Origin of the sequence: Paenibacillus sp. SZ31 (assembly GCF_012912005.1) — a bacterium.
Classification (GTDB): domain Bacteria; phylum Bacillota; class Bacilli; order Paenibacillales; family Paenibacillaceae; genus Paenibacillus.
The window spans coordinates 1-57,671 of the sequence record NZ_JABBEA010000003.1; the positions used below are offsets into that span (position 1 = coordinate 1).

The 57,671-nt window shown below is 43.7% G+C and carries 41 protein-coding genes and 1 rRNA gene (1 of these 42 running past the window's edge); 9 read left to right on the top strand and 33 right to left on the bottom strand.

What is annotated here, in order from left to right:
* Positions 1-174, bottom strand: a 16S ribosomal RNA gene (locus HF638_RS07605); the annotation flags it as partial.
* Positions 175-887: 713 nt separating this feature from the next.
* Here HF638_RS07605 and HF638_RS07610 point away from each other — a divergent pair.
* The gene (locus tag HF638_RS07610) at positions 888-2,261 is read left to right on the top strand and encodes a molybdopterin-dependent oxidoreductase (RefSeq protein ID WP_169479689.1); all 1,374 of its coding nucleotides are present in this window, start codon (positions 888-890) and stop codon (positions 2,259-2,261) included.
* Positions 2,262-2,390: 129 nt separating this feature from the next.
* On the opposite strand, the gene ligA is transcribed toward HF638_RS07610, so the two are convergent.
* From ligA to HF638_RS07680, 14 genes are all read right to left on the bottom strand, one after another.
* Positions 2,391-4,415 (bottom strand): NAD-dependent DNA ligase LigA, encoded by a 2,025-nt coding sequence (gene ligA, locus HF638_RS07615; protein WP_169479690.1) that lies wholly within the window; start codon positions 4,413-4,415, stop codon positions 2,391-2,393.
* A gap of 95 nt (positions 4,416-4,510) precedes the next feature.
* Positions 4,511-6,865 (bottom strand): DNA helicase PcrA, encoded by a 2,355-nt coding sequence (gene pcrA / locus HF638_RS07620; protein WP_169479691.1) that lies wholly within the window; start codon positions 6,863-6,865, stop codon positions 4,511-4,513.
* Positions 6,866-7,246: 381 nt separating this feature from the next.
* Positions 7,247-7,942 (bottom strand): heptaprenylglyceryl phosphate synthase, encoded by a 696-nt coding sequence (pcrB, locus tag HF638_RS07625; RefSeq protein WP_169479692.1) that lies wholly within the window; start codon positions 7,940-7,942, stop codon positions 7,247-7,249.
* Positions 7,943-8,057: 115 nt separating this feature from the next.
* Positions 8,058-8,933 (bottom strand): phosphatidylinositol-specific phospholipase C/glycerophosphodiester phosphodiesterase family protein, encoded by an 876-nt coding sequence (locus HF638_RS07630; protein ID WP_169479693.1) that lies wholly within the window; start codon positions 8,931-8,933, stop codon positions 8,058-8,060.
* A gap of 125 nt (positions 8,934-9,058) precedes the next feature.
* On the bottom strand, positions 9,059-10,459 hold the full coding sequence (locus HF638_RS07635) for an undecaprenyl-phosphate glucose phosphotransferase (RefSeq protein ID WP_169479694.1): 1,401 nt from the start codon (positions 10,457-10,459) through the stop codon (positions 9,059-9,061).
* On the bottom strand, positions 10,456-11,403 hold the full coding sequence (locus tag HF638_RS07640; RefSeq protein ID WP_169479695.1) for a glycosyltransferase family 2 protein: 948 nt from the start codon (positions 11,401-11,403) through the stop codon (positions 10,456-10,458). Before HF638_RS07640 ends, HF638_RS07635 begins: the two co-directional genes overlap by 4 nt.
* A gap of 133 nt (positions 11,404-11,536) precedes the next feature.
* Entirely contained in the window at positions 11,537-12,475 is a 939-nt protein-coding gene (locus HF638_RS07645; protein WP_348982084.1) for a glycosyltransferase family 2 protein, read from the bottom strand.
* A 91-nt stretch (positions 12,476-12,566) separates the two neighbouring features.
* Positions 12,567-13,436, bottom strand: a complete 870-nt coding sequence (rfbD, locus tag HF638_RS07650; protein ID WP_169479696.1) for a dTDP-4-dehydrorhamnose reductase — start codon at positions 13,434-13,436, stop codon at positions 12,567-12,569.
* Positions 13,436-14,458 (bottom strand): dTDP-glucose 4,6-dehydratase, encoded by a 1,023-nt coding sequence (gene rfbB, locus HF638_RS07655; RefSeq protein ID WP_169479697.1) that lies wholly within the window; start codon positions 14,456-14,458, stop codon positions 13,436-13,438. Before rfbB ends, rfbD begins: the two co-directional genes overlap by 1 nt.
* An 18-nt stretch (positions 14,459-14,476) precedes the next feature.
* Positions 14,477-15,037 (bottom strand): dTDP-4-dehydrorhamnose 3,5-epimerase, encoded by a 561-nt coding sequence (rfbC, locus tag HF638_RS07660; protein WP_169479698.1) that lies wholly within the window; start codon positions 15,035-15,037, stop codon positions 14,477-14,479.
* Between the two features lie 22 nt (positions 15,038-15,059).
* Positions 15,060-15,803: a sugar phosphate nucleotidyltransferase gene (locus HF638_RS07665; protein ID WP_169479699.1), complete on the bottom strand. Its 744-nt coding sequence runs from the start codon at positions 15,801-15,803 to the stop codon at positions 15,060-15,062.
* 18 nt (positions 15,804-15,821) lie between these two features.
* Entirely contained in the window at positions 15,822-16,925 is a 1,104-nt protein-coding gene (locus HF638_RS07670; RefSeq protein ID WP_169479700.1) for a glycosyltransferase, read from the bottom strand.
* Between the two features lie 13 nt (positions 16,926-16,938).
* Positions 16,939-17,940 (bottom strand): glycosyltransferase, encoded by a 1,002-nt coding sequence (locus tag HF638_RS07675; RefSeq protein ID WP_169479701.1) that lies wholly within the window; start codon positions 17,938-17,940, stop codon positions 16,939-16,941.
* 35 nt (positions 17,941-17,975) lie between these two features.
* Positions 17,976-18,659: a hypothetical protein gene (locus HF638_RS07680; protein WP_169479702.1), complete on the bottom strand. Its 684-nt coding sequence runs from the start codon at positions 18,657-18,659 to the stop codon at positions 17,976-17,978.
* 44 nt (positions 18,660-18,703) lie between these two features.
* Between HF638_RS07680 and HF638_RS07685 the strand changes: the two genes are divergently transcribed.
* Positions 18,704-19,900, top strand: coding sequence for a glycosyltransferase family protein (locus HF638_RS07685; protein WP_169479703.1), 1,197 nt, complete (start codon positions 18,704-18,706; stop codon positions 19,898-19,900).
* 80 nt (positions 19,901-19,980) lie between these two features.
* Here the strand turns inward: HF638_RS07685 and HF638_RS07690 are convergent, their stop codons facing one another.
* Genes HF638_RS07690 through HF638_RS07710 form a run of 5 tightly spaced genes read right to left on the bottom strand, consistent with a single transcriptional unit; the run spans position 19,981 to position 27,097 of the window.
* Complete coding sequence (locus tag HF638_RS07690; RefSeq protein WP_169479704.1) at positions 19,981-22,377, bottom strand: heparinase II/III family protein; 2,397 nt, start codon at positions 22,375-22,377, stop codon at positions 19,981-19,983.
* A gap of 15 nt (positions 22,378-22,392) precedes the next feature.
* Positions 22,393-23,343 (bottom strand): glycosyltransferase family 2 protein, encoded by a 951-nt coding sequence (locus HF638_RS07695; protein WP_169479705.1) that lies wholly within the window; start codon positions 23,341-23,343, stop codon positions 22,393-22,395.
* Positions 23,344-23,356: 13 nt separating this feature from the next.
* Entirely contained in the window at positions 23,357-25,435 is a 2,079-nt protein-coding gene (locus HF638_RS07700) for a CgeB family protein (protein WP_169479706.1), read from the bottom strand.
* 24 nt (positions 25,436-25,459) lie between these two features.
* On the bottom strand, positions 25,460-25,783 hold the full coding sequence (locus HF638_RS07705; RefSeq protein ID WP_169479707.1) for a hypothetical protein: 324 nt from the start codon (positions 25,781-25,783) through the stop codon (positions 25,460-25,462).
* Positions 25,784-27,097 carry a nucleotide sugar dehydrogenase gene (locus HF638_RS07710; protein WP_169480024.1) on the bottom strand — a complete coding sequence of 438 codons (1,314 nt, stop codon included), beginning with the start codon at positions 27,095-27,097 and terminating at the stop codon, positions 25,784-25,786. It abuts the gene before it with no gap.
* A 206-nt stretch (positions 27,098-27,303) separates the two neighbouring features.
* Here HF638_RS07710 and HF638_RS07715 point away from each other — a divergent pair, with 206 nt between their 5' ends.
* The 3 genes from HF638_RS07715 to HF638_RS07725 all read left to right on the top strand — a co-directional run bounded on the left by HF638_RS07715 (position 27,304) and on the right by HF638_RS07725 (position 31,484).
* A complete protein-coding gene (locus HF638_RS07715; RefSeq protein ID WP_169479708.1) occupies positions 27,304-28,080 on the top strand; it encodes an ABC transporter permease in 777 nt (258 codons plus the stop codon).
* Between the two features lie 16 nt (positions 28,081-28,096).
* A complete protein-coding gene (locus HF638_RS07720; protein ID WP_169479709.1) occupies positions 28,097-28,828 on the top strand; it encodes an ABC transporter ATP-binding protein in 732 nt (243 codons plus the stop codon).
* 190 nt (positions 28,829-29,018) lie between these two features.
* Entirely contained in the window at positions 29,019-31,484 is a 2,466-nt protein-coding gene (locus tag HF638_RS07725; RefSeq protein ID WP_169479710.1) for an O-antigen ligase family protein, read from the top strand.
* Positions 31,485-31,585: 101 nt separating this feature from the next.
* Here the strand turns inward: HF638_RS07725 and galU are convergent, their stop codons facing one another.
* From galU to uvrB, 8 genes are all read right to left on the bottom strand, one after another.
* The gene (galU, locus tag HF638_RS07730; protein WP_169479711.1) at positions 31,586-32,464 is read right to left on the bottom strand and encodes a UTP--glucose-1-phosphate uridylyltransferase GalU; all 879 of its coding nucleotides are present in this window, start codon (positions 32,462-32,464) and stop codon (positions 31,586-31,588) included.
* A gap of 74 nt (positions 32,465-32,538) precedes the next feature.
* Complete coding sequence (locus HF638_RS07735; RefSeq protein ID WP_169479712.1) at positions 32,539-36,177, bottom strand: SNF2 helicase associated domain-containing protein; 3,639 nt, start codon at positions 36,175-36,177, stop codon at positions 32,539-32,541.
* A 133-nt stretch (positions 36,178-36,310) separates the two neighbouring features.
* Entirely contained in the window at positions 36,311-38,824 is a 2,514-nt protein-coding gene (locus HF638_RS07740) for a U32 family peptidase (protein WP_169479713.1), read from the bottom strand.
* Between the two features lie 327 nt (positions 38,825-39,151).
* Positions 39,152-41,047 carry a stalk domain-containing protein gene (locus tag HF638_RS07745; protein WP_169479714.1) on the bottom strand — a complete coding sequence of 632 codons (1,896 nt, stop codon included), beginning with the start codon at positions 41,045-41,047 and terminating at the stop codon, positions 39,152-39,154.
* Positions 41,048-41,093: 46 nt separating this feature from the next.
* A complete protein-coding gene (locus tag HF638_RS07750; protein WP_248278073.1) occupies positions 41,094-42,260 on the bottom strand; it encodes a S1C family serine protease in 1,167 nt (388 codons plus the stop codon).
* Positions 42,261-42,537: 277 nt separating this feature from the next.
* Positions 42,538-42,750, bottom strand: a complete 213-nt coding sequence (locus tag HF638_RS07755; protein WP_017692026.1) for a hypothetical protein — start codon at positions 42,748-42,750, stop codon at positions 42,538-42,540.
* Positions 42,751-43,090: 340 nt separating this feature from the next.
* Positions 43,091-45,949 (bottom strand): excinuclease ABC subunit UvrA, encoded by a 2,859-nt coding sequence (uvrA, locus tag HF638_RS07760; protein WP_169479715.1) that lies wholly within the window; start codon positions 45,947-45,949, stop codon positions 43,091-43,093.
* 667 nt (positions 45,950-46,616) lie between these two features.
* Entirely contained in the window at positions 46,617-48,608 is a 1,992-nt protein-coding gene (gene uvrB, locus HF638_RS07765) for an excinuclease ABC subunit UvrB (RefSeq protein ID WP_169479716.1), read from the bottom strand.
* A gap of 169 nt (positions 48,609-48,777) precedes the next feature.
* Between uvrB and HF638_RS07770 the strand changes: the two genes are divergently transcribed.
* Positions 48,778-49,575: a flagellar motor protein gene (locus HF638_RS07770; protein ID WP_169479717.1), complete on the top strand. Its 798-nt coding sequence runs from the start codon at positions 48,778-48,780 to the stop codon at positions 49,573-49,575.
* Complete coding sequence (locus tag HF638_RS07775; RefSeq protein ID WP_169479718.1) at positions 49,559-50,383, top strand: flagellar motor protein MotB; 825 nt, start codon at positions 49,559-49,561, stop codon at positions 50,381-50,383. The genes HF638_RS07770 and HF638_RS07775 overlap by 17 nt, the downstream gene beginning before the upstream one ends.
* 102 nt (positions 50,384-50,485) lie before the next feature.
* On the opposite strand, the gene HF638_RS07780 is transcribed toward HF638_RS07775, so the two are convergent.
* The 3 genes from HF638_RS07780 to HF638_RS07790 are packed head-to-tail and all read right to left on the bottom strand — an operon-like array spanning position 50,486 to position 53,801.
* Positions 50,486-51,664 (bottom strand): ABC transporter permease, encoded by a 1,179-nt coding sequence (locus HF638_RS07780; protein ID WP_169479719.1) that lies wholly within the window; start codon positions 51,662-51,664, stop codon positions 50,486-50,488.
* Positions 51,657-52,853 (bottom strand): ABC transporter permease, encoded by a 1,197-nt coding sequence (locus tag HF638_RS07785; RefSeq protein ID WP_169479720.1) that lies wholly within the window; start codon positions 52,851-52,853, stop codon positions 51,657-51,659. Before HF638_RS07785 ends, HF638_RS07780 begins: the two co-directional genes overlap by 8 nt.
* A 12-nt stretch (positions 52,854-52,865) precedes the next feature.
* Entirely contained in the window at positions 52,866-53,801 is a 936-nt protein-coding gene (locus tag HF638_RS07790; protein WP_211175548.1) for an ABC transporter ATP-binding protein, read from the bottom strand.
* Positions 53,802-54,011: 210 nt separating this feature from the next.
* On the opposite strand from HF638_RS07790, the gene HF638_RS07795 reads away from it, so the two are divergent.
* Positions 54,012-55,223 (top strand): sensor histidine kinase, encoded by a 1,212-nt coding sequence (locus HF638_RS07795; protein WP_169479721.1) that lies wholly within the window; start codon positions 54,012-54,014, stop codon positions 55,221-55,223.
* Positions 55,224-55,243: 20 nt separating this feature from the next.
* Positions 55,244-55,933 (top strand): response regulator transcription factor, encoded by a 690-nt coding sequence (locus HF638_RS07800; RefSeq protein WP_169479722.1) that lies wholly within the window; start codon positions 55,244-55,246, stop codon positions 55,931-55,933.
* 90 nt (positions 55,934-56,023) lie between these two features.
* Here the strand turns inward: HF638_RS07800 and HF638_RS07805 are convergent, their stop codons facing one another.
* Positions 56,024-57,352 carry a PDZ domain-containing protein gene (locus HF638_RS07805; RefSeq protein ID WP_169479723.1) on the bottom strand — a complete coding sequence of 443 codons (1,329 nt, stop codon included), beginning with the start codon at positions 57,350-57,352 and terminating at the stop codon, positions 56,024-56,026.
* Positions 57,353-57,416: 64 nt separating this feature from the next.
* On the bottom strand, positions 57,417-57,671 hold the final stretch of the coding sequence (locus HF638_RS07810; protein WP_169479724.1) for a S41 family peptidase. The gene runs 1,218 nt beyond the window's last position; 255 of the gene's 1,473 nt are visible here — the last part of the coding sequence; its start codon lies beyond the right edge, outside the window; the stop codon is at positions 57,417-57,419.

Below are 57,671 nucleotides of genomic sequence, written 5' to 3' on the forward strand. Positions count from 1 at the left end.
ATTAGCTACCGTTTCCGGTAGTTGTCCCAAACTTGAGGGCAGGTTGCCTACGTGTTACTCACCCGTCCGCCGCTAACCATCAGAGAAGCAAGCTTCTCTTCAAGTCCGCTCGACTTGCATGTATTAGGCATGCCGCCAGCGTTCGTCCTGAGCCAGGATCAAACTCTCCAATAAAGTATTGAAAAGAGCGATATGCTCATTTTGAATCTGACGATTCATTGTGAATCAAAAGTTACTATCCATTTGTTCAGTTTTCAAGGAACTTGTATGTCCGTTTATGTTCATGTTTGTCAACCGGACAGGAATCTTATCATACCATGTTAACTAACTTACTGTCAACACTTTGTTTTCGTCACCGTTCAAATGATTTCGACAATCATTCGCTTGAGGCGACAAGAAATAATATATCATGTTGTCATTTATTTAGCAAGCATTTTTAAATTACCTTATGACTATCTTAAAATCTCCTTCAACCGCATCTTTCCTCCAGCCTGTATTCGACGCACTAACACATTGTCCGAAACAAAGATGAGATGCCCTTAAGTGCACTCCGTATCAAAGAAGAAACAGATCATTTCTATAGTACTGACTTATATAACCATAATTAATTAAGGATCTTGATGGAGTTTAGCTAGGCCTCCCGATCGGGATGCCGACCCCTGCCCTACTATTGGTTTGAAGAAAGTGATCCAAAAACTCTATAATAAGGTATATAGATATAGGGATAAGGATAAGTAGTCAAGTGTATTACTTCATAAGAAGCTTATGAACAATCGTTTCACCATCTCGCAATCCCTTTACACAGATGACGCACTCCATTCACAGCTGGCTATTACATATCAAAGTTCTGAATAAACTCATTACTAACCTATATGGGGTGATCGCACTTGAAACAATGGTTGAAGAACAGGCGTAAAGGTTACGGCAAAAAGTTGGTTTCCATCCATGCCTGGAATGCCTGGATTGTTGTAATCCTTGCTATATCGGGTCTTATGCTGGTAGGTGGCTTTTGGCGAGAGATACTCGGAATCGGACGTGTGTGGTTAAAATGGCTGCATATCATCGTTGGGTTAGCTATGCTAGCACCCGTGGTATATTACTTGATTTTGGCCGGAAAGCACTGGAAACAACTCCGTAACAGGCCATGGCAGAGGGTGAATACTATAGTCGTTCTCGCCCTGTTGGTGGGATGGCTCCTCTCAGGTATTGTATTATGGCAGTTTAAGCTAGCTGGGCCACGTTGGTCGAATGCTGCACTTTTGATCCATGACCTGCTGACTTGGGTGGGTTTACCTTATATTATCTATCACTCCATCACTCGGACCAAATGGTTAAAGGACCCTGCACGACGTGCGGTTAAAACCACTACAACTTCAACACGAACTCAAAATACAGCTGATCCATCTGATTCAATATTGGATGAAAAAGAAACTCCGGCTGCTATATCTTCTTCCCAGTTTCATCGCAGTTCCGAGAGAGATCCCCTCAAATCAGAGGAGCGACCACAACCTGTGTATACACGTCGAGCTTTCATCCGTTCTGCTGTAGGGGTTGGTCTCGCCGTGACTCTTGGTCCTACTTTTATATCCTGGGTAGGACGAAATCTCAAGATCGATAACAGTATTGATAGTATGCTGGAGAACGATCCTAACCGTATGGTTCCTTTGCCACAACCGCTGTCTGCCTCTTCACCACCTATGGGAGGGGGAGCTGAAGGTCATTTCCGCGTATATACAGTTACGCCTATACCGTCCTTCTCCAATGCCAACTGGTCTTTCCGAATTGACGGACTGGTTGAACGGGCACAGGTTTGGAACTGGGAACAGTTCGTGAAGCTTGCGCGTACCGTACAGGTTAGTGATTTCCACTGTGTAACGGGCTGGTCTGTATATAAAAATACCTGGGAAGGCATTTCTCTTGCACAGCTTTTGAAACAAGCCGGGGTCAAACCAGAAGCTCATAGTGTGAAGTTTTATTCCGGTGACGGCGTGTATACGGATGCCATTACGATGGATCAAGCGCAAATGGAAGATATTATGGTAGCTGTCATGCATGATGGCAAACCTATCCCTGCGGATTTAGGCGGTCCAGTGCGACTCGTCATCCCTCAGATGTATGCCTATAAATCGGTAAAATGGTTGAATCGCATTGAACTCATCGACAGCGAACATATTGGTTACTGGGAAGAACGAGGATATGATAAGGATGCCTGGCTTACAGGCGCATCTCAGCGCATCCCTAACAATATTAGTGGATCCTGATCGGTTAAGACTAGTGAGTGATCATTCGTTGTAGAACGTAAATCAATAAACAACAAAAGCCCCCGATCACGTATTCGTGTCTTCGGGGGCCTTTTTCTTTTTCCTCATATGAACTCTCTAATTAAATCGTTAATCTTGCTGGGGATTCAAAAGACGTACAAGTTCGTCCTCATCCTCAATCGTAGGAATACCAAGATCATGGGCTTTGGTTAGCTTACTACCTGCCTTCTCTCCGGCAATCACCAGATCTGTCTTTTTCGACACACTGCCTGTCACCTTCGCTCCGAGTGCTTCCAGTCTTTGCGTGGCCTCTTCCCTGGTCAGTTGGTGCAACGTTCCGGTCAGTACGACGGTTTTGCCACTGAAGAAGGAATCTTCCACAACAGCTACCGCTGGTGCCTCAGGTGCCTGAGCTTTCACGCCCAAGTTGAGCATTTTCTCAATCGCAGCCTGTGTAAACGGATCTGCAAAGAAGGTCACGATACTTTCCGCCACAATACCACCGACATCTGGCAGTTCAACCAGTTCTTCCACGGTTGCATTCATAATGGCGTGCAGATCTCGATAATGATCCGCAAGCATGCGCGTGGTCGATTTACCTGTGTTCGGAATACCCAGTGAGTATAAGAAGGAAGCCAAGTCTCTATCTTTACTAAGCTCAAGCGCAGCGATAAGGTTGTTCGCTTTCTTTTCCCCAAAACGCTCCAGCTTCACCAGATCATCAAACTGTAACGTATACAGGTCGGCAGGCTCACGTACGTTCAATTCGTCATACAGCTGAATCGCTGTTTTCTCACTGAACGTCTCAATGTCCATCGCATCCCTGGAAGCAAAATGGGAAATACGTGCCACCGTCTGCGGTTTACACGCCAGTCTGTTATTACAGAACAGATGCGCTCCACGTTGCTCCAACGGGAATCCACATGCCGGGCATTGCTCAGGGAAGACGATCTCCTCGCCATCACTCTCCTCTGTCACTTTACCCAGAATTTCTGGAATGACGTCATTGGAGCGACGGATAAAGACCCGTGTGCCCAGAGCGAACTTCAGATTTTTGCGCTCAATATCGCCGACATTGTTCAGAGTACAGTTCTGTACCGTTACTCCGGCTAGTTCAACCGGTTCTACGCGTGCCAGCGGAGTTACTTTGCCAGTACGACCCACATTCCATACCACAGCGTTAAGAACCGTCGTGGTCTCTTCAGCCTCGAATTTATATGCTACCGCCCAGCGAGGGAACTTATCGGTATAACCCAACACTTCGCGGGTGCGCATGTCCGTAATTTTGATAACGGCTCCATCGATCAGATAGTCCAGTTGACCCCGGTTCTCTTGAATCGCGGCCAGTTGTTCCATCACATCATCAAACTCTTGGAAGTACGTGATAGATGGATTCACTTTGAAGCGGTTCTCACGCAGGAAGTCCATCATCTGCTGATGATTGGCAAACTGAATGTCATCCGAATAACCTACATTATAAAAATATGCATTCAACCGACGCTCAGCCGTCGCCTTCGGATTCAGGTTGCGGAGTGCTCCCGCTGCTGCATTACGCGCATTCTTGAGTGGCTCTGCAGCTGTCTCATTGTATCGATCCAGGACAGACAGATTCATGATGCCTTCACCCTGTACTTCAATCGTGCCGTTGGTGTAAGGAATTTTGAGCGGAACAGATCGGATCGTTCTCACCTGTGCCAAAATCCCTTCGCCTACAGTACCGTTACCACGGGTAGAGGCTTGTACCAACTCACCGTTGGTGTAAGTCAGGTTCAGCGTCAATCCGTCAAACTTCAACTCAATGACATAACCCGGTTCCGGTAAAGGCGTATCGGGATTTTTACTGTTATAGTCATTAATCAGTTTCAGTACACGGGTGTTCCAGCTACGCAGCTGCTCAATATTCTGTGCTTTGTCCAGACTCCATAATGAGGATAAGTGGCGATGAGGGGTAAACCCCTTGAGCAGTTCGCCGCCCACACGCTGTGTTGGAGAATCAGGCAGAACCATGCCGCTTTCCTGTTCCAGCGTAACCAGTTCATCGTACAGAAGATCATACTCCTTGTCGCTGATCTGTGGCTGATCCATCGTGTAGTACTGATAATTATGCTGGTTCAGCTCGGTAACGAGTTGCTCCATCCGGTGCATTGGGTCCATACAGGGCCATCCCTCCGTTAATTTGATCTATGTAGAACGAACACTCCTATTGCACGTGAACTGCGATAACATGCAAAAGGAGGTTTCGTCCAAAATTATTCTACTTTCGTAATAGGGGCAAAGCCGGCAAGCAGACGTTTCACACCAACCGGAGCCGGGAAGGCAATCTGCAGTTCGGTATCATTACCTGTCCCTTTGACCGCAACAATCGTGCCTGTCCCCCATTTGCCATGCTGCACTTTGTCTCCTGCCTTGAACCCTGCTTCACCACTAGAAGCTGCCGGCTTGGAAGCAGATGATGGCGTAGAATATGTTGGGCGGGTGACACTTGTGGTCACACGCGAAGTTGGCGTGGATGAGGTAGCGGATGAACCGCTCTTGCTTTGGTGATCGAATAGCTTGGTGCCACCACCGAAGTTACTTCCTCCACTAGAACCTAGTCCACGTCCACCATATGAGCCGCCTCCGCTACTGCCACGTCGGTAACGATCACGAGCCATCGAGGTGTCTTCCTTGAGCTCATCCGGAATTTCATCCAGGAAGCGGGAAGGCGGGTTCGCTGTTGTACGTCCAAACAAGGTACGCATCTGCGCACAGGACAGGAAGAGTTGCTCTTCTGCACGAGTAATACCTACATAAGCAAGTCGGCGTTCTTCCTCCAACTCTTCATTGTCCATAAAGGCACGGCTATGCGGGAAGACCCCTTCCTCCATACCCACGATAAAGACAACTGGGAACTCCAAACCTTTGGCGCTGTGCATGGTCATCAGGGTAACAGCATCGCTCTGATCCTCTTCATCATCGTTCATGCTGTCGATGTCAGCAATCAATGCAAGATCGGTGAGGAACGAAACGAGCGTTTTGTCTTCATTATTTTTCTCGAATTCCATCGTTACCGACAGGAACTCTTCAATGTTCTCCAGCCGTGCTCGGGATTCGAGTGTATTTTCATTTTGCATCTCAAGACGATATTGGCTCATCTCAAGAATCTTCTCGGTCAGCTCAGTTACAGACAGGTATTCTACCATCTGATGCAACGCAGCGATCATGTCATAGAACTCCACCAGCGCATTACGCGTACGGCCAGCAAAACCAAGATCGTCCACGACCTGTAGCACACGGAAAATAGAAATTCCACGCTCTCCTGCTGCAGCCGCGAGCTTCGCTACTGTTGTATCCCCGATGCTACGCTTAGGTACATTAATGATCCGGGTAAGACTGATATCATCGTCCGGGTTGGATAACAGTCGAAGGTACGCCAAAATGTCTTTGATCTCTTTACGATCATAGAACTTGATGCCGCCGACAATCTGATACGGAATATCAGACTTGATCAGAATTTCCTCTATAACCCGGGACTGGGCGTTGGTACGGTACAAAATAGCATGGTTCTGATAGGATTTGCCGTTCTTCACATTTTTACTAATCTCGGAGGTTACAAAATACCCCTCATCATGTTCGGAATCCGCACGGTACACCTTGATCTTCGAACCGCCCTCTTTATCCGTCCACAGTTTCTTCGGTTTACGCCCTGTATTCAGGCCGATTACTTCGTTCGCTGCATTCAGGATATTGGAAGTAGAACGATAGTTCTGCTCCAGCATAATCGTATTTGCTTCAGGGTAATCTTTCTCAAAGTTCAGGATATTGCTGATATCCGCCCCACGCCAGCGATAAATCGACTGGTCACTATCCCCTACAACGCAGATGTGGTGGTGACTGTCAGCGAGCATACGGCACAGCATGTACTGTGCACGGTTCGTATCTTGATACTCGTCCACGTGAATGTACTGGAATTTCTTTTGGTAAAAGTCGAGGACTTCCGGCACTTCCTTGAACAGTTGAATGGTCTGCATAATGAGATCGTCGAAATCGAGCGAGTTGTTTGCTCTTAACCGTTTCTGGTACATCTTATATACCTTAGCCACAATACCTTCGAAATAGTCTCCCGACTGCTTCTCATATTGCTCCGGACTAATCAATTCATTCTTGGCCGTGCTCATCATCGATTGAACTGCTTTGGGTTCGAATTTCTTGGTATCGATATTCTGGTCTTTCATACAGCTGCGAATAACAGATAGTTGGTCTGATGAGTCCAAAATACTGAAGTTGGAGGTAAAGCCAATACGTTCAATATCACGGCGCAGAATACGCACGCACATGGAGTGGAAGGTGGATACCCAAATGTCGCGGCCTTGTGAGCCACCTACGAGTTGGGATACCCGGTCTTGCATCTCACGAGCGGCTTTGTTCGTAAATGTAATCGCTAAAATGCCCCACGGGGGTGCTTTCCGTGTTGCAATGAGGTAGGCAATCCGGTGTGTTAGCACCCGGGTCTTGCCGGAGCCCGCTCCGGCCATAATCAGCAGCGGGCCATCCGTCGCCTCGACGGCTTGCCGTTGAGGGGTGTTAAGTCGTGCAACGGCATCATGTATATTTACAGGTTGCATGCATGCATGCTCCTTTCGTTGGTTGGTCAGTATAAGTGATCTATCCATTACACTTGGACTTCGATTGCAGCAGCATCTTCCGATCGTCGTTATCCCCAGATTTTTTGATTCCCTTTATCAAAGGGAAAATCCGGTGATAAATACGAACACTTCGTTTCTTCAGATTGCTTCTGCACTCTCCGTTTCCGTGTAAACATAGTCCCTGTATACGAATTTCTTAGTAAAAAAAGAACAAAATCAGGTAATAGAAATATGCTACTTCTCTCCTCTTCGTTCTCGTGTAAATGACATTACGCTCATATAACTTCTTTAATTAGTAAGGGCAAAGTTCTATTTTAACAGATCATCAGGGGAAAATGGGGGATTGGTAAACTAAACCGATTAAATGGTTCCTTTCACGGCCAACACCGTCTCAAGTGCCTTATGCAAATCGCTGTACACAATGTTACCTACCACGACAGTATCTGCCACCTGGGCAGCTTGCGTGGCTTTCTCCGGATCATCAATTCCGCCGCCGTAGATGAGGTGTGCCCGATCCAGTTGTCTGTGTGTCTCCCCAACAAGCTCCATATCTCCGAACGTTCCGCTGTACTCCATGTACACGATTGGCAGATTGAGTAGACGCTCCGCAGCCTGGGCGTATGCCACCGCAGCTCCTGTTGTCAGTTCCGTATCTGCACCAGTCAACCGCGCTACCGTGGAGTTCGCATTCAGGACGATATAACCCTCGGCAATAAGCAGATCCCAAGGAATAAGATAACCATAACGCTCTATGGCTTGCTGGTGGTGCCCAATCATCCATTTGCTGTCCGTTGCATTCAGGACCATCGGGATCAAATATCCGTCAAACCCGGGAACAACAGCCTCCAGATCGGATACTTCAAGCACACATGGCAATTCATAACGACGCACTCGGGACATCAGGTCTACCGTGTTATCATAAGTAATTCCCGAAGATCCGCCGACGATAATCCCATCGGTCCCCGACATGCAGACCAGATCGAGTTCTTCGTCCGTAATTTCCCGGTCCGGGTCAAGTTTAAATACATGTCTCCACTGCCTAATCATGTCTATCAACGAACATTCCTCCAGAGGTTCTTCTGCATCCTAGAAAGCTTGTAAACTAAGTCTAAGTCAGCAGGCAGTGAGTGTCAATGTTCGTATAAAAAGGGGAACAGAAAAACATGGGTTTTTACGGCTTCCAGGCAAAACGTGTATTCATCTCATCCAGTTCCTGCTCCGTCAGCACGTCTGAGTATACCCCGTACACGCCCCACTTCTCATAGTTAGCCACCTGTTCAGTGTCATTGATGGTATGCACGTAGGTGACTGAACCTGCACTATTCAGCTTGGCGACGAAATTCTGGTTTACTTTATATTCCGGCATGGTAACCGCATCAATATCATTCTTTTGTACAAAATCAACAACCTGAGCTTCTGTATCCTGTGTGGCATATAACGTATATATGATAGAAGGGAACGCATAGACTTCTTTCACCGTTTCAAGCATCGGTTCATTATAGATCTGTACCACCACCCGATTCAGCACGGAGGGATCATGTTCTTTGGCTGCATCCACCAGGGACTGTAGCACCTGCTGAATGTCCTCGTCCTTCTGTTCCTTGGTGTCGGTTACGATATACATATCCGGATACTCGGCCAGTACATCTATAATGCCATCGGCATCCATGGGTTGATACATACCTAAAATAGGCGTATCCATGAACTCATCATGTGTCAGCGCCCCGGCTTGTTTATCCTCCGGAAGCTCTTCGTCTTGTCCTAGCATTTTGCTCATATTAGCAGTCCACTCATGTCTGGCCACAGCTTTACGATCCGATGTCAGCATAAAGTCGATCTCAAATACACGTGTGCCTTTCTCGTAATTGGCAATCATCGCTTCATAGGCGTTGGTGTATGGTTGATCACGAATGCTACCCATGGCATGGGCGATTAATCTATAAGCAGTAAATCCGTCCCGTTGTTCTTCACTCTGGCTTTCATATGCGAAAAAAAGTGTACCCACGGTAACGATTAGTAATGTTAAAACGGCGGCAATGCGTTTCATATAGCATTCACATCCTCAGTACCTTTTTGTTAGCTAACTACCCGAATTGAGGAGGTGCAAAACAAAACAGCCACCCGGAGGCGGCTGTTAAATGGTGGTATGCAAGATTAAATGAATTGTGAATCTCAGTAAGCATTCTTAAGGCCTTTGCGAATAGTCTCCCATATGATTTTGATATCAAATAATAAAGACCAATTTTCAATGTAAAAGATATCTTGTTCAATTCGATCCTCAATTGAGGTATCTCCTCGTAATCCCTTGCTCTGTGCCAGCCCCGTGATTCCTGGGCGGACATGGTGTTTGATCATATATTTCGGTATTTCGTCTCGGAATTGATTCACATAGTAAGGACGTTCTGGCCTAGGGCCAACTACACTCATATGACCAAGCAAAACGTTAAAAAATTGAGGTAACTCATCTAGACTTGTGCGTCTTATAAAAGTGCCAAAAGCCGTTCGTCGCGGATCATTCTTGGTGGACCACCCTGTGTCCATTGTGCCCTCAGGAATGACTTTCATCGAGCGGAATTTGAACATCATGAAGTTGCGTCGGTTAAGTCCTACTCGCTCTTGTTTGAAGATGACGGGCCCAGAAGAAGTAAGTCGTACTCCTACCGCGACAACGAGCATTACCGGAGAAGTTAAGATGATCGCAGTAAGAGAGAAAAGAATATCGAAAGTTCTCTTCATCAATCGGTTCACCGCAATATCCAGTGGAATGTCGCGAACGTTAATCATGGGCATACCTGCAAAGTTATCAAAGTGAGGTCTTGCTGGCAAGTAATCGAAGAAATCCGGAATAATCAGTGTACGCACTCCCGCCTTCTCACACACATTGATAATATGTGAATACTTATCGTGAGCATCCAGAGGTAATGCCAGAATGACTTCATCAACAAGATGCGTAGACAAGAACTCTTCCAGTTCGTCTATTCGGCCGAGAATAGGTTTGTATCTTTTCTGTTCACTCTCATCCCAGTGACGATAATCATCCATAAACCCAGTTACTTCGTATCCAAGTTCGGGATAATTTCTAAGGTTATCATAGAAACGTTTACCTAGTGATCCAGCACCAAGGATGAGCACAAACTGACGGTTAAATCCTTTTTTACGCAAGCGTTTCAGTTGTACTTTCACTATATAACGATAGAACAGTGTGAATGATACATTGCCAATCATATACATGGCGAGATATGCACGAGAGATGTTTACTTCCTTGAAAAAGAACATCAGGCTCAGCAACATGAAGAAGGCTATACCATGAGATTGGAGAATTTTCCAAAGTTCGTCTACAAATCGTTTTTTCCGCTTGGCTATATAAAGAGAGGACATCAGTCCTGTGATGATGGCAAGAACTGCGTAAACCAAGCTCCACATCATATATTTCTCTATAGGTAGTGGATTTTGGTTCGTTAACAGGTCACTCTCAAATTTCAGCCACCAAGCCAGCAAGAATGAAAGCTGAATCACGCCAAAATCAGCCGCAATATACAATTGGGTTAGAAATCGTTGATTACGCCGAATCATGGGTTCACCTCGGAAGATGCTTCATTCTCCGCTCTCAGGCGGGTTTCAGTCCGCACTTGACGGGAAGGAGGAGACAACTTGCTGCGTAATAAAGATAACGTAAACTTGAGTGAAATTCCCATCCACACAGCTGTATTAATGAGTAGATTGTACTTACTCGCGTAGTGTTTGCGGTGGAACACCCACATCGCTCTATGAAACTCATACGTTATTTTCAAAGGTTTACGACGAGCACTGCCGCCCTTGTAGTGCACAATATATGTACGCGGATAATAAAAAATGCCCCAGCCCGCTTCTTTGATGCGGTAACACCAATCAATATCTTCTCCATACATAAAGAACGTCTCATCCAACCCACCCACCTGGTCAATTGTCTCTCGACGTACAAGCATGAATGCACCGACTAGACAGTCCACCGGATATTCATCATCCGGGCTCAAATGTCCCAATTGATATTGATTAAACTTGGGCAGATCGGGGAAAAGTCGAGAAATACCGAATGCATAATAAAATGAGGCCGATGGTGTAGGAAATCCACGCTTACAAGCCTTATCCAAGGAGCCATCAGGAAGAATCACCTTACAGCCAGATGCGCCCATCTCAGGATGGCGATCCATGAAATAGATCATGGTGTGGAGTGTATCTGGCTGGACAACCGTGTCAGAATTGAGGAGGAGGATATAGCGTCCTTTGGCTACTTCCATTCCTTGATTATTGGCTACGGCGAAACCTGTGTTGTTTTGATTAGCTACAAGTTGGACGTCCGGGTAAACCTCACGAATCGCTTCCACAGAACCATCATGAGACGCATTGTCTATGACAATAAGCTCGTATTGGTAAGAGGTTTGTGATGCATAAACCGATACCAGACAGTCCAGTGTTAGCTGGCGTGTATTATAGTTGACGATGATGATACTAGCGTCAAGTAGGTATTCATTATTCATTTTCGATGCCTCCGCAAAGGAGTATCTGTTATTTGAAGCATTTTAAAAACTCCTGACTTTATCTCTATGTTTAACTATTGAAAGTATAGCATATTATGGGCGAATAAGTGGAATCAGGAGCAATATCTAGAGTTTATACTTTCCTCACCACGTACATAAGCTTAAGAACAACGTCATCTAAAAATGCCTGACGGTAAAAGGGCATTTTAACCGTATAACCAATTCTTTTAACTCCATTGCACTCCAGTTGATTTAAAAATTGTTGCAAATTCTTTTGCTGCTGCGAAGGTAACTTATCTCTATAGATTTCCAAGAATAATCTCGCTTGTTTACTCAAAATCGAATGATTCTTTCCATTCACGAAACGGTTCCACCTGTTCTTCCATTTTATGAACCATGTATCATTGCTCCCGCCAAGAACATTCCCTTGATGTTGCCGATACAAAATGGTTGTTTCTTCATCAAAGATCACTTCACCAAAAGAGCTAACAAAAAGATATATCCACCAATCATGCATGATGATGTGGGTTAGATCTGAAGGGACATTCGCCCTGATCTGCTCGAATGTGACTGGGTTAAAGACCATGGTACAACCAACACAACAGTTTTCTACCAGAGCATTATACATGCTGAGCGGTTTTGGAGGCAGATGAGGCCATACGTTCAGATGATTCAAATCCTGATCCACCATCTGTGTAGAAGAACAATACATCAATGGTACGCCCGATGGTCTGGATTGCAATTTCTCTACAGCTCTACTCAGTTTATGAGGTAGCCACACATCATCCTGATCACAGAATGCGTAAAAGTCGTATATTGGCTGCGTTTGACGCATCAATTCAAAAAAACTTCCGATTACGCCTACATTTTCACCTTCAATCATACAAATCTGATCCGGATATGCCTTGGCATACCCAAGAACTTTCTGGACAGTTTCATCAGAAGAACCATCATCCCTGATATGAATGTGGAGGTCTACCTGACTCTGTGCGAGAAGACTTTCGAGTTGTTCATCAATATACTTTGCTCCGTTATATGTAGAAAGCATGACACATACTTTAGGCTGGTTCACGTTTCACCTCAAAAATTAACTTTTCTTCATTATATACGAAAACTCCCGCTCAGAAATAACAGAGCGAGAGTTACCAAAGAGGATGTTATAATTATTTCGTTTCTGACAAGGAAAATATAAAATCTTTTAGTCCGTCCCGCCATGGGCGGAGATCTGTCAAGCCATTTGTCCGAATGGACATATGGTCCATCACTGAATTGACAGGCCTAGGAGCCGGTCTTGGAAACTGTTCGGTTGTGCAAGGTTCCAATTTTGTTTGAATGGATACCCCTCCGGTGGTTTGAGCCTCTTCAAATATAGCCTGAGTAAATTCATACCATGTGCAGGTACCACTATTGGAGGCATGGTATATTCCATACATTTCTGTTGCCATGAGTTCTATAAGGAACCCTGCCAAATCTACAGCATACGTAGGCGATCCTTTTTGATCATGGACAACCTGCAAATTTGGTTTTTCCTGGCCCAGCTTCAGCATCGTTTTAACAAAATTATTGCCGTAAAGGCCATACACCCATGACGTTCGTACAACAAACCATTTGGAGGACAACGATTGTACAAGCCATTCTCCAGCACGTTTGGATTTTCCATACACGCTTTGAGGGTTCGTTTCATCGTATTCCTGATAAGGATTTACCGAGTTGCCGTCAAATACATAATCCGTACTAATATATATAAGTTTAGCTCCGACTTTTTCTACCGCTACAGCAACATTGCGCGTTCCCACAGCATTCACCTTATACGCACCATCGATATCTGTCTGGGCTGCATCTACGGCCGTATATGCTGCACAATGTATGACCACTTCAGGATGAAATGAGGAAACGACTTCATTACACTGTACCTGATTGGTAATATCCATTTGATCCCGATCACAAGCAAGAACAGAATGTCCCTCATTCTCCAAAAGAAGAACGACATCACGTCCCAATTGTCCATTTGATCCCGTAACCAATACCTTCATTACTTATCGTCTCCCAATCGAGATCCATATTGCTTGGCGTAGTACTGTTGATACACCCCCGACTGAATGCGAGTCCACCATTCTTTGTTATCGAGATACCATTGAATGGTCTCCTTGATCCCCGTTTCAAATGTATACTGCGGTTGCCAGCCAAGTTCAGACATTGTTTTGGTCGGATCAATGCCGTATCTACGGTCATGCCCAAGTCGGTCTTGCACGTATTTGATTAAGGATTCTGGTTTACCAAGTTGCTCCAAAATAGTATTAACAATGTGTACGTTGGTTCGTTCGTTATTGCCACCGATGTTATATACCTCACCACTAATTCCCTGATGAATCACCAGGTCGATGGCGCTACAATGGTCTTCTACATAGAGCCAGTCTCTAATATTTAATCCATCTCCGTATACAGGCAAAGCCTCATCTGCTAGAGCACGTGAAATCATCAGCGGGATTAGTTTTTCAGGAAACTGATACGGACCGTAATTATTGGAACAACGCGTAATATTCACAGGCAGACCAAATGTCTCATGATACGCTCTCACAAGTAAATCTCCACCAGCCTTGGATGCCGAATAAGGGCTGTTGGGTTGCAATGGGGTTTCTTCAGTGAATAGACTAGTTGGACCAAGTGAGCCGTACACCTCATCCGTCGAAACCTGAACAAACTTGGAAATATTGTGTTTTTTAGCGGCTTCAAGCAGCGCTTGAGTACCATTCACATTCGTTCGCACGAAAACGTCTGGCTCCAGTATACTGCGATCCACATGAGATTCTGCCGCGAAGTTGACTAACACATCTATGCCTTGACCGATTAGACGATCCATCTCGGCAGCATCTGTTATATCAGCTTTGACAAAAGTATGACGCTGATTACGTTCAAGGGATTTCAAGTTTTCCAAATTGCCCGCATACGTGAGTGCATCCACATTAATAATTTCATAATCAGGATGCTGATCCAGCATGTACATCACAAAATTACTTCCAATAAAACCGGCCCCGCCGGTAACGAGTAGTTTCATAATTTTGAAACCTCCTAATTACTTCACTTCGAAATTAAAATTGATTTCCGCATCTTGAAGTAAAGGATGCCTTTGGTCCTTATCTGACAAAGTCGGACTAGATGTAGGCCAATCAATTCCAAGAGCCGGGTCACTCCATAATATGCCACGATCGTTCTCTGGGGAATAGTATTCGTCCACTTTGTACAAGACTTGGGTGTTTGGTACCAAAGTACAAAAGCCATGAGCGAATCCTTTGGGGACCAGTAACTGACAGTGATTATGTTCAGTCAGGATGAAGCCCTCCCACTGTCCAAAGGTGGGTGATCCTCGTCGAATATCCACGATAACATCGTAAATCGCACCGGAAATAACCCGAATTAACTTGGTTTGTGCTTTGGGATTAAGTTGGTAGTGCAATCCGCGCAACACACCGGGCTGAGCAGATAAGGATTGGTTATCCTGAATAAATTTGCAGTTGATTCCTTGTTGATTCATGAGCTGCTCATTGTAACTTTCCATAAAAAAACCCCGGTGATCCCCGTGAACCACCGGCTCAATTAAACAGGAGCCCATCAGCTTGGAAGGAGTGATTTTCAATTATTTTACCATCCCTTCTCTTCTATAACTTTAACTTCCCGAACTCGTCACCGAATACAATATCTCGCGCCAACTCATTGGCCCGTGCCAACGATGCGTGTGTACCTGCATCTGTCCACCAGCCTTTAAGAATATCGAAGGTAAGATTTCCTTGATCGATATATACATTGTTTACGTCTGTGATTTCCAATTCGCCTCTTGCAGAAGGCTTTAATGTTTTAATGATCTTGAAGACTTCGCTATCAAACATATATATGCCCGTTACCGCGTATTTGCTTTTGGGTATCTGCGGTTTTTCTTCAATGGATACGATGTGATCGCCTTGTAACTCGGGCACTCCGAAGCGATTAGGATCGTCGACTTCTTGTATTAATATTTTAGCTCCGGATTTTTGCTCGTGGAAACTGGACACATACTCTGTAATGTCGTCCTCGAACACGTTATCACCCAGGATAACCACTATTTGGTCATCGCCTGTAAATTGTTCTGCCAATCCAAGCGCTTGAGCTATTCCTCCTGCTTCATCTTGAACTCGATATGTGAATGCGACACCTATATCACTTCCGCTGCCAAGAAGATTAACGACGTCTCCCATATGTTCTTTGCCGGTAATCACCATAATGTCGGTAAGGCCAGCTTGACTCAATTTATATGCAGAATGGAAGATCATTGGATACTTTCCTACAGGAAGCAAGTGTTTATTAGTTACCTTGGTTAAAGGAAAAAGGCGGGATCCTGTCCCGCCAGCAAGAATTACAGCTTTCATGGCAACTCCCTCTTTACTTCAAATGAAATTTGTATGCAATAATTCTGAGATTTGTTTAGCTCTTTTCTCCCAGGTGTTCTGCTCTAAAAAATGAATAACTTTTTGTTGTGGAATCAATTCTAATTCGTGTTTTATTAAAGTACGAATCATTTCAACAAGCTCATGCACAGTTTCATATAATTGAACAAAGGGGAGAAATTTAATCATTTCCTCATAATTAATGCTTAATATAGGTTTCATAAAAAAGATGTATTCATACATTTTTACAGGGTCAACCGATCTAATTAAATCATTTAAAATAAATGGCATGATAAATGCATCAGCATACTCAGCATGAACTTTTAGCTGGTCATGCTCTATTAGCCCCAAGAACTCTAAACGGGGATGATTTGGAACATCCACTTCAATTGGACCTATAATAGTTACTTTCACTTCAGGAATTTCATTTAGAACTTGCAAAATCAAATCAAAGTCCATCCAATTACTCACGGTACCAAAATAGATTATATTGAAATGTCGATGAACAAAATCGGTTTTAATAGTACTTTCTTTCTCCATTAGACTGGTGTTCATTAAATAGGTGCTTATACCGTTATTTATAACGAAAACCTTTTTTGTCAAGCCATAGTTCTGTAGCAATTTTTCCTTTAAATAATTTGAAGAAGCGATAATCAAATCAGAATATTTAAGCAATTCTCTTTCCAATGACTGAAAGTATTTAAAATTGCTATCTTCGCAATAAAATTGTGTGAAGTCATCCATACAATCATACACTACTTTTTTTTGTTCTATAAGATGTTTAGGGATGAACTCCAATATTAAAGGTGAAGTAATCCATATAACATCATAATGATGAAGTTGCTTAAGAGATATTGAGTTAATAAATCGCTCACACCATTTCAAAGATTTAATCTTACCTGAATAGGGAAGCTTATTGATGTTCAACACCTGAGAATCCCGATAAACATTACGATTGTTGTGTACTCTCTTGGCAGTGTATAGCTTTCGTATAGGGAATAAATCTATGCTAAAATGCTTTGTTAGTTCCTCATATAAGAAATGGGGACGTTGTTTAATCCAGTCCCACTCCACATGCATTATATAGGCAATTCTGAAATTCACTAATATTCACCTACTAAGTATAAAGGATAGGATGAATATTGCTCATCCAGTCATCTTCAAACAGATTATTGAAATATTCAATAGACTGAAGCATAACCTTTTCATGTGCTTCATAAAATTTGATTATATTTTTAATTTTCTGGAAAATATCAGCATAATCTCCCTTTGTGAATAGATAATCCTCATTGAATTGAACTAACTGTGCATGGGCTTCATTATAAAATAATAAAACAGGGATTCCTGAATACATTGCTTCAGCTGCAGATAAGGCAAAGCTCTCAAAGTGGGATGCTGACAGAAAAAGACCTTTATTTTCCCTGATCATCTTCATAATAGAAGATGTCTTCTCGAAGCTGATTTGAGGAAGGTAAACATATTTCTCCATCAGGTGATATTTCCTTAACAATCGTTCAAAATTGATTTCATGCTCTATGATATCTCCTACAAAAAATATCATTAAGTCATCTTGAACTTCATCGTTGTATTGAGAAACAATCCTCATAACTTCTTCCACATTTTTCAAAGTGTCTAGTCTACCCAAATAAAATACAGGTGTTCTAGTATAACGTATAGGGGATTGATGAATTTCATTTATATTATATCCAATGTCATTTGATAATCTGAAAACTTTAGGTTTAAACTCTGTAGAAACCTCATTGGCTATAGTCTGGACCATAGAGTTAGAAGGAGCTATGATGCCTTGAATATTTGATGGTACATCTTTTAAATATTCTCTATTTTTTCTATAAGAAGTGTGACATTCAACAAATAACTTTTTTGGATTAATATCACTAATAACTTCTGGGGTATCGATAACAAAGAAAAGATCATACTCGTTATGATTGATTTGATCAACAATATCAAATCTTTCTTTATAATAATGCTGATTGATATTTTTTTTAATTTGCTCATATGCAGGTCCTTTTTGAAGAAAACAAATACTAACAGAGAGATCTTTGTACATATCTAATAATTTTAGAGCCCTGGTTAGCATAACTCTCTCGACTCCGCCCATAGTCGCCCACTTGTACAAGAATAAAATTTTTTTTTTCATAAACGATACATATTAGCATAAAATGCATTTTCTATATCTGAATAAATCATCTTAACCAGCCTTTCATAGTTACCTTCGTTTGCCATCATATCTATTGTAAATATGTCTGACCTCAACTTTTGCAATTCTCGAGAAAATATATCCGAATCCGTTATAATAATATCAGAAGACAATGCAACATCTAGTCTAATGCTATTTTTCACAAAATCTGTTGATAAAATATAATAAAAAGAAAACCCTCTAGCTCGTAAAAATGTAGTTTCACTAAACTTTAACAATGTATCGTCAGTGAATATAAGTTTTCTTATTTTATAACTCGTATCTTTCAAGAAATTTTCTGAGTATAATATTAATTTAGGAATTACGAAAACATTCGGCATAATCTCTTTGAAAAGATCCTTATGAAACCAATTGTCGGTTAAAAGTAAAACTATAACTTGTCCTCTGCCTAAAAATTTCGCTAAATGAAAATCACTTGTTTTAAATTTGGATATAGACTTTCCAATAATAGTGAGATAATCAATTTTTCTCAGCTTTATTTCATTATAAAAGTCATTTTCTTTAGATTTAAACATCTTGAATAACATCTTATCTTTTCCATGAATATACTTACTTTTAATTCGTCTAAATGTGCCTTTAGCTCCGTATGCCCTAAAGGCATGTGTGATCTTATATACCATCTATCCCTCTCTTTTCAATGAATTTTTCACAAGGAGAACTTATAATGACAATTAAACTCACTAGAAATATAAAAAAATTCATTTCAGCAAATTGGAAAACAAAAATGCAATATCTAAGGAAGTTATACATTAAACTCCCCTTTGTAAGACACATTAGCAAAAAAATGCTCAAACGACGTACTATTAGTGCATTAAAATTTTTTGATCACTCTGTTAGTGATTCAGTTATCTTTATGTTTTCTGGGACCCACTATATAAAGAACTTCGAAGGAAACAGGCCTATACATCTCACTAGAGAATTTCTTAACAAGGGGCATAATGTTTTCTTTTCATATTGGCGATGGGACCAAGACGAAAAGCTACCACCATCAATTAATCCAATGTTATTCCAGTCACCTATTGATTTAACTATAGAAAATTTGGACCTAATAATCAAATATCCGCTTAGTCAATTAAATAAAATCTTCATCATTTCATTCCCTCACCCCTCGTGTGCTAGAATTTTAACAACTCTAAAGTCACATGGATGGAGGATTGTTTATGATATAAGAGATGATTGGGAAGAATTCCACAAAGTTGGACAGGCTATCTGGTATGATAAAAATATTGAATATACAATTTTAAAAGAAGCTCATAGCGTATTAGCAGTATCTCAAGTTTTAGCTAACAAGTTACAGCCATTCTCTACAACGAGAATTAAACTAAGTCCTAACGCTCTTTCGCCTAGCTTTGCTCAATTGGACATCAAAAGCAGACATAATATCAGAAAAGACAATATTATTGGATATATTGGTCACTTAACCGAGTCGTGGTTTGATTGGAGCGCTTTTTTAAAGCTCGCCAAAAGAAATCCAAATTGGAGTTTTGAAATAGTTGGGCATTCATTCCCTGAAGATATTAACTTGCCTGGTAATGTGAAATATCTAGGTTTCAAAAATCATGATGAAATAATCCAAATAACTATGAATTGGAAAGCAGCAATCATTCCTTTTAAAACATCGCCTTTGGCCGATGCGGTAGATCCCATTAAAGTATATGAATACCTAGCCTTAAGATTGCCAGTTGTATCATTTAGAATGCCTCAGATTGAAAAGTATCCATACGTTTATGTATCTCATAATCTTGAAGAATTCGAAATAAATCTGAGGAGAGCATTGCAAATATCCCCCAACGAAAATGTGATTAAAACTTTCCTGGGCCATAACCTATGGATGTATCGAGCCGAACAATTTCTAAAATAAATAACAAGAACCGCCCCCCGTGGAACGGTTCTTTCAAAAAAATAAGATATTAATCCTTTAACAATCGGATTGATCCTGTATTAATTCACTTGAAAACTTGGAAATACGTAAAACTCGTTTTCTCCACCACAGGTTCTTAAATAATACATCATTGTATAATTACCTGCCGTTTTGAATTTGTAACTAAATACCCCAGTATTATCAATATAAATAGATTCTTGAGCTCCACCATCTTTATATATAAGCCATTGAAATTTAACGTCACCGAAGTATTCATAATCCACATAAAAAGTATATGTTAAATCATCATCTTTCTTATAACTGTTCTCTTTTATCCTTAAACCATAATTAACAGCATGTTCTATAGCATAATCCTCACAGCTACTTTTGATTTCAATAGAACCAACGATATTCATCTTTCTCTGAAATAACGGGCTTCTAATATATGACTTAACCCAAAACTTGGTGTTTTTTTCCGATATATCAAAAAAGCATTTGTTTTCTTTCATGTATACTGTCTTATAAGCCTCTCTTTTAGTTTCTGCATTGATTAGATACCAAGCATATTCTACACCTTCTGGAACAACTGACTCGTTAATAAAAGAGAATCCATTTTTTTCTTTTTGAATTTTGACTTTTGTCAAATCCATCTTTCTTCTCTCTTCAAGAAAAATTTCATATTTCTTTTCATTTGTTGAGAAACTTAACTTGTTTGAACTAAGATTAAAATTAAGATTTTCAATCCCCTCAACATTTCCATGTTCATCCTCTATGGTAATAAGAGTCATATAATTGCAATTATAACCTTCTACATCAAACTTAATGCATTTTGAAGATTCAATATGATTAAAACCTCTAGATAAATAACCATATTCACTACTATTAAAATCTCCTTCATAAAATTCCGACTGAGTGCCACTTAATAATTGCTTTATTCTTACAAAAAATCCTGAAGATCCAACAGAAATTAAAACCTCATTTTGAGAACTACTCACTATTTCTGTGTTTAATCCCAAATGATAGAATTGAGAATAAACATGTTTATCATTAGAAGTAATGTTATCATATAACAATATTGCATTTTTCAAAGAATAAAAATGCCTATCGATTTGAACTCCAGGATAAATATCATTGAATCCTAATACATAATCATATGCATCATTTTTTTCGGTTTTTAGCAAACCTGTTTTATAACTATTTTCATCAGTAGTAGAGTAACTTTTATTATCTACTACAATTGTGTTATGGGCCATTGAAGAGGTTAAATATGCTCGGAATTTATCGCCCCACATGTAGTTATACCAACCTGGATCAATAAAGACATCTTCGCCTTTAGTATATAAAACAAAAGATAGATCATCGCTATGTTTATGACTTCTTGTAACATATCCTGCTTTAAACAACATCCATGTAGATTCGTGAAAAAATTTCTTTTCCCAATGTTCTCTGAATATATAATACCCGGATTTTTTATAAAACCTGGAGTTAAATCTAGGTTTCTCTCCTGAAGCACCGACAGTAGCAGCATAGGTTAATCTTGGATTGTTAAAAAGTGTACCATCCGAACTTAATTTCAAATATCCGCCTAAACCACCGTCAGTATCCCCTAATTCTGCCATCTTCCGATTAGGCTTTAACACATATGTCATGAATTCAGCCGCTTGTAATATTTCATCATAGAGATTTTTCCCGAACTCATCTCCAAAAAATTGCAAGAACTCGGAAATATGTTTAAACAAATTCATAACTACTGCCTGATATCCAGGCGAATTTTCCACATGCACATATTCAGAGTTAAAAGCGAATATTTTTTGCTCCATAACTCTTAATTTTGCTTTTTCTATCCATTCCTTGTGATCTTCTAATAAAAATGCTATATATAATAAAGCTCTATCTTGGAAAATACCATGATTATTTTTCTTAAAGTAATACTTATCATTGGACAAGTACTCTCCATGCTTACACAATAATCCAGTTATAATATTGTAATTTTTTCTGTTTAACATACCTGCTTCCTGTAGAGCAAAAGTGAATAAGATCAAGTTTTCTGCTCTCAATGCTGTTGTATGATCATTCCAAGTATAGGGATTTGTAATAGAGATATCACTTTCTTCATAGTTAATCCAACTTATTAAGATATCAATCCCTAATTCGAGATTTCTTCTCCAATCCTTTGCTTTATCTAAAAGGCAGGGTACTGTCAATGGAACCAACATACTTAGGGCTTGAAAATGCATTTGGAATGAGTTAGGCGATTTCTCAACTTGAATTCCCCAATCAATATTCTTTATATCAAAAAAATTTTGCGAAAAAATGAACCTATTGCTAATTAGGTTGTATATAATTAATTCACCTTTTTTTATCTTCTCAGCATTACTAATAAACAAATCTAATTCATTTGATCTCATAGTTTCTTGTCCTAAATTAAACTCGTTGATTGAATATCCAAGTTTTAATTTTGCCCTGCTTTGAAACATGTTCCCACTCTCCTTTTAAACTAAAGCCTCCAATTCAAGATTAAGAGCTCTAATGTCATTAACAATGTGATTGTACACTTTCAAATACTTGGGGTGCCATGCTTTTATAATTATATTGCGGTCTTTATCTTCAACTGAAAGAAGCATGTGATCTGTTGTTCCATTGATTCTGTGCAATATTTCAAGGCTTAAATCTATTAAGTCATTATTTGTTCTTGCAAATTTCAAACAAAAATTATAAATATAGAGAATGATTTTTTCTCTGTCTTCAAATGCCTTTAGATTGAATGTTTGGGTGGCTGAAAGGTTGTCGTTGTTTTGCCGAATGGTTCGATATAGAACAATACAATTTGTAATAACTATTTTATTTGCGTAAAACCATGTCTCCAGTGTAAATGGAATATCTTCATGATAGACGCCTTCCATAAAGGTAATTTTGTTTTTTAAGAAAAGACTTCGTTTGAACATTTGATGGGTAGCACTTCCACAATAAAATTTATTAGGTGGTATTTTTCTTAAATTAGAATACGGAATTTTTAGAAACTCATTAATCTTTTTTTCTATATAATTGACAGGAGTCAAATCCCCATCAATTCCTTTTTCGTACATTTTCCCTAAGACTACATCAGCATTTGAACACTTGATTGTTTCGTACATCCTCCGCAAAGCATCTAATGGATAACTATCGTCCGAATCTAGAAATGTAATATACTCCCCTCGAGCCTTCTTTAGTCCAGAATTCCTCGCTGCTCCGACTCCCTTATTAATGGAATGGTTAACTACTTCGAAACGTTCGTCTTTGCCTACGAATTCTTCAATTATAAATTTTGAATTATCAGGGGAACAATCATTCACAACTACAACTTGAATATCTGTAAGTGTTTGTGTAAGTAAGGAGTTCAAACATACTCTTAAATATTCCTCTGTCTTGTATACGGGCACTATTACTGTTACTACGGGATCCATCTTTTACCCCCATTCATTTTGGGTTATATATTTGTAATAAATTGTTTTTAGGTTGGGGGTTAATCATGATTTCTTTAAGAACTATTTGTGACAAACCAGACAACTCAATAGAAAATTTATAATAATGAGCCCCTTCTTTTATTCTTATAGATGTGCAACCTTTTGTTAATAGTTGATAACCACCCAACCCCTGATCATTCTGATCAAAAAAAGTACAAATGATTCTGGCTTTCCCTTGAATTAAAGCATTCAAATATACCACAATGATTTCATCATTAAGCTCATTTAACATGAATTTTCTTTTTAGGTGAATCGTTGTAGGAGAAGCTGAATCCTTTAGTGTGAATATTCCTGTATCATTGTCCGTTGTTACAGATTTACCTACTTTCCCTGGAATAGATCTAACAATATTGAACAGCTCTTCATTTGATAAGGATTGTTCATAGCTGTAATATAACTCTGAAGTTTCTATTAAAATACTTAATTTATTTATATCTTCTAAAGACACTCCTTGATGTAATGAAATGTCATCAACTGTCTCACAAATATTGAGAGTGTAGTTCTCACAGAAATTGAAGGGGTCTACGGATAAACAGGTCACTCCTTCAAGAGTGCTATTCCCTTCGTTATTACTCTGGTTAAAGCCAACACTCTTTTTGAATTGGGCATTAACAATTGAACGGTCAGTTCGAAGAGAAGTTGTTAATGTATACTTTTTCCGAGCATTTTTCAGTCTAACTTCCAGTTGGTCATAGTAATAATAACTGCCTTTTCCAATAACCGTTGCAGTCGGCTCGTATTTCAAGGATAAGACCAAATCTGTCAAAAAATGATCTCCGTAGTAGTTGGCAACATCAAAATACGAAACAAAATCTAATCCGTCTAGAAAATTTTCTGTCATATTCTTTATATTTCCAACTTCTATAGGACATTCATAATTTTGCAAATTCCGATTTATAACTTGATCATTTTCAGAAAACAAATATAATTTTTTCGAATTATATCTTTGTCTTTTGAAACTCTTATTTATATATTCATATTCCTCCATGTTATTAATGACACTGTATACTCCAATAGAAGGATCTTCATTAGAGTTTTTTTTCTTAAACACAAGCTGATAGATAAAACCGACACGTTCTTTGTACGTATGCTCTTTCAAAACTTTTCGCAATGCTAATAATCTAGTTTTATCAAAGAGAAGCTCATTGCTCGATAAGTTCTCTAATTTCTCTCCAAAGCTTTTTTTGTTATCGAAATATACTATTAGGTCTCCAAACAAATGTCTTAACCCCAAACACTCATTGCTTAAAACCAAGGTATTACAAGATATTAGTTCAAAAGCTCGCCGGGCTTGCATCGTTGATGAATGTTTCACTATATTCAAGGTTATGCCAAACTTATAGCTTTTATATGCTATATCAACCTGATCAGGAGGAAGTGTTCCTACAATATATTTCTGGTACTTTCTAGGATAGGTGTACTCAGGATTGTCCGGATAAGGATTACGATCATATATATCAATTTTCCATTCTTTTTCATCTATTAGATCGACAATATCTTCAAAATCTTTTTTCCTCTCCTCTCTCTTATTATAATAAGAGCCCGCGAAACATATTCCATCAGTTCTCTCATACTTTTCAAGCGGGGAGTACATCTGTACGGAAGAAGCAAAAGGCATACAAAATACTTGATCGTGACCCAATAGCCTCTTGTAAAGAGGTACACAATCAAAATCTGTTGTAAGAACATAATCAAAATGCGATGCTATATGCAAAAAGGTTGTAAAGTGTACTGGATCTTCTTTGTTCCAAAATACTGTTGGGATTTCCCTTTGTTTACACCAATTCATAAGTCTTAGAAAATCCTCACTAGGGGATGGCAATAATTTACCTCTCCATGTCCCCTTATAACCATTCCAAATCGATTCCACAAATAGAATATCTGGTTCAAACTCCTCAATTTCTTCTTTCCACTTTACGGCATTTAAATTCAAAAAATCACATTCATACGGGAAAAAATTCTCACTTAATTCATCCAACATACCAGCTATTCGCACAGTGAATGTTTTTTTTGTTTCCTTCACATTTCTCATAACTCCAATTCTCCATCCCTCTCTTTATCTTTTTAATAATTTTTTCACAAGTTTCTTAAAAGTAAATTTAATTCCATACACCGCATAAAAATATGCTAACTTTTTTGTAATGAACATGAATTTCGACAATAATCCTTTAGATGACAAATTCACCGGGAATGGAAGATAGGAGCTAGATTGAATTGAATTAGCTGTATTAGTTTTCACAACAGCTTTCTTTCCTGAATAAGAACCCGCTTGTTCTAACAACTTTATTGAGAGTGTGTCCAATCTATTTTTCAATTCTCTATTTTGGCTTCGGACTTTTAACAACTCCATTACAATTTCATTACTTTCCCTCTCTAACACTCACTCCCCTCCTTTAAAACTAATTGCATTTATTTTCGTTCTTAATGCATTAGTAGCAGCTCCGCCTAGAACATAAGAACTAAAACCTGCTTCAGTCCATTTTTCTAAGTCTAAAATGTTGCGTGTATCGAGTACTATATTTCCCTTCATTAGGTTTCTCATCTCTTTTGAATCTACTTCTTTGAACTCCCTATGATCAGTCAAAACCAAGATTGCGTGAGCACCCTTCACGGTGTCCTCTAGATTTTCCTCTTTATTCGGGAATTTTTCACCCACATGAGGATCAAAAACACTCAATTGGAAGCCAACTTTCAAAAGTTGACTAACAACAGTCACCGCGGGACTCTCTCGGATATCATCAATGTTCCCTTTAAAAGATAGCCCTAAAATGGCGATTTTAGCTTCTGCCGGAAAAGGAAACATTGATTTCAGCTTTTGCACCACAAAACTTGGCATACTATCATTAATCTCACGCGAAGTATGGATAAGTTTTGCTATAGTAGGAGCAGACTCATATATAAACCATGGATCGACAGCAATACAATGTCCCCCTACGCCTGGGCCTGGCTTATGAATATTAACTCTCGGGTGGCAATTAGCCAGTTCTATGGCATCCCAAACATTAAAGCCCACATTTTCTGCAATTTTTGCCATCTCATTCGCAAATGCAATATTGACATCACGATAGGTATTTTCCATTAATTTGACCATCTCTGCTGTGGTAGCATCCGTTAAATGAATAGTGCCTTTAACAAATTTCCTGTATAGTTCAGCCGTCCTCTCGGAAGAAATTGTGTTAACCCCCCCAACAATTCGATCATTGTAAACCAATTCTTCAAGAAGGTTTCCAGGAAGAACCCTCTCCGGAGAATGAGATATGTACAGATCTTCTTTAACATTTAATCGGGTTTGCTCAAGAAGGGGCATCATTACATCTTCAACTGTTCTAGGAGGTACAGTTGATTCAAGGATTATTAAATTATTTTTCTTAATGTAAGGAAGTATGGATTGTGTCGCTTGAACTACATAATCCAAATTTGCACTTTTGTCAGCTTTAATCGGGGTAGGTACGGAAATGATGAAAGCATCAGCAGGCTGAGCTATCGTTCCGAAACTCAGTCTGCCACTATCCATAACTTCATCCAACATTTCTTGAAGCCCCGGTTCTTCGATATGAATATTACCTAATGCTAACCCTTTGATAACTTCTGTATTGATATCAACGCCGTGAACTTCTACATTGTGTTTAGCAAACATAATTGCAGTGGGCAATCCGATATATCCCAAACCAATGACACATAATTTCATTGTAATTCTCCTCACATTCCATCTTTTCATCTACATATTAAAGCATTATATCATGAATTCCGACAAAATTTATGGCAACCTCAAGAAGGACAGATATCTCCTAAATTAGGTTTCATTTGCTCTAAATTGTAGATCTATAATGAATGTGTTAACATAAACGAGGCACTATGATAATCATCTTTTTTACGATTGAATATATTAAGGAGCAAATTATGCGAGGATATTGGGATAATTTTCTGAAGTATAAAGATTTAATGATTGAACTCACAAAAAAAGACATTACCCTCAAATATAGAAACTCTTTTCTTGGGATTATTTGGAGCGTGCTAAATCCCCTTCTTTTTATGCTTGTGTTAGTTATCATTTTTCAGGAATTCTTTTCTAGCGATATCGAATACTTTGCTGTTTACGTTTTGATTGGAAGACTGATATATTCTTGCTTCTCTGAAACGACTAACTTCGCTATGCAATCCATTGTTTCAAATGGAGGCCTAATTAAAAAAGTTTACGTTCCTAAGTATTTCTTTCCAATTTCTAGAGTGACATCTTCCTTTATCACCTCAATGCTGGCTATGATTTCATTGATTCCTGTCATGCTTCTAAGTGGATTGAATATTTCACTACAAAGTATCTACATTATTTTACCTTTATTTTATCTTTTACTAATTTCCCTGGGGATAGGATTAATATTAGCCACTATCTACACTTTCTTTAGGGATCTGCAACATCTTTATTCACTCGCATTAGTTATCATTATGTATACATCAGCCATATTTTATCCTGCTAGCATTATACCTGAACGCTATATGCCCATCATCCGATTTAACCCGATCTTTGATATTATTGAAATGAGCAGAAACATCTTGATATATGGCATACTTCCTTCTCTTCAAACGAATTTATTCTGTTTAATTTATGGAATGGTCGTTTTTCTGTTAGGTTTAGGGATATTCTACAAAAAACAGGATAAATTTATATTCTATTTATAAGGATGGAGAGTTTCATATGAACGAAATAGCCATCAGAGTCGATAACGTCTCCATGAAATACAGGCTACTCAGTGGAAAAATGAATTCATTGAAGGAATTTTTCATACACAGTTTGCAGAAAAAAATAAAATATGATGAGTTCTCAGCACTCGAAAAAATCAGCTTTCAAGTTAATAAAGGAGAAGTGTTTGGAATTCTAGGTTTAAATGGTGCAGGAAAAAGTACATTGTTAAAGATTATTGCCGGTATTCTTAAACCCACTTCGGGAACTGTAGAAAGAAATGGTTGTGTTGTCCCTTTGCTGGAGCTTGGAGGGGGCTTCAATCCTGAACTTTCCGGAGTGGAGAATATTTATTTAAATGGAATGTTACTCGGGTACTCTAAGAAGTTCATTAAAGAAAAAATGGATGAAATTATTGAATTTTCGGAATTAGAAAAGTTCATTCATACACCAATTAAAAACTATTCTTCCGGGATGAAGGCACGACTTGGATTCTCTATAGCCACTTTGGTAAAACCGGAAATTTTGATCGTAGATGAAGTACTGTCTGTAGGAGATCATAAATTCAAAGAAAAATCGGAGGCAAAGATGAAGTCGCTTATGGGATCCGGAGTAACAGTCCTATTTGTATCCCATTCTATCAATCAAATGAAAACAATGTGTGACCGTGCTTTGTGGCTTGAAGATGGAAAGATACGTGAAATGGGACCAGCTGAAGATGTCTGTAATCTTTATCAATCCAATTAAAATGTGATTAGTTTTCTTCTATAAGCGACCCTCCTGCAAATTAAAGCGAGAGAGTCGCTATTTTTCTGTCTATTTTTTGGTATCTGCTTAATATCTGTTTCTCTTCTCTTAGTATTCTTACTGAGTTGGTCAAAAACTGCGATTGTATGCTAAAATATTGTCGTATCTACAAACAAAGGAGACTCACACCTTGTCGAATCCAGTATACGGAAAAACAAAAAAGACGTCGAGCAAGGCCAGCGCAGGTTTGGCTTCACCGCTCCCATGGACTCTCTCCATAGGACTTATCTTATTTTTACTCTGGTCCTCGTTCCAAGTTGCGTTATTTAACGGACAATTACTTCAATTTGAGGGACCCATTTATTGGGCGCTCATGATTACAACCTTCCTGTTCATCATATGGACTTTGGTCTACTACAAAACTATCACACTAGACTCCCAACGAGATTGGCTTAAATTGGTCGTTATTCTACTGCCAATTACCTACATGCTATCGCTTATTAATGCAGCCTCTAATTACTTAGCAATTAACATGATCTTGATTCAGTGCATTTATGCAATGTTGTTCGTCATGACGATGTACCTGCTCCAGAACAAACAAATCAATCATGTCATACAATCTTCCTTAATAGGACTTGCATATATAATTGTCGGGTTTGGTCTATTGAATTGGCTAGGAGCCTTCAGTTTTACGGGTAAGTTAGTCGGTTGGTTCTCTTCAGGCGTAGTTAATGGGGTATACAACCAAGCGATCTGGAATGATGCCAATGGTCCTCGGCTTGCTTCCGTATTCCAGTACCCGAATACATATGCAGCATTTCTGATGGCGTTTCTGTTCATTAGTATCTTTACCCTAATTCGCACCAAAAAGGTGTACATGCAGTTGGTCCATAGTTTCATGCTTGTTCCTATCTTGCTGTCGCTGTTGCTTACACTGTCGCGGACAGGTCTTGTGATGATGCCAATCGTTTTCGTCGTCATCCTGTTGTTGCTTAAACCAGTAAAACAGATCTTATGGTTCATTTATCTTGCCATTTCGGGAATTGGTACGATTGCCATCCTAAATCCAGTCAATACCGCTGGACTTGAATTGCAGCAACAGTTCTCTACTGGACTTGCAGTCAAAGGTTGGATCTACTTGATTGCCGTATCCATTATAGTAGCAATCATCATCTGGGCTATTCAACGTTGGATCTCGCCCAAGTTAGAAACAAAGCTCCAAGCTTGGGGTAAACGCAAAGGTGCAAGCCTGTTGATTCCGCTAGGCTCCATGCTGCTCGCCATTATAGTAGCAGTGCTGCTGTTGGGTACCAGTGTTCGTAACATTTTGCCTGACAGCATTAGTACGCGTCTAGAAAACATCAACTTCCAACAGCACAGTGTTCTGGAACGAATCACCTTCTACAAAGATGCCGCCAAAGTTATTTCAGACTACCCTTTGATTGGAGCAGGCGGTGGAGCTTGGACTGCACTATATGAAAAATATCAAAATAATCCTTACGTAAGCGCACAGGCGCATAACTTCTTCATGCAGAAGTTTGTTGAAGTCGGTCTTATCGGATTTATAGTATTGATGATATTTATACTCTACATTTTTTATCAATTCGTTCGCAGCTATTTGAGAAAAACTGAAGATGAGAGAGACTCTCATTTTGTTTATTTCATTTTGTCGATGACTATTCTGATATTGAGCCTCCTCGATTTTAACATGAGTTATGTCTTCATTGGTATGCTAGTGTTTATCGGGTTTGGTGGTATGGCAGCAGCGATCGAACCACGACCTGTTCGACGTTTAAAAGTAGGACCTAGTACAGCTAGAGGAATCTATACCACGATTGCTGGATTGACTGTAATCTTGCTATTAATTGTATCTGTTCGCTTTTTACAAGCGAATCAATATGCGATTGCAGCCAAAGAAGTAACGCAAACAAGCCAATCTTTTGAAGAAATTAAGGCTGCGTTGGATAAAGACTTGGCCATTCGGAGTACACACTCTGATTCTCTATTGACGCTATCTGCGCTCTATCAACAAGGTTTCGAACAGACGCAAGATGACCTATTCTACACTGCAGGTGTAAGTCTTCTAGAAAAAGCACTACAAGCAGAGCCGTTCAACAAAAGTATGGTTAAACAGTTGATTCAACTCTATGAGCTAAAAGACCATAATGAGCAAGCCTACAATCTCCAAAAAGATTATGCGGACAACTATATCTGGGACATGGATTGGTATGAAATACTTATTAGCCGTTCGTTCGATCTAGGATATCAGGCACTTGGACAAGGAGTTGTGGCAAAAAAGGAATCTTATTTCTCTTCAGGTTTGGAGGCTTATCAACACGTTGTTGAGGGAGTAGAACATCTAAAAACTCTACCCGAAGGGCAGCTTCAAGGAAAGCCATTCGAACTTACTTCAACAATGATTCTGAATGCAGGGAAAATGAAGTATATGTCGAACGACGCAGCAGGAGCTGCTTCTATCCTTAAGGGTGGGATTGCAGAGGATCTGACCGATGCTACCAACCGTGAAATCGCTCGTTGGTACCTTGCCGCTCTAACTAAGGAGGGGCAACAAGATCAAGCTATATATGATAAGCTTATCGCTGTCGCACCTAACGAAGCAGACGAGATAAAACAGATAGCAGCACTGAATTTCTAATATCAAAATGCACTAGTGTTCCTCTATAATTCCATACAAAAAAGGTTTGCCCTCATCAAAGGGCAAACCTTTTTTTGTGATCTACTTCGTTAGGAATATGTTTAGTTTGATGCCGTTATCTTCTTTAAATACGCCAACAAATCATCACGCAGATCCGGACGCTGAAGTGCGTAATGTATGGACGTTTCAATGAAGCCCAGCTTCTCGCCAACATCATGACGCAATCCATCAAAGTGATAAGCAAGAATTTGCCGTTGTTCATTCAATCGGGACAATGCATCCGTGAGTTGGATTTCTCCCCCGACGCCAGCAGATTGTTGACCTAGTATCTCAAAGATATCCGGTGTAAGAATGTATCGTCCCATAATAGCCAGGTTGGATGGCGAATCCTCAGTCTTCGGTTTCTCTATTAAGCGACGGGCGCGAAAGACACGTTCATCAGTACGGGTCAGTAACTCCCCGTCCACTATCCCATAGCGGGATACCTCGGACCAATCAACAGGCTGTACTCCAACAATAGGAGATTGCAGCTCATCGTAGACTTCGATCATCTGCTTCAGGCAGGGATGATCTGCTTCCACAATGTCGTCCCCTAACAGGACAGCAAAAGGCTCGTTGCCGATAAACTTGCGTGCACACCAGATGGCGTGACCAAGTCCCTTAGGTTCCTTTTGACGGATATAATGGATATCTGCCATCTCGGAGGGTTTGCGTACTTCGTTGAGCAAGTCCCACTTCTGTTTACCAGCCAGATTTTGTTCTAACTCGAATGAATAGTCGAAGTGATCTTCAATGGCCCGTTTCCCTTTCCCCGTCACAATAATGATATCTTCAATGCCAGAAGCTACGGCTTCTTCAATAATGTACTGGATCGTCGGCTTGTCCACGATAGGTAACATTTCTTTCGGCATCGCCTTAGTGGCGGGCAGAAACCGGGTACCCAGCCCCGCAGCTGGAATAATCGCTTTGCGAATACGCAAACGAATCCCTCCTTTTAATAGATACATAGTTTAATATATTTAATGATTTTGAGTGCTAGGATGCTTGGACTTCATTATACCATCAACAATTCGCGGATATCCTGTTCGGATAAGGTCGTCGATCCTCCGTCTCCCGGTTCGATCACTTCGGCAATTAAGTCCTTCTTCCGCTGCTGGAGTTCCAAAATCTTCTCTTCGATCGTACCTTCGGTAACCAAGCGGATGACTTGCACCACTTGTTTCTGTCCCATGCGATGGGCACGGCCAATTGCCTGTTCTTCCACGGCGGGATTCCACCACAGATCATATAATATAACGGTATCTGCACCCGTTAAGTTTAGTCCGGTACCTCCAGCTTTCAGAGAGATTAAGAACAGTTCAGCTTCGCCCTCATTAAATCTGCTGCACATCTCGACACGGCTCTGTGCAGGGGTCTGACCATCGAGGTAAAACAGGTTTCTCCCCTGTGCCGCGAGCGTCTGGCGAATCAGGTTCAACATGCTCGCAAATTGGGAGAAGATAAGAATACGTTTGCCTGAAGCCAAACAATCCTCGACCGTTTCAAGCAACTGTTCCATTTTCCCAGAATCGCCTTGATATCCTTCGACAAAGAGGGCCGGATGACAACACAACTGACGCAAACGCGTGATGCCAGCCAGAATTTTGATGCGATTCTTCTGGAATCCGTTATCCTCCATGTCCTTCGATGCTTCATCCTGAAGCTGGGAAAGGTATGCGGCGTACAATTTCTTCTGTTCAACCGTAAGCTCTGACCGCTGTACTGTTTCAATGCGATCAGGCAATTCTTCCAGCACATCCTTCTTCAGGCGACGCAGAATAAATGGACGCACCATCCGCGAGATCCGTTCCGGAGGAAGGTCGCGGAATCTTCTGTAACTTGGAAACAATCCAGGGAATACGGCTTCGAAAATGGACCATAATTCATCCAGCGAGTTCTCCACAGGTGTACCTGTGAGCGCAAAACGGCGCGGGGCCTGAATCTGTTTGACTGCCTGCGCGGTTTGGGAAGAAGCATTTTTGATCGCCTGAGCCTCATCCAGAATGAGCGTATGGAATGTTCGGCCAAGGTACGTGTCTAGATCCCGGCGTAACAAAGGATACGACGTCACAATCACATCTGCCTCATCCATACCTGAAAGCATGCTGGCTCGCTCTTCTTTCTGACCGGCTGCGATCAGGACTTTCAGGTGCGGGGCGAACCGCGTAAACTCATTAGCCCAGTTATAGGTAAGCGAGGCAGGCGCCACGACAAGAACTGGAGGATGAATGACCTTCGTTCGGATCGTCAGTCCATCCTGCTGCATCGTAGACCATAAGCCAGCCGTATTCTCTGAAGCCATCTTATCCAATGGGAGTCCCGTTTCGGGATCGATGCCGGCAGAAGCCAACGTCTCACCGTCCCATAATGATCCACTCTCCCTGTATTTATCACCGCCCGTATGGTCCATGTTGTACTCAGGCTTCTCCTGAAGCACCGCTGTGATATACGCGATGCTTTGCAATGTTTTGCCAAGTCCCATATCATCTGCAAGAATGCCGCCAAAACGATAATAAGCGAGGGTGCGCAGCCACTGGTATCCGCTGTTCTGATAATCCCGCAGGATGGGGGCCAGTGTCTCTGACAGTGTAAAATCCATCCGTTCGGGATCACGCAGATCATCAAGGAAACGTTTCAGGGAGCCTCCCCACTTCACATTTCCGGAAACCTCATCCCTGCCTGGCAATTGTAACGCCCGAACAGCTGGCAGCCGAATATGGCTACTCTTGATGTCATCTGCTCCAAGTCCGAGTGAATCGGCCATGTGAGCGAAGCTGTCTGCACCTTCATTTTCAAGCGAGAGAAAGACACCGCTCTTGAGACGGAAATACGGTTTCTTTTCCACAATGCGGCGCATGAGTTCCTGAAGCTCCTGCTCATCCACACCTTCCATCTCGAATGAAATCTCAAGCCAGTCCAGCCCTCTCCCCAAATCTGCCCGGACTTTCGGCTGTGTTGAGTAGGATTGCACCATGGCTTTTACGGCGCTAGGCATATAGATCTCCACCTGCTTCTCTAGCTCAGGCAGCATATGATACATGACATCATAGATGGCATCTTCCCGTTCACTAGCCCAGACACTACCATCCCTTTCGAGAAAGGATCGATCAAGCCGTTCAATCAGATTCCGCTCTTTGTATCGGTCACGCACCAAAATAACCTTTTTCTCTTCTTCATCTATCAAGTACTCTGCAAGCGGATTAATAACCATGACCTCATAGTCAAATTCCAGACGCGCTGTAATACGTTCACGATAGAAGTCGATGTACAGCTTCGGTGAAAGTTCCGGTTCCGCGATCTGTTCACGCACCTGTGAATCAATCGACAGATGTCCAAGCGTACGCAGTTCTGGCACGACATGCTGAACAAACTCATCCACCTGCTGGGTCGAAATATCGATGCTTTCCTTGATCCCATATGAGGTGAGCGCCCCACTCAAGTCCTCCAGACTTCGCATCTGCATCGGCTCCAACATATGCAACTGTCCTTCCACCACGGCGGCATCATAAGCAGGAAGAAGAATCAGCTCACGCAGTCCGGAAATTTCAAGCTGATATCCTTCATTCGCTCCCTGGGCGATCCGGTAAAATAAAGGAAGTACCCCTTCCCCTAGTGTGAGTGGCCCATTGGCAAATCCCGTGCCCTCCATCCGACTGTCGGCCTGTAGTAGTAATTCCAGCAATGGCTTCCATACGAGCGGAGCAATCAGTATATCCCGTCCATCCGAAGCTCCCAGATAACCGGAGATGGATTGGCGATAGGCCTCCTCACTCTGCCTCATTCGAATAAGCATCGAGAGAATGGCCTGATCCTGCGGTGTGAAAACATGCATCAATGGATCATAGTGGAACAGCTTGGTAAATGACATTGGCTCGCCCTTCTCGATACAGTTCAGGAATTGCTTCACTTTCTGCACCACATACAGACGTTTGTTACCCACTTTCAATTCAAGAGCAAGTTTCCCACCACCCTTGTGAACCTGTGTCAGCTTACATATAAACTGAACTTGCAACTCTTCCCGCAAGGAGGATCGGCTGACAGGAGCAGTGTATTTACGGTCATTTCCATGCAGCGGTCTCCGATCCTTGGCAAACATGGACAGAATCTGATCCGCCGTACGGTAAGAAGGTTTATCTGCCGAGCGGCCCCAACCCGAAGCTGAGCTTGGGCGACCTGCTTGGGAGAATGGAGACGCCATGGGTTTCGAAGCAGCGTCAAGATGCTGTCCTGAATTGAAAGATGAATCGGGACGCTCCCAATGACTTTCCTCGATCAGTGTACCCACTTTGGAAATAGAGCCTGAACCAGAGGTAGCACCCCGCCGGGAATCTAATTGAGATGATTCTTTCGCCTCATGGTCTCCCAGCTCTTCCACCCGTTCGTGGATTGCCAGCAGTACAGCCGCGACATGCTTGCAATAGTCATAATAGTTACCGTAAGCTGGACAGTTGCAAGTTGCTTCAATCTCTCCCACATCATCCAAGTCTACCGTTACTTTGTATCTTTTGGTTCCTCGAACCACAGCATCGTAATGACACTTATCCTCACTAACGACCATATTGGTAACTCTTCCAGATAATTTATAATCTTCGCCACGCTTGAATGCCGTGACCCCGCACAGCAATTTGATATCCATCATGGTGAATGACGCCACTTGTCTAACCCTCCTTATCCCTACTGCCTTGACGAAGACTTGTTAAAGTCTGAATTGAAGTCATCTTATCCTTGGTATCCCTTTTATAGAAAAAACCCCAAGAGCTCCGTAAAGCAGAGATTGGGGTTGCTGTTTATTTCACCAATTGACCACGTGTAACGCCCAGTTGGTTCGTTGCTTTTAGGGTTTTCCAAACTTGTGTACCACTGATCTCGCCGCGTAATGCACGGTTGTACAGATCAATTACTTCACGTACCTGCTCCGGTGTCTCTTCCAGGAATTCCACACGGTATCGTGATACACCCAGATCCATAAAGTTGGTCAGATACTCGGCACCTGACTGCTCCACTGCGTTGTATACCGTATTACGGCAACCTTCATCCACACGTACCGGGTGGGACATACCGATCCGGTCTTGCAGTGATGCACGCTGTTCCTCACAAGGACGTCCACAGTTCGTAAAGTCCGTTCCTTCACTCATGAACGTACAGTACACACAGTGCTCGGTGTGGAACATCGGCAGATGCTGATGGATAACCACTTCGGTCTGACTTGTACGGGAGTGACCAAGCAAATCAACCATTTGTTGAATGTTCAGGTCATAGGATGGCGTAATCCAGTCACATCCGGCTTCCAGGAACAACTCAACTGCTTTGTGATTGGCGATGTTCAATGAGAAGTCGCCGATCAGTTCCGGGTGCTTCACATCCGGGTTTTCCATCCGGTGACGAAGGTAGAAGTACAGCGCACCTGTATTACGCACCAACACCGCATCCGGCTTCAGACGCAGGATGTTGTTATGATATCCATTCTCCCCAGGCATGTGAATACGCGGTGTTGCCAGCGCGATCTTGCGACCAGCGGCATGCACAGCTTCCACGGCTGCCGGGAACTGTTTGATAAACTCGAAGTCGGCATAGATCATGCCGATTCCTGCTTCTATCGCTGCCTCCACTTGTGGCAGGCTGCGACAGAGCGCGGTCAACTCCGCTTGACCGCGAGCGACTGGCGATGCCGGTTTAACCGAATCGCCGTACACATCTACCGCCCGTTTCACGTAGACCGGCGGTTTCGGACGCTCGCCCGCGAGTTGTTCTACCGCCTGACGGCGAATGTTATTCAACTCGCGCATTGGGATAATGACGTCACCGTGCAGGTTGACGTCCATTCCTTCCAACTGGAACACTGTGCCTCCCAGACGTCCGAACTGCTCTTCGAGCAATTCATGCGTCATTGGACGTTTCTGGGCGATGTCCAATTCCATCTCGGAATCAATACGGACAGTCGTGCCCTTCTGCACGTCTGTCCACCACGTGCTAAGGGGCTGCCCCGGGCTGCCGATAACTTTTACTTTCACCGGGAATACACGGTACGGCTTCTCGGTCTCGAAGCTTTGACGCAGACGTTTGTCCAGTGCCGGGTCATTCGTTTTCCACACTTTGTCGCCAACCTTCACGCGGCGTAAATCCACGTCACTGCGGCCTGGCACGACGTCAACGATCCAGCCCTCTTCAGCTTCGCCTTCGAGTTTTACGCCTTTGCGACGTACATCGTATACGCGTCCGCCCTCTTCCTTCTGAGTCGGGTCTCCGGCGTCAAATACGATTCCGTCTCCACGTTTCACAGGTGCATCCAGTTTCAGGACCACACCATCGCGCAACACTTGATCTACACGACCGAGGTAGACACCACGGCTTTTCGGGAACGTTCCATCCACCAGTTCTTTGTTGTTTGTACCGCTCAGGAAGCCATGCGTGAATCCACGGGAGAAGCTTTGCTGCAATTCGCGAACTTCTTCCTTGCTTGGCGGTGTGTTATCTCCATCAAAATAACGGTCAATCGCTTTGCGGTATTTGCTTACTACGTTTGCTACGTATTCTGGCGTTTTGAGACGTCCTTCAATTTTGAAAGAAGTTACTCCTGCTTCGATCAGTTCCGGCATCAGATCAATCGCTGCCAGATCCTTCGGAGACAACAGATAAGCTACATCACCCATCGGTTTGTGCACCCCATCCACCATCAGATCGTATGGAAGACGACAAGCTTGTGCGCACTCTCCGCGGTTCGCCGAACGTCCTCCCCACATTTCGGAAGTGAGACATTGACCCGAGTAGGATACACACAGCGCACCGTGCACAAATACTTCCATTGGAAGCTTCGCCTGCTCACCGATCTTCTGGATCTGCTTCAGGTTGTTCTCCCGTCCCAGAACGACACGTTCCATATCAAACGGCTTCGTAAACTCGACCGCTTCCGGTGACGTAATCGTCATCTGTGTTGAACCGTGAATCGGGAAATCCGGCGAGATCTCGCGGATCATCTTCACCAAACCCAAATCCTGAACAATTACAGCGTCCACACCTGCATCGACACATGCATCAATCAGTTCTTTGGCATCCGTCAATTCATTTTCAAAAATCAATATATTAAAGGTCAAAAAACCTTTTACGCCATAACTGTGCAAAAACGCCATAATCTCTGGCAGCTCGTCCATGCGGAAGTTGTTCGCCCGTGCTCGTGCATTAAACTTTTCGACTCCGAAGAAAATTGCATCTGCGCCATTGGCTACCGCCGAACGCATACAATCCCAGTCACCGGCGGGTGCCAGAAGTTCAACGTCTTCTCTTCGTATTGTTGCTGTTTTCATGTAGATCCTCCCCATAACCGGCTATCCGCCGGATTTCATCCCTATATCCTTAAATGCCTGAACTCACCAAGCCTAAACCTGTACCTAATCCGGTACACCAGCATTGTCACTGTATTGCTATATCTATACATTATGTCTGTATTGCCTGAACTCCAAGCTTACAGTCATCCATATTCATCAGATCAGCAGTCATAACTCCTGAACTAGTATAGTGTACCACTTCTGCACCGACTCTTCTACGGCTTTCCTGAAAAAACCGTTTACCATTTTCATTTCCAGCACGACAAAAAAACCGAAAGGTCTTTTGACCCTCCGGCTCCGATACATTTATTTAATAAAAGTAAATGAGTTCACTGCTTTTTCCAAGGCGGCTGCCTGGACTTCTGTCTTATTGGCATCATTCAGACCACTTGTGATTGTATAGGTCGTTCCGTCCTTTTCGAACACGATCTGGCGACCCGCATATGGCACTCCCTTGTCCAGTTCATGATACGTAAAGGAAAATGCAGGCACACTCGCAAACGTTAACTCCTCACTGCGAAGCAATTTGAAGTTCTTACGGGTTTTGGTGGCTTCGGCATAAGCTTCTCTCAGTTGACTTACCGTCATCTCGATCGACTTGTCTTCGCTCGCCGCAATGGAGAATTCTCCTCCCGTGAAGGTGTACACCACAGGTGAATATTCGAATCGATCACTGTATGGCGTCCAGTACCGTGGAATATCCACACTGTAATGATAACGTTTGGACGTACGCGTGAGTGTCTTGGTTTTGTCTGTCAAATAAGGATCTTCATCTAGCTGACCGAAATTATCGGCAACCGTATCAAAATCTATCTCCACACTCTTCATGATCCGTTCAAACCATGCCCGATCTGCAACCTGCTCCTCAGGGAACGTATACTCTGCATAATACCGATACCCATTCTTCTGCAAAAGAACATCAAACTCGGTCTGCCAGCCCCCGCCAAAGTTATAACGGAATTCATTCACCTCGGCAGTCTCTCCCGAGATATCCATCGTGTATGAGCCAATTGGCTTGTAACTCTCTGGTGTAAATGTCTCACGCATCCACTTATCCAGTTGGCCGCTCCAGTCTTTTACCGTTGTACCTGCCTTCGCCGAAGTGACACGCCATTGCAGATACGCACCATCCTTGGCTTCATAGATCATCTGATTGTTGTCCATCGACCAGCCGGCAGGAATCTTCAATTCAATGCCATAGTCATCATTCCACGCGGAGCGCATGCCATTATCTACGGTAGACAGATCCTTGATCGTTCGATCCGACTCCGCATAGGTAGGCTGGAATGAATTGAGCAGCGCCGCACGGTTGCCCAGATCTTTATAATTCAGGGCTTCGTAATCCGCGAGGTACACATCATATTGACGACCTTCGCTCAGATACTGGCGCATCTCCCACAACATGCCGTCTACATCTTTCACGATAATCCGTGCATAAGGCGTTTTGCCTTTCGACACCGCTTCACGATCCAGCACCGTATCTCCCGATTGTTTGGCCTCCTGGACGAGTTGCTGCAACAAATCATCCGAATCCAGAGCCACATCCTGGTCACTGACATACACTTCAAGATAATAACTGTTGTCCGCAGCGCCGAAAGTCATCATGCGCTCCTGCTCACCAGTCTGGAAAACCATAAGGTCTGCCGGATAGTTGATGGACCAACCGTAAAAACTGTTGCCGATTCTGGTTTTACCTTCGTCCAAATGAATGCCATCCTCATCGTCCACCGAATCATCGGTTTGCAACAGACGAATCACCATTTCTCCCGAACTGTTTGGAGCAAGCGTCGCTCCGATACCCGCAGCAACCGGACGAAGCGGGACCATAAGTACGCCATTTACCATCTTGGGAGCGGCACCCATCTCATGTTTCACACCATCCATCCAAGCAATTGAACTGCCAATCGTTAGAGTCACCGTATGCGGACCTTCCTTGATTTTGACGACATCATTTTTCTCCAGCCGGATTTCACTGCCAAATGCTTTCTTGAAGACACCGACAGGTACCATCGTTACACCCTTGACCTTGTACGGTTTGGCTATGGCCTGCTTATCGCCGTTAATGTAGGCACTCGTGCTACCTGCTTTGACTCGTAGTTCACTTGTCGTCAGATCAGACGCCCATACAGGCAGTGCCGCCCCAATAGTCAGCATCCCGGTTAATACACCTGTGCTCAGCACACGTATCCATGACTTTTTCATTCCGTTCTTTCGTCCTCTCTCCATCCGGGTTGATCGCCGGGCTATATTATTCATCATCTGCAAGGAACGCTTCATCTTCCTCGTCCTGAATGTCTGCGCGATCAGCAAGCACTAGCGTACGGGTTACGATATCGCCATCCGTTTGCATCAACAGCTTTACCTTTTGCCCAGGCAGATACGTTTTGAGCAACTCATTGATATCCACGACAGAGGACACACGTGTGCCAGCCACACTATAGATGACATCGCCCTCTTTGATTTTGGCTTTCTTCGCTTCAGGAGACAGTACGCCCGTGATCGTTAATGGATCATCTGTAGGCAGGCCCACAACAGCAGACCAGCTTTCTTCCAGCTGTAGCCCCAGACTCGCACGTTTTATTTTGCCATATTCAAAAAACTGATTGATGATATATTGAACGGTATCGACCGGAATCGAAAATCCCAAGCTTTCTACGCCGACCGCAGAGAATTTCATCGAGTTAATACCGACCACTTCACCCTTCAGGTTGACCAGCGGTCCTCCGCTATTCCCTGGGTTAATGGCCGTATCAGTCTGAATCAACCGGTAGGTCGCCTCAACACCACGATTCAAGCCGCTAATTACCCCTACCGTTGCCGAGTTGCGCAATGAAAAGGAAATCGGTGTACCTATGGCGATTACCGTCTCGCCAACAGAGGTTTGTGAAGCTTTGGCGAAGCTCGCCGGTTTAAGTGCTTTGGCATTGATTTTGATTAACGCCAGATCACTTAGTGCATCACTGTATGTTTTCGTAATTTTGTATGTATTGCCATCCGTCGTTACGACCACCGGATTCACTAATCCGTCGACCACGTGGGCATTCGTCACGATCCACCCGTTGGAACGAATGATGACCCCTGTACCATGTGCAAGATTATAGCGGTCATCTGATGATGCACCTTCCTGTACTTCGGTAGATTTCCCAATAATGCCTACGACCGAAGGAGACACCTTTTCGATCACTTTGGGAATGGCTTCATTTCCCTTGTACGTGTATGTTCCGGATTTGGCATCATATTGTCCACTTCCACCAAATGCCTTGACCAGATCCTTGGTGTTCACATAGACTTGACCATCTACCACCTTCGCTTGCATTGCCGTTTTGGATTCAGCCGCACCAACCGTTGCCGCTACACTGATTGAGAGTACAGCAGCCATCAGTATGGCTATCCCCTTTTTACCCAACACGCTCATATTCTCACCTGACCCTCTCTATACATCCTTCTTGCGCGACTCGACATCGGATTCATCGCTGAATCTATTCTCTCTTTCTCTCATCTGCAATTCCGGTATCCCTCAATGTATCATACAGAATCTGGATATACAATTGTTTTAAGTCCCTATTTTGGTAGAGAAGATAGAATCCTCTTCAATCGTTCAAACGAAATGAAAAAAACACCCTCCATGTCTCTCTGGAAAGTGTTCATTTGTACCACTATTGGCTTAAATTCCATTCACTTTAGCAGCATTCCTACTGAGCAAACCAACCGGTTATCATCGCATAGTCTGTCATCAGAAATACCAGTAGGCTGACTACTGCAAATCCGATCGCAAACAGATTCTTCTTCGGTGCCCGAAGGAGGCGAACGACTCCGATGAAAATCAGGATCGTAAATAAGATGACAAAAATATCAAATGCATTAAAATTCGATGTACTCGCCGTGGCAGCTTCTGCAAACAGCATGGATAGACAGACCTCCTCACCATAGTTGAACAGCTAACGCATACCCTAATATCTTCCTCTATGTTATCTGTACCCTGCTTGTAATGCAAGCCCTATCATCCATAAAAATGAAAAAAATCCAATTTGGTCGAATATTCTTGCAATGCTTGTCCCAACACATATGTAAACACTTTCACGAAAAACAATATAGTACAGGGGAACCGCCTACATATCCCATAAAAATAAAACCCTTCCTGTCGGAAGCAGAGCACATCAGATCGTAATCCAATGTCTCACACTTCTCGAAAAGAAGGGCCTAGTCACTATCGTTAATTGTTCAATAATCTCTGACTACAAGGACTTAGTCCACCAATTGCAGTGCCTTACTCCGCTCGGTATCCCGCTCCAGAACTGGCTTCAAGTACTTGCCTGTATAGGAAGCTTCCACTTTAATGATATCCTCAGGTGTTCCAGTTGCAACAATGGTTCCTCCACCGCTACCGCCTTCTGGACCCAAATCGACAACATAGTCTGCCGTTTTGATCACATCCAGGTTATGTTCGATCACTAGCACCGATTCCCCAGAATCAACCAGACGGTGCAATACGGTTAGCAAACGGTCGATATCATCGACATGCAAACCGGTTGTCGGCTCATCGAGGATGTAGATGGTTTTCCCCGTACTGCGGCGATACAGCTCGGAAGCGAGCTTCACCCGCTGGGCCTCACCACCGGACAATGTGGTTGCAGGTTGTCCCAGATTGATGTAACCCAGACCCACATCCATCAGCGTCTGCATTTTGCGATGGATCTTCGGAATGTTCTCGAAGAACTGGGTTGCATCTTCAACCGTCATTTCCAACACATCGGAAATGTTTCTGTTTTTATATTTCACTTCAAGCGTTTCCCGGTTATATCGTTTACCTTTGCAGACTTCACAAGGGACATAGACGTCCGGCAAGAAGTGCATCTCGATCTTGATAATGCCGTCTCCACGGCAGGCTTCACAACGTCCACCTTTGATGTTAAAGCTGAACCGGCCTTTCTTGTATCCACGTACCTTGGCTTCATTCGTCTGAGCAAACAAATCCCGGATATCATCAAAGACACCTGTGTACGTAGCCGGATTGGAACGTGGTGTCCGCCCGATTGGCGACTGATCAATATCGATGACTTTATCGATATGCTCCAGACCACGAATCTCTTTATGCTGACCCGGACGTACTCGAGCACGGTTCAGATCACGTGCCAGCGTTTTGTACAGGATCTCATTGATTAATGTGGATTTACCTGAACCGGACACACCCGTTACCGCAGTAAACACACCTACAGGAATCTTCACATTCAGATTCTTCAGGTTATTTTCTTTGGCTCCGCGTACTTCCAGCCAGCGGTCTCCTACACTTCTACGTTCTGCACGAATTGGAATGAATTTGCGACCACTCAGATATTGACCGGTTAACGAGTTCTCATCGTTCATGATCTCTTCCGGTGTACCCTGTGACATGATGGTACCTCCGTGGATACCTGCACCCGGACCAATATCAATAATATAGTCGGCAGCCATCATCGTATCCTCATCATGTTCAACCACGATCAGAGTATTACCAATATCCCGCATATGCGCAAGCGTTGAGATCAGGCGGTCATTATCCCGTTGATGCAGACCGATACTCGGCTCATCCAGAATATATAGTACACCCATCAGGCTGGAACCAATCTGTGTGGCCAGTCTGATCCGCTGCGCTTCTCCACCAGATAATGTTCCGGCAGCACGACTCAGCGTAAGGTAATCCAGACCAACATTCACCAGGAAGCCGAGACGGCTGTTGATTTCTTTTAGAATAAGCTTGGCAATCGTCTGCTCTTTCTCCGACAATTCCAATGTATCGAAGAATCGACCAGCTTCACCAATGGACAAACTAGTCACATACGCCATGTTATGATCATTGATCGTAACTGCGAGACTTTCCCGTTTCAGACGCTGACCTTTACACGTACCACAAGGCTTCGCGCTCATGTAACCTTCAATGAATTCGCGAATACCTTCAGATGCTGTATCACGGTAACGACGCTCCAGATTATTCACGATACCTTCAAAGGTAACCAGCGCTTCCTTGCGTTGTCCAAAATCATTCTCATACCGGAAACGGATTTTCTCCGTACCTGTACCCTGTAACAACTTGTTCATCTGTTCAGCTGGCAGATCTTCGACAGGCACATTCTGCGGAATGTTGAAGTGTTCACATACCGACTTGAGGAACTGCGGATAATAGGTGGATGTTCCACCTGTCCAGGCATCAAAAGCACCGTCTTCGATCGTCTTGCTGCGATCCGGTACGAGCAGATCAGGGTCAACGATCATTTTAACACCCAGTCCATCACAATCCGGGCAAGCTCCGAAGGGACTATTGAATGAGAACATCCGCGGCGCCAACTCTTCAATACTGAATCCGCACACCGGGCAGGCAAAGTTAGAACTGAAGCGTAGCTCTTCTTGACCCATAATGTCCACAAGTAGTTGTCCGCCGGACAAATTAAGTGCCGTTTCAATGGAGTCAGCCAAACGCGCCTGTACATCATCTTTAACGACGATCCGGTCAACGACCACTTCAATCGTATGCTTTTTGTTTTTCTCCAATTGAATATCTTCTGACAGGTCACGCAATTCCCCGTTCACTCGTACACGGACAAAGCCCTGCTTGGACACATCGGCAAATACACTTTTGTGCTCTCCCTTACGACCAGAGATAATAGGTGCCAAGATCTGCAACCGGGTACGCTCTGGATATTGCATAATACGGTCAACCATTTGTTCTACGGTCTGGGAGCTGATCTCCACGCCATGGTCTGGACAATGCGGATGGCCCACACGTGCAAATAACAGACGCAGATAATCATAAATTTCGGTCACGGTTCCTACCGTGGAACGCGGATTGCGACTTGTTGTTTTCTGATCTATTGAAATGGCAGGAGATAATCCTTCGATGGAATCAACGTCCGGTTTCTCCATCTGTCCCAGAAACTGCCGTGCATAAGCTGACAATGATTCGACATAACGTCGCTGTCCTTCGGCATAGATGGTGTCAAAAGCCAGCGAGGACTTGCCTGAGCCACTCAGGCCGGTCAATACAACAAAGCGGTCACGCGGGATGGTAATGTCGATGTTCTTCAGGTTATGCGCTCGTGCGCCTTTAATGACAATGTTATCGCTCGCCAATAGTATTCATCCTCTCAGTGTGTTAATCCAAACCTTTTTAAAGGCTTTTCGATCCCTCCCAAACCCTCCCTTCCAAGGGAGGGCCCATAGGGCGCAGCCCTCTGGACACCCGAAACAAGCGGTGCAACGGTGAGGGATCGGTTCTTTCTATGTGAAGGGTGGTCGTGTGCCCGCGGCTCCGTATAAGGTTCCGGCTTCATTGCCGGAACCTTATACGGCCGCTCTACTGCGAGGGTGCGCTCTCGGCTTCGCCTTGATCGCGACAGGTCGCCATTGCCTTTGGCTCGGCTCCAAGGTCAACACCGGGGCGCTCTCGGCTTCGCCACGTTCGCGACAAGTCGCCATTGCCTTTGGCTCGGCTCCAAGTTCGACACCGGGACGCTCTTGGCTTCGCCTTGATCGCGACAAGTCGCCATTGCCTTCGGCTCGGCTCCAAGTTCGACACCGGGACGCTCTCGGCTCTCAGGGGGACACGACTCCCAAATGCTTTCCTATAAACCTTTTAACCAATTTCAACTTTTCTATCAGTATAGACCTGATTCCAAGATTTCAACATCTCTTATTATCGGTAGATATAGATGATTTCCTTACTCAACAAGAGAACGGCCAATTGGCCGTTCTCTTGTTACAGATATCTCTTTACTGGAGCATATGAATGAGCTGTACCTTATTCAGCGCGAAGTTCCAGCAACGCATCGCGAAGCTCGGCAGCACGCTCAAACTGCAGGTTTTTGGCTGCATCTTTCATCTCTACCTCTAAGCGCTGAATAAGCGCCTGGCGATCCTTCTTCGACATCTTCTCGGCTGCGCCTGTGAGATAGTCTTTCTTGGATTCGGCAACTTTGGTTGCCTCAATCACATCACGCACTTTTTTGCGAATCGTCTGTGGTGTAATTCCATGTTTCTCGTTGTACTCGATCTGAATCTCACGACGACGTTCGGTTTCCTTAATCGCCTTGTCCATCGAATCAGTTACTTTATCACCGTATAGAATAACGCGACCCTCGCTGTTCCGTGCTGCACGGCCAATCGTTTGGATTAGTGAACGCTCGGAACGCAGGAATCCTTCTTTATCGGCATCCAATATGGCTACCAAGGATACTTCGGGCAGATCCAGACCTTCCCGGAGCAAGTTGATTCCGATTAGCACATGGAAAACGCCCAACCTTAAATCACGTAAAATGGCCATCCGTTCCAACGTTTTGATCTCGGAATGCAGGTAACGTACCTTGATTCCAATCTCTTTCAGATAATCCGTCAGATCCTCGGACATCTTCTTCGTTAATGTTGTAATCAACACACGCTCGTCTTTGGCAATCCGATCATTAATCTCACCGATCAAGTCATCAATCTGTCCCTTCGTTGGACGCAGTTCAATGATTGGATCAAGCAGCCCTGTTGGACGAATAATCTGTTGCACCATCGTATCGGTATGCTCTATCTCATAAGGACCCGGTGTGGCCGATACATAGATGATCTGATCCATCTTGCCTTCGAACTCATCGAATTTGAGTGGACGATTATCCAGCGCTGACGGCAGACGGAAACCATGCTCAACCAATACCGTCTTCCGCGCTTGGTCACCATTGTACATCGCACGGATCTGTGGCAGGGTCACATGAGACTCATCGACCACGATCAACATGTCGTCCGGGAAGTAATCCATCAGTGTGTATGGCGTATCGCCGCGTTCGCGGAAAGTCAGCGGACCGGAATAGTTCTCAATCCCCGAACAGAATCCGACTTCCTTCATCATCTCGATATCGTACCTTGTGCGCTGCTCCAGTCGCTGAGCCTCCAGCAATTTCCCCTGTTCACGCAACGCTTCAAGACGCTCTTCCAGCTCACGCTCAATGTTCACCAGCGCAACCTTCATCGTCTCTTCTTGCGTTACAAAGTGAGACGCCGGGAAGATGGCAATATGTTCACGTTCGCCAATCAGTTCACCGGTTAACACGTCGATCTCCGTAATTTTCTCGATCTCATCACCGAACAATTCAACCCGAATCGCATGTTCGCCCTTGGAGGCAGGGAATATCTCCACAACATCCCCACGGACACGGAATGTACCCCGCACAAAGTTAATATCGTTACGTTGATACTGGATTTCTACCAGACGAGACAAAATCTGATTACGTGGTTTCTCCATACCTACCCGGAGTGACAGCAACATGCTGGAATACGAATGCGGTGAACCCAAACCATAAATACAGGATACACTCGCTACAATAATGACATCCCTGCGCTCAAACAATGAACTTGTCGCTGCATGCCGCAGTTTGTCGATCTCTTCATTAATACTTGAATCCTTCTCGATATACGTATCAGAGGAAGGGATATATGCTTCTGGCTGAAAATAATCGTAATAACTAACGAAATACTCAACCATGTTGTTAGGAAAAAAATCTTTAAACTCACTTGCCAGCTGCGCTGCCAGCGTTTTATTGTGCGCAATAATCAGCGTTGGCCGTTGCAGCTGAGCTATGGTCTGTGCAATGGTGAATGTCTTACCCGTACCCGTTGCACCCAGCAGAGTCTGATACCTTTTCCCCTCCTGAACACCCTTCACCAATTCTTTAATGGCTGCAGGCTGATCACCTTGGGGAGAAAACTCTGACTCGATTTCGAACGTTTTGTCGCTCATTATAATATCGCTCATTGCCGTATCTCACCCTATCGTCTAAAATAATAGTCACTATATATTGTCGAAGTTCCCCGAATTTTCATATGGGAAAACTTATAGTAATAGGAATATTTGTTCCCGTTTAATTATACCTCGTTCGTTTTAGTGATGCAAACGTGAAATGAAGATAGGAGTGGGTTAATTTATGGATATTGCGACACTTATCGGTATTATTGCCGGAATTGCCGCAGTCATTAGCGGTTTTTTGTGGGAAGGCGGTCAATTGTCCGGTCTCATGCAAAAAACGGCTGCTTTAATTGTATTCGGTGGAACGATTGCTGCTGTGGTTGCCAGTTTCCCAGCGCATCGTCTGCGTACGATTCCAGCTGCCCTGCGTATGGCTTTTGGACGTAACAATAATGAATCAGGCTTGTGGGTTGAAGAACTGGTCGAGATGTCTTCGATCGCGCGCCGTTCAGGTGTGCTTGCATTGGAACGTAAGGTTATGGATCATCCGCATCCATTTTTGCAAGATGGGATTCAGATGGTTGTCGATGGTACCGATCAGGATGTGGTTCGTCAGATCCTGGAGATGGAGATTGACTCGATTGAACAAAAACATGAAGGATACGCCAAAATATTTGAATCCGCTGGTGGGTACGCGCCAACCATGGGGATCATCGGAACCGTGATGGGACTTATTCAGGTACTTGGCAGTTTGACCGATCCAACCGGACTCGGACCTGCCATTGCTGTTGCCTTTACCGCAACCCTGTATGGGGTCGCCAGTGCCAATCTTATCTTTTTGCCCATTGCCTCCAAGATCAAATCCAGAGGTGCCGACGAAGTGCAGACCATGGAAATGCTTCTCGAAGGTGTCCTTGCCATTCAGAACGGTGAGAATCCCCAGCTTGTACGCAAAAGACTGGAGTCCTTCACACTCACGCATCGTCAGCACATACGCCCTCTAGCAAAGGAGGGATTGGATGAGTCGGCGCAGTAAAAGGCGCGGAAAACGTGAAACTGTCGATCATCGGGATCGCTGGATGATTACTTATGCCGATCTCATTACCCTGCTTTTGATCTTTTTTGTCATCATGTACGCCATGAGCAATCTTGATTCCGGTAAATATGACGTCGTTACTCAATCCTTACAAAATACATTCAACGCGTCAGACTCTGTACTCGAGCTTGGTGAGGGGCTCGGTGAGAAACCGGGACAGACGATTACAGAGACCCCACCATCCGAGGTTCAGGGTGAAGGAACGCCTCCCGATTCCGGGACTGTTACGCCAGAAGATGACAACAAGCCTCTCACAGAGCGGGAAGAGCAATTCAGATCACAGGAACAGGAACTGCAAAATCTGTTCAATGTGATTACCCAATATATCGAGGATAATAAACTGGAAAATCAGATTTTTGTTGCGGACAAGCCACAAGGCCTCTCCATTACACTAAGTGACCGTTTCCTTTTTGACCAGGGACAGGCCGCTCTAAAGGATGGTGCAGCACCAACACTCAGTAAGCTTGCCAGCCTGTTCCGTGATCTGAATACTGTTGTCAGCATTGAGGGTCACACCGATAATGTTCCTGTGGGGGCAAACTCCGCCTATACCGATAACTGGCAGCTTTCCGGGGAACGCGCACTGTCTGTATTGCGATTCTTTCTGGATACAGAGAAGCTCAACCCTGATGGCTTCCAATATGCCGGGTATGCAGATACCCGCCCAACGGGTGACAACACCACACCGACTGGCAGACAAAAGAACCGTCGAGTTGAAATTACTGTATTGCGCCAGCTCCAACCTTAATTTTCAACATTTCGCATAATGCATCAATACTTATAAGCAAAAAGAGCACGCTCTAACTGAATTCAATTCAGCAGAGCGTGCTTTCTTTTATGTCGTATTGCCTTATGCATCCACACCTGGCTGACTGGGACGTAGAATCGCTGAGCCTACGGTCAACAAAATGGCAGCCATTCCGAACAAAATCAATAGTGGCAGTGTAATATCCAATAACGTACCGCCAGCGGAGATCGTTTCCACCGCCTGAATCGCCCATTTCTGTGGAACAAAGTTGGCAAGCTTCTGCATATAGTCAGGCATGAACGAGATCGGCCAGAAACAACCACCTATCATGCAAGTTGGCATAATAATAAGGGAATTCAACATATTCGCATTTTTTGAATTACGGATCAATCCTGCAACGGTACTTGCGATGCCCATGGAGACCAGCATGAACGCTGCCAAGATCATGAAATGAATTCCAAAAGGAATGCCGGCATCATAATGCAGCAACCACCTGCTGACTCCCAAAACCAGAACAATCTGAATCATGCCAATGACAAAGCTACCCAGGAAATTGCCAAGCGCAATCTCATATGCACGAACGGGCGCCGTATATACTCTGGCCATCGTGCGTTTCCTGCGATCCTCCATAATCACGGCTACTGCACTGGTCAGCAAACCCATCATAAACATGATCGTAAATCCAGTCACATTGTTCAGGCCTGGCTTGGGATAGATCTGCAGATCTGTGACTTCACCAGCAACCTGATGCTTTCCTGTTTCCTGTATTAGCTGTTCAAACGGCTTCTGTATCTTCACCGTTATGTCAGTCTCACTTGAGGCATGACCCGCAGCCAACGTAACAGCTGAAGCAGATTGTTGCAATCCGCTCGTCAAACCTTCAACCGCCGCTCGTAGGGTATAGGAATCTTCGCTTATACGCAGTTCCACCAGTTGGATCTCGGTTGCCTTACCTTGTAACAGATCCTCCGTATATCGTGCCGGAATGATGATGCCAGAACTTCCTTTTTGCTGAGCGATGGCTTCCTTCACTTCTGCTTCGTTATTCATAGGCTTAAGCAGATATTCCTCTTTGCCAGCAAGTTCGTTAATCATCCATGTCCCTGCTACCCCTGTATCCTCATTGACATAGGGAATGACCGCCTGTGTACTCTGCTCACTTCCAAAAAGAGCAACTGCTCCCGTAACCACCAGGCAAGGCAGAAGCAGAAACGTAATGAAGCCCATTTTACGTCCAAGTGTACGTCTGATCATCAACCAGGCGATGTGTAGACTATTCATATCGGTATCCTGCCTTTCTATAGATCAATCCTGAGATGGCGAGTAATACAGCGCATACCACGCCTAGCATCAGAATGCTATAAATAATCTCTCCGACAGGTGCATCCAGCATCATTCTCAGAAAACTCTGGAGCGCCCAGTGGTTAACTGTAAATTCACTAATCCGTTGTACAAAATCAACCGGGATGGGCCTGAATCCACCACTAATGAATGTCATGGCAACGATGATACCTTGTAAGGTTGCACTGGCTGATGCCGTGCTTTTGCATACTAGTGCGACGATCACGCCAAGGGTCATAGATGCCAATGTGATGAGTAAACAAGTTAGCACAATATACCAAGGATGGGTTCCCCAATCCACACCGTAGAACCAATACGTCATAAGGATAATCATCGTTGCTTGCAAGAAAGCGAGTAGGCTGTTGCCTACAATTTTTCCAGCGAAAATAACTCCATTGCCTAGAGGGGCAGCCTGAAGGCGAATTAACGTTTTGTTATCACGCTCTCCAAAAAGGCTGGTACTTGTTGTCATGCCTGAGTACAACATGAACATCGCCAGCATGGAAGCTGCATAGTATTGGGAGGAACTATACGCCGTACCTGTCTTACCGGGATTAATAACAGCAATGGAGGTAGAATTCGTCGCACCAGGCTCCGAATAAGAGGCCATGGCAGCCATTACTTCCGGACCGAGCACTTTGGTCATCGCCATCTTTCGGTTCAATTCATCCGTAAATCGTGTGAACAAAGTTTCACCCAAGGTATTAAGTGTGTTGTCCTTTCCTCGTATCCACTGTAACCTGGCCTCTTTCCCCATCATCACGTTCTGCTCAAAATCTGAAGGAATCAATACGGCAAAGTCCAGCTTGCCGGTACGCAGCGAATGGACAGCCTCTTCTTTTGTCGTAAAGTTCTGCACCTTAACCATCTCCGCTACCACTGGAGAGTTCACGAATGTATCCAGCGCTTGATTAAGCGTATCTGATCCTCCGCCTAATTCGGGATTCATCTGGATTATACCCACACGTACAGTATCCGGAATAACATCATCCGCCGTCCCCATCGTACTGGAAAGTGCCGTGCCCAAAATTAAAATAAGTAACAACGGCAGAATGAACAGGTTCAACACCACGGATCGAATCTTAAGAATACGTCTCAATTCAAAGATGCAAATATGCCATATATTCATCTCATGCTCCCCCTAGTCCCGAAGCATACGCCCGGTCAGATTGAGGAACAACGTTTCCAGATCCGGCTCTTCGACCTTAAGCGACTGAATGGATATTTCATGTTTGCTGCAAATGAAGAGCAGATCCTGGAGATCCTGCTGTGCCGAAGGCAGCGTAATGGTGAGTGTATTCTCTGATACGTCCACCATTCGCACGCGAGGGTGAAGTTTCAGTTCTTCCACCACGTCGGGACCGATACCGGAAGTGGAGAGCACTACTTTTTCCTCCGATGCTACCCGTTCTCTCAGCTCTGCTTCAGTCCCACAGGCAATGATTCGCCCCTGATCCATAATTGCAACCCGGTGACTAATCGCGGCTACTTCCTCCATGTAATGACTTGTATATATGATCGTTGAACCCATCTTGTTAAGCGTACGTACTGATTCAAGGATATGATTCCGAGATTGCGGATCGATGCCAACTGTCGGTTCATCCATAATAATTAGATCCGGACGATGTGTAATCGCACATGCGATGTTTAACCTGCGTTTCATACCGCCGGAGAAGGTTGCGGGAGCATCCTTAGCTTTATCCTGCAACCCTACAAATTCAAGGGACTCCTGTACCCTCTCCTTAAGCAATTTTCCACGCAATCCATATAACCGGGCGAAAAAAGTCACATTCTCCGCAGCCGTCATCGTTTCGTATAAAGCCAGATCCTGTGGAACGAGTCCGATCTTGCGCTTTACTTCAAGCGGTCGCTCCTTGACCGATATCCCATCTAATCTGATTTCACCCTGATCCATATTCAGGAGCCCTGCAATCATGCTAATGGTGGTACTTTTTCCTGCTCCATTGGGACCAAGCAATCCAAAAATTTCGCCTTTGCCAACACTAAGGTTCAAATGATCCACTGACAGCCTGCTGCCGTATCGTTTTACGACATGATCCACTTCAAGTATGCCCATCCCTTTTACGCCCCTTTTCCGTTTCGGCCTTTGCCGCTGGATTTCATAATTTTATTGTAACGGATCGTAATCTGTAGCGAAGGTACGAAAAGTCATGAATCGAAGGTGACTTAAGTCATCTCCTGATTCGAATGCTGCTTATGGTATAATCAAGGGCGCATTACCGAGAGATTTTCTACTCCACTTTTATATAAAGGATGTCACAACCATATGCCGATGCGGTTTCTGCAATACGGGTTAATTATCGTTCCAGCAGTGCTGTACCTGTTGATGCTACCCTTGGAAAACGACGACGTCTACACCCTCTATATCATCATTGCACTTGGACTCTCCGTGTGGAAAGATTTCATCCGTTCAAGTGCACAGCAGTGGCTGTTGCTTCTGGCCCAAATATTCTGGAGCTGCTGGCTGATCGCTTTGTTTGGACCATTTATGTTCTTCCTCTCTTTATCAGTGCTCTACGTGTATATGTACAGACTGGAAGGGACCCAGCGGTGGTTGATGTTTGGAAGTCAGCTTGTGGCAAGCAATATCGCATTGCATTGGCATTATTCTACTCCACAGACATTGCAACCATGGTTAACTACACAGTATACAAACGAGGCTACTCTATTCTCCGCAGAGACAACTGCGATGGTTCTTAGCAACCTACTTCTGATCATCACAGCGGCTCTGTCCTGGCAGGGATCAAGATCGGCTAGCAGCCGCGGACAACTGGAACAAGTCTATGACGAGCTTCGCAGCAAACATTACGAGCTACAAGAAGCGCGTGCGCAGCTGCTGTTATTTACAAAGCAACTTGAAGGAGCGGCTCAGGCAGAGGAACGCACCCGTATCTCAAGACAGCTTCATGACGATATCGGGCATCGACTGATTCGCACCAAAATGATGTCGGAAGCCGCCCTGCTAACCCTCCCCCGAGATCAGGAAAAGGGAACGGAAATGGTGAGACAGATTCGTGATCAATTGGCCACCAGTATGGATGATATGCGCAGCACACTTCATAAATTGCAGCCTGATTCCTATGTATCCAATGCCTACGCACTGGATCGTCTCCTTGAAGAAGTGGGCAGAGATACCGGTGTGAAGACACATTATGAAGTTCATGGCCCATCTCATATGCTGTATCCAAGCATACAGATTGTTTTCTACAAAAATGCCAAAGAAGCCCTGACCAATGCGCTACGACACGGAAATGCTTCTTCGATCACAGTGGAGTTGGTATTCAGGGATCAGGAAGTCTCTATGAGCGTAAGTAATGATGGCAAAATCAATCCCCATTCCTCTAAGGAAAGTGGCATAGGACAGGAAGGCATGCGTCTACGCACACAAATGGTAGGAGGAGCCTTGGAGATTCAATCGGCTTTTCCGTATACGGTAATTACACGCATTCCAATAACGAACCAAATGGATATACTCTGAAAAAGGAAGTGAATGTTCTCATGTCCGAACAGAATGATGTAAATCAAAAAAGTGATACAGCTCACCCTCAACTTATTCGGCTGATTCTCGCAGACGATGATTACTTCATTCGTGAGAGCCTTAAAGTGCTGCTCGGACTGGGCTCCGGCATTCGTGTTACAGGCACAGCTTCAAATGGACAGGAAGCGTTGGCATTGCTTGAAGCAGGAACGCCTGCGGACGTGGTGTTGATGGATATTCGGATGCCGGAATGTGATGGAGTCGAAGGTACACAACTTATCAAGGCACGTTTTCCTGAAATCCAGGTGCTCATGCTGACTACGTTTGACGACGATGAGTATATTATTCAGGCATTGCAGAATGGCGCAAGTGGTTATTTGCTCAAAAACGTCCCCCCTGAGCGGATCATTCAAGGCATCAAGACCGTACATAATGGCGATATGTTAATCCATCCGGATATTGCTCGCAAGCTAACAGGACTCCTTCGTCCTGCTACAATTCCCCAGACACAGAATTCAATCGAAGCCTATGGACTGACGCGTATGGAGCTGGCGGTTGCCGAAGCCATATCGGAGGGGCTATCCAATAAGGAAATTGCCGCCAAACTGTTCCTCAGTGAAGGCACGGTCAAAAACTACGTCACGGATATTCTCGGCAAGCTGAGCTTGCGTGATCGAACCCAAATCGCCATCTTTATGTTAAAAAAATAACAAAAAGGTATTTCCCTTGCCTGCGACGGCGCTGAGAAATACCTTTTTCATTGCTTGATTTATGCAAACATACTTCATCACGTATGCTAGTTACATCTCCACGGACCCTTTATCACTGGCCACAGGGGCTGGCGGTAACGCTAATGGGGCTTCGTCCCTTTGTGGTTTTTTCAAGCGGGCAAACAGTTTGAGATTAATGATATGGAACAGCGTCAGTGGACGTAACCGAATCGCCCAGACCTCGTGATTGTCCGGTGCCATAATGACCCCAAGCTGATGATGCTCCCCTTCATAAATCGCTCGTTGCATGAACTTGCTTTCTCCTTGGTGATTACGCACCTCAAGCTTGCAAAAAGCTGGATTCATCCGCAGAGCGCGATGCAATTCTTCCGGTGAATGAACCAACTTACCATTCACCTTGTACAACGTCTCTCCTGCTTCAATCCCCAAATCTGCAGCAGGACTCTCCGGAATAACAGCCAATACTTTTAACCCATGCTGCGGATGAACAAATACCGGACTGCGATTTTGCTCTTCAAACGCGCTGTACCATACCAGAAATTCATGTCCAATAAATGCAATCAGCGCAGTAACCAACATGAGCGGAGACCACCATGCAGCAAGTAAACTGAAGACAAGCAAGGTTGTCCCATAAAGCATCAACCGCTTGGATGTGATCTGCACCTTCTGTCCAGGAAGCATACTCTGCGTTATCTCACCGAATCCGAGCATGATGGGCAACGCAACCAGCATATAACTATGTCCTGCATTCATAAGTGGATTCCATGCCAGCTCCGCGCCACCTCCTGTGACGGGAACAAGAATCAGTAGGGGAATGGCCCAGAACTGTTGCAGTTGATATCCGCCAACCAGCTTCCCACGTTTTCCCTCGAAGAGAAGCGGTGATGCCATCGATACCCCCTGCATACGTACTAACAGGGCTTCACCCATATGTAGGAGGGCCGCCAAGACAAGCAATGCAGGCATATCCAGAGCACGTAGCGTCTCTGTGATACTGCCCATCCAACCGGATGGCTGCCAGCCTGAAGCCAGATTCAAACCAAATTGCAATACACCCAGTAATCCAGCTGCGTAAGCAAAGCACAGATACCGGATACGGAACAAGGATAGAACTAACGTTGCAGCCCATATGCATATGAGACTTCCCAGCGTAAGATGTGCACCGAGAAATAGGGACACGATTGAGACAATGATACCGATGAGTATGCCTCCGAGCACCGCACGAATCGTCTGTGTTATCGAGCTTTGCAAACGGACATGAAACAATTTACGCTCCTGTAGTAACTGACGATGATAGATCAGCGCAATCAGGATCACCGCAATATAATAAAACGGCTGAATAAACAACTGCAACAAAGCTTCTCCTAATGTAGTTAACCACGGCCATACCCATTCCATTGTGGTCGGTCACCCCTCTCCTTCAGCCGGTTCAGAAAAAAAGAAGGCTGAAAATCAGCCTTCTTTATGGCTTCGACACTGCGGACGAAATATCCTTTGAGACATTTTCGATCGCGCGTTTCAGCTGTGCATCATATTGAGGATTGGCAATGCGTTCAATCAGAGCCGCTTCGAGTGATTCAGCGGTTTTCTCGTCAATCTGGCCTGTAGCCTGAATGCCTTTTTGCTTCTGGAATGCCTTGACCGCTTCTTCTGTCTGCTGGTCATAGTATCCGTCCACACGATCCGGTTTGAAATCGAGTCCTCTCAGCATCGTCTG

What these genes read in the sequence shown, in the direction of transcription:
- ligA (WP_169479690.1), bottom strand. Translation starts at nt 4,415, where the DNA reads ATGGACCCAATGCACCGGATGGAGCAACTCGTTACCGAGCTGAACCAG.
- pcrA (WP_169479691.1), bottom strand. Translation starts at nt 6,865, where the DNA reads ATGCAACCTGTAAATATACATGATGCCGTTGCACGACTTAACACCCCT.
- HF638_RS07630 (WP_169479693.1), bottom strand. Translation starts at nt 8,933, where the DNA reads ATGAAACGCATTGCCGCCGTTTTAACATTACTAATCGTTACCGTGGGT.
- HF638_RS07635 (WP_169479694.1), bottom strand. Translation starts at nt 10,459, where the DNA reads ATGATTCGGCGTAATCAACGATTTCTAACCCAATTGTATATTGCGGCT.
- HF638_RS07640 (WP_169479695.1), bottom strand. Translation starts at nt 11,403, where the DNA reads ATGAATAATGAATACCTACTTGACGCTAGTATCATCATCGTCAACTAT.
- rfbD (WP_169479696.1), bottom strand. Translation starts at nt 13,436, where the DNA reads ATGAAGGTATTGGTTACGGGATCAAATGGACAATTGGGACGTGATGTC.
- rfbB (WP_169479697.1), bottom strand. Translation starts at nt 14,458, where the DNA reads ATGAAACTACTCGTTACCGGCGGGGCCGGTTTTATTGGAAGTAATTTT.
- HF638_RS07665 (WP_169479699.1), bottom strand. Translation starts at nt 15,803, where the DNA reads ATGAAAGCTGTAATTCTTGCTGGCGGGACAGGATCCCGCCTTTTTCCT.
- HF638_RS07675 (WP_169479701.1), bottom strand. Translation starts at nt 17,940, where the DNA reads ATGGGCGGAGTCGAGAGAGTTATGCTAACCAGGGCTCTAAAATTATTA.
- HF638_RS07680 (WP_169479702.1), bottom strand. Translation starts at nt 18,659, where the DNA reads ATGGTATATAAGATCACACATGCCTTTAGGGCATACGGAGCTAAAGGC.
- HF638_RS07685 (WP_169479703.1), top strand. Translation starts at nt 18,704, where the DNA reads ATGACAATTAAACTCACTAGAAATATAAAAAAATTCATTTCAGCAAAT.
- HF638_RS07690 (WP_169479704.1), bottom strand. Translation starts at nt 22,377, where the DNA reads ATGTTTCAAAGCAGGGCAAAATTAAAACTTGGATATTCAATCAACGAG.
- HF638_RS07695 (WP_169479705.1), bottom strand. Translation starts at nt 23,343, where the DNA reads ATGGATCCCGTAGTAACAGTAATAGTGCCCGTATACAAGACAGAGGAA.
- HF638_RS07700 (WP_169479706.1), bottom strand. Translation starts at nt 25,435, where the DNA reads ATGAGAAATGTGAAGGAAACAAAAAAAACATTCACTGTGCGAATAGCT.
- HF638_RS07715 (WP_169479708.1), top strand. Translation starts at nt 27,304, where the DNA reads ATGCGAGGATATTGGGATAATTTTCTGAAGTATAAAGATTTAATGATT.
- HF638_RS07720 (WP_169479709.1), top strand. Translation starts at nt 28,097, where the DNA reads ATGAACGAAATAGCCATCAGAGTCGATAACGTCTCCATGAAATACAGG.
- HF638_RS07740 (WP_169479713.1), bottom strand. Translation starts at nt 38,824, where the DNA reads ATGAAAACAGCAACAATACGAAGAGAAGACGTTGAACTTCTGGCACCC.
- HF638_RS07745 (WP_169479714.1), bottom strand. Translation starts at nt 41,047, where the DNA reads ATGAAAAAGTCATGGATACGTGTGCTGAGCACAGGTGTATTAACCGGG.
- HF638_RS07750 (WP_248278073.1), bottom strand. Translation starts at nt 42,260, where the DNA reads ATGAGCGTGTTGGGTAAAAAGGGGATAGCCATACTGATGGCTGCTGTA.
- HF638_RS07755 (WP_017692026.1), bottom strand. Translation starts at nt 42,750, where the DNA reads ATGCTGTTTGCAGAAGCTGCCACGGCGAGTACATCGAATTTTAATGCA.
- uvrB (WP_169479716.1), bottom strand. Translation starts at nt 48,608, where the DNA reads ATGAGCGATATTATAATGAGCGACAAAACGTTCGAAATCGAGTCAGAG.
- HF638_RS07770 (WP_169479717.1), top strand. Translation starts at nt 48,778, where the DNA reads ATGGATATTGCGACACTTATCGGTATTATTGCCGGAATTGCCGCAGTC.
- HF638_RS07775 (WP_169479718.1), top strand. Translation starts at nt 49,559, where the DNA reads ATGAGTCGGCGCAGTAAAAGGCGCGGAAAACGTGAAACTGTCGATCAT.
- HF638_RS07780 (WP_169479719.1), bottom strand. Translation starts at nt 51,664, where the DNA reads ATGAATAGTCTACACATCGCCTGGTTGATGATCAGACGTACACTTGGA.
- HF638_RS07785 (WP_169479720.1), bottom strand. Translation starts at nt 52,853, where the DNA reads ATGAATATATGGCATATTTGCATCTTTGAATTGAGACGTATTCTTAAG.
- HF638_RS07790 (WP_211175548.1), bottom strand. Translation starts at nt 53,801, where the DNA reads ATGGGCATACTTGAAGTGGATCATGTCGTAAAACGATACGGCAGCAGG.
- HF638_RS07795 (WP_169479721.1), top strand. Translation starts at nt 54,012, where the DNA reads ATGCCGATGCGGTTTCTGCAATACGGGTTAATTATCGTTCCAGCAGTG.
- HF638_RS07800 (WP_169479722.1), top strand. Translation starts at nt 55,244, where the DNA reads ATGTCCGAACAGAATGATGTAAATCAAAAAAGTGATACAGCTCACCCT.
- HF638_RS07805 (WP_169479723.1), bottom strand. Translation starts at nt 57,352, where the DNA reads ATGGAATGGGTATGGCCGTGGTTAACTACATTAGGAGAAGCTTTGTTG.